This is a genomic window from Citrobacter sp. Cm038 (assembly GCF_030333105.1).
GTDB lineage: Bacteria > Pseudomonadota > Gammaproteobacteria > Enterobacterales > Enterobacteriaceae > Citrobacter > Citrobacter murliniae.
In genome coordinates this window covers 1-57,671 of the sequence record NZ_JAOWGO010000025.1, presented here as the reverse complement: position 1 = coordinate 57,671, position 57,671 = coordinate 1, and the positions used below count along the sequence as shown (strand labels likewise).

General features: G+C 52.2%; 50 protein-coding genes, 5 tRNA genes and 2 pseudogenes (1 of these 57 running past the window's edge). 30 read left to right on the top strand and 27 right to left on the bottom strand.

The genetic code is table 11. The annotated features are described in order from the left end of the window. A protein-coding gene (gene cobA, locus OGY01_RS19795) for a uroporphyrinogen-III C-methyltransferase (protein WP_286493558.1) crosses the window boundary here: on the top strand, positions 1 to 314 show its 3' portion. The gene continues 475 nt to the left of window position 1, outside the view; only the last 314 of its 789 coding nucleotides appear in the window; its start codon lies off the left edge, out of view; its stop codon occupies positions 312 to 314. Here the strand turns inward: cobA and OGY01_RS19790 are convergent. The 9 genes from OGY01_RS19790 to sdhC form a co-directional block, all read right to left on the bottom strand. Continuing rightward, a complete protein-coding gene (locus OGY01_RS19790; RefSeq protein WP_286493556.1) occupies positions 293 to 1,186 on the bottom strand; it encodes a PocR ligand-binding domain-containing protein in 894 nt (297 codons plus the stop codon). The two genes, cobA and OGY01_RS19790, sit on opposite strands and share 22 nt — an antisense overlap. Positions 1,187 to 1,568: 382 nt before the next feature. Beyond that, on the bottom strand, positions 1,569 to 2,438 hold the full coding sequence (gene sucD, locus OGY01_RS19785; RefSeq protein WP_048221836.1) for a succinate--CoA ligase subunit alpha: 870 nt from the start codon (positions 2,436 to 2,438) through the stop codon (positions 1,569 to 1,571). Next, positions 2,438 to 3,604: an ADP-forming succinate--CoA ligase subunit beta gene (gene sucC, locus OGY01_RS19780; RefSeq protein ID WP_045441099.1), complete on the bottom strand. Its 1,167-nt coding sequence runs from the start codon at positions 3,602 to 3,604 to the stop codon at positions 2,438 to 2,440. The genes sucD and sucC overlap by 1 nt, the downstream gene beginning before the upstream one ends. Positions 3,605 to 3,718: 114 nt before the next feature. After that, entirely contained in the window at positions 3,719 to 4,942 is a 1,224-nt protein-coding gene (gene odhB, locus OGY01_RS19775; RefSeq protein WP_225760662.1) for a 2-oxoglutarate dehydrogenase complex dihydrolipoyllysine-residue succinyltransferase, read from the bottom strand. Positions 4,943 to 4,956: 14 nt separating this feature from the next. After that, positions 4,957 to 7,758, bottom strand: a complete 2,802-nt coding sequence (gene sucA, locus OGY01_RS19770; protein WP_045441097.1) for a 2-oxoglutarate dehydrogenase E1 component — start codon at positions 7,756 to 7,758, stop codon at positions 4,957 to 4,959. A 315-nt stretch (positions 7,759 to 8,073) separates the two neighbouring features. Next, the gene (gene sdhB / locus OGY01_RS19765; RefSeq protein ID WP_045441096.1) at positions 8,074 to 8,790 is read right to left on the bottom strand and encodes a succinate dehydrogenase iron-sulfur subunit SdhB; all 717 of its coding nucleotides are present in this window, start codon (positions 8,788 to 8,790) and stop codon (positions 8,074 to 8,076) included. A 15-nt stretch (positions 8,791 to 8,805) separates the two neighbouring features. After that, positions 8,806 to 10,572 (bottom strand): succinate dehydrogenase flavoprotein subunit, encoded by a 1,767-nt coding sequence (gene sdhA / locus OGY01_RS19760; protein WP_045441095.1) that lies wholly within the window; start codon positions 10,570 to 10,572, stop codon positions 8,806 to 8,808. Then, a complete protein-coding gene (sdhD, locus tag OGY01_RS19755) occupies positions 10,572 to 10,919 on the bottom strand; it encodes a succinate dehydrogenase membrane anchor subunit (protein ID WP_045441094.1) in 348 nt (115 codons plus the stop codon). The genes sdhA and sdhD overlap by 1 nt, the downstream gene beginning before the upstream one ends. Beyond that, positions 10,913 to 11,317 (bottom strand): succinate dehydrogenase cytochrome b556 subunit, encoded by a 405-nt coding sequence (sdhC, locus tag OGY01_RS19750; protein WP_045441093.1) that lies wholly within the window; start codon positions 11,315 to 11,317, stop codon positions 10,913 to 10,915. The genes sdhD and sdhC overlap by 7 nt, the downstream gene beginning before the upstream one ends. Before the next feature lie 383 nt (positions 11,318 to 11,700). Between sdhC and OGY01_RS19745 the strand changes: the two are divergent. The 3 genes and pseudogenes from OGY01_RS19745 to OGY01_RS19735 all read left to right on the top strand — a co-directional run bounded on the left by OGY01_RS19745 (position 11,701) and on the right by OGY01_RS19735 (position 14,474). Beyond that, positions 11,701 to 11,808: pseudogene (locus OGY01_RS19745) on the top strand (hypothetical protein). A gap of 206 nt (positions 11,809 to 12,014) precedes the next feature. Beyond that, positions 12,015 to 13,298, top strand: a complete 1,284-nt coding sequence (locus OGY01_RS19740) for a citrate synthase (RefSeq protein ID WP_045441092.1) — start codon at positions 12,015 to 12,017, stop codon at positions 13,296 to 13,298. A 129-nt stretch (positions 13,299 to 13,427) separates the two neighbouring features. Beyond that, a complete protein-coding gene (locus OGY01_RS19735; protein WP_048221839.1) occupies positions 13,428 to 14,474 on the top strand; it encodes an AbrB family transcriptional regulator in 1,047 nt (348 codons plus the stop codon). Here OGY01_RS19735 and nei read toward each other — a convergent pair. The 8 genes from nei to ybgI are packed head-to-tail and all read right to left on the bottom strand — an operon-like array spanning position 14,471 to position 20,767. Continuing rightward, positions 14,471 to 15,262: an endonuclease VIII gene (gene nei, locus OGY01_RS19730; protein ID WP_045441090.1), complete on the bottom strand. Its 792-nt coding sequence runs from the start codon at positions 15,260 to 15,262 to the stop codon at positions 14,471 to 14,473. The two genes, OGY01_RS19735 and nei, sit on opposite strands and share 4 nt — an antisense overlap. Positions 15,263 to 15,276: 14 nt before the next feature. Next, positions 15,277 to 15,921: a pyroglutamyl-peptidase I gene (pcp, locus tag OGY01_RS19725; RefSeq protein ID WP_048221840.1), complete on the bottom strand. Its 645-nt coding sequence runs from the start codon at positions 15,919 to 15,921 to the stop codon at positions 15,277 to 15,279. Between the two features lie 9 nt (positions 15,922 to 15,930). Beyond that, positions 15,931 to 16,926 (bottom strand): DUF979 domain-containing protein, encoded by a 996-nt coding sequence (locus OGY01_RS19720; protein WP_200010599.1) that lies wholly within the window; start codon positions 16,924 to 16,926, stop codon positions 15,931 to 15,933. After that, on the bottom strand, positions 16,923 to 17,645 hold the full coding sequence (locus tag OGY01_RS19715) for a DUF969 domain-containing protein (protein WP_045441087.1): 723 nt from the start codon (positions 17,643 to 17,645) through the stop codon (positions 16,923 to 16,925). The genes OGY01_RS19720 and OGY01_RS19715 overlap by 4 nt, the downstream gene beginning before the upstream one ends. Before the next feature lie 55 nt (positions 17,646 to 17,700). Beyond that, positions 17,701 to 18,435: a 5-oxoprolinase subunit PxpA gene (gene pxpA / locus OGY01_RS19710; RefSeq protein WP_200010597.1), complete on the bottom strand. Its 735-nt coding sequence runs from the start codon at positions 18,433 to 18,435 to the stop codon at positions 17,701 to 17,703. Then, the gene (gene pxpC, locus OGY01_RS19705) at positions 18,425 to 19,357 is read right to left on the bottom strand and encodes a 5-oxoprolinase subunit PxpC (protein ID WP_045441085.1); all 933 of its coding nucleotides are present in this window, start codon (positions 19,355 to 19,357) and stop codon (positions 18,425 to 18,427) included. The genes pxpA and pxpC overlap by 11 nt, the downstream gene beginning before the upstream one ends. Further along, a complete protein-coding gene (gene pxpB / locus OGY01_RS19700) occupies positions 19,351 to 20,007 on the bottom strand; it encodes a 5-oxoprolinase subunit PxpB (RefSeq protein WP_045441084.1) in 657 nt (218 codons plus the stop codon). The genes pxpC and pxpB overlap by 7 nt, the downstream gene beginning before the upstream one ends. 16 nt (positions 20,008 to 20,023) lie before the next feature. Continuing rightward, positions 20,024 to 20,767 (bottom strand): radiation resistance protein YbgI, encoded by a 744-nt coding sequence (gene ybgI / locus OGY01_RS19695; protein WP_045449503.1) that lies wholly within the window; start codon positions 20,765 to 20,767, stop codon positions 20,024 to 20,026. A 289-nt stretch (positions 20,768 to 21,056) separates the two neighbouring features. On the opposite strand from ybgI, the gene OGY01_RS19690 reads away from it, so the two are divergent. Next, positions 21,057 to 22,538, top strand: coding sequence for an MFS transporter (locus tag OGY01_RS19690; protein ID WP_286493554.1), 1,482 nt, complete (start codon positions 21,057 to 21,059; stop codon positions 22,536 to 22,538). A 52-nt stretch (positions 22,539 to 22,590) separates the two neighbouring features. Here the strand turns inward: OGY01_RS19690 and OGY01_RS19685 are convergent. From OGY01_RS19685 to OGY01_RS19670, 4 genes and pseudogenes are all read right to left on the bottom strand, one after another. Continuing rightward, positions 22,591 to 23,495: pseudogene (locus tag OGY01_RS19685) on the bottom strand (Rpn family recombination-promoting nuclease/putative transposase). 161 nt (positions 23,496 to 23,656) lie between these two features. Further along, positions 23,657 to 25,075 (bottom strand): deoxyribodipyrimidine photo-lyase, encoded by a 1,419-nt coding sequence (phrB, locus tag OGY01_RS19680; protein ID WP_286493553.1) that lies wholly within the window; start codon positions 25,073 to 25,075, stop codon positions 23,657 to 23,659. 24 nt (positions 25,076 to 25,099) lie between these two features. Next, positions 25,100 to 26,056, bottom strand: a complete 957-nt coding sequence (locus OGY01_RS19675; RefSeq protein WP_045441080.1) for a YbgA family protein — start codon at positions 26,054 to 26,056, stop codon at positions 25,100 to 25,102. Between the two features lie 98 nt (positions 26,057 to 26,154). Continuing rightward, positions 26,155 to 26,361 (bottom strand): YbfA family protein, encoded by a 207-nt coding sequence (locus tag OGY01_RS19670; protein WP_045441079.1) that lies wholly within the window; start codon positions 26,359 to 26,361, stop codon positions 26,155 to 26,157. Between the two features lie 308 nt (positions 26,362 to 26,669). On the opposite strand from OGY01_RS19670, the gene kdpF reads away from it, so the two are divergent. Genes kdpF through kdpE form a run of 6 tightly spaced genes read left to right on the top strand, consistent with a single transcriptional unit; the run spans position 26,670 to position 34,451 of the window. Next, complete coding sequence (kdpF, locus tag OGY01_RS19665) at positions 26,670 to 26,759, top strand: K(+)-transporting ATPase subunit F (RefSeq protein ID WP_001670793.1); 90 nt, start codon at positions 26,670 to 26,672, stop codon at positions 26,757 to 26,759. Next, a complete protein-coding gene (gene kdpA / locus OGY01_RS19660; protein ID WP_286493551.1) occupies positions 26,759 to 28,438 on the top strand; it encodes a potassium-transporting ATPase subunit KdpA in 1,680 nt (559 codons plus the stop codon). The genes kdpF and kdpA overlap by 1 nt, the downstream gene beginning before the upstream one ends. Before the next feature lie 20 nt (positions 28,439 to 28,458). Further along, positions 28,459 to 30,507 (top strand): potassium-transporting ATPase subunit KdpB, encoded by a 2,049-nt coding sequence (kdpB, locus tag OGY01_RS19655; protein WP_286493550.1) that lies wholly within the window; start codon positions 28,459 to 28,461, stop codon positions 30,505 to 30,507. Between the two features lie 8 nt (positions 30,508 to 30,515). After that, positions 30,516 to 31,082 (top strand): potassium-transporting ATPase subunit KdpC, encoded by a 567-nt coding sequence (gene kdpC / locus OGY01_RS19650; RefSeq protein WP_045441076.1) that lies wholly within the window; start codon positions 30,516 to 30,518, stop codon positions 31,080 to 31,082. Positions 31,083 to 31,092: 10 nt separating this feature from the next. Beyond that, complete coding sequence (gene kdpD, locus OGY01_RS19645) at positions 31,093 to 33,777, top strand: two-component system sensor histidine kinase KdpD (RefSeq protein WP_045441075.1); 2,685 nt, start codon at positions 31,093 to 31,095, stop codon at positions 33,775 to 33,777. After that, positions 33,774 to 34,451, top strand: a complete 678-nt coding sequence (kdpE, locus tag OGY01_RS19640; protein ID WP_045441074.1) for a two-component system response regulator KdpE — start codon at positions 33,774 to 33,776, stop codon at positions 34,449 to 34,451. Before kdpD ends, kdpE begins: the two co-directional genes overlap by 4 nt. Positions 34,452 to 34,503: 52 nt before the next feature. Here the strand turns inward: kdpE and pgm are convergent, their stop codons facing one another. Then, positions 34,504 to 36,144 (bottom strand): phosphoglucomutase (alpha-D-glucose-1,6-bisphosphate-dependent), encoded by a 1,641-nt coding sequence (pgm, locus tag OGY01_RS19635; protein WP_225760654.1) that lies wholly within the window; start codon positions 36,142 to 36,144, stop codon positions 34,504 to 34,506. Between the two features lie 24 nt (positions 36,145 to 36,168). After that, positions 36,169 to 36,711, bottom strand: a complete 543-nt coding sequence (gene seqA, locus OGY01_RS19630; protein ID WP_045441072.1) for a replication initiation negative regulator SeqA — start codon at positions 36,709 to 36,711, stop codon at positions 36,169 to 36,171. 195 nt (positions 36,712 to 36,906) lie between these two features. Between seqA and ybfF the strand changes: the two genes are divergently transcribed. From ybfF to OGY01_RS19585, 9 genes are all read left to right on the top strand, one after another. After that, a complete protein-coding gene (gene ybfF / locus OGY01_RS19625; protein ID WP_045441071.1) occupies positions 36,907 to 37,680 on the top strand; it encodes an esterase in 774 nt (257 codons plus the stop codon). Between the two features lie 128 nt (positions 37,681 to 37,808). Beyond that, positions 37,809 to 38,096 carry a LexA regulated protein gene (gene ybfE, locus OGY01_RS19620; protein WP_045441070.1) on the top strand — a complete coding sequence of 96 codons (288 nt, stop codon included), beginning with the start codon at positions 37,809 to 37,811 and terminating at the stop codon, positions 38,094 to 38,096. A 155-nt stretch (positions 38,097 to 38,251) separates the two neighbouring features. Continuing rightward, positions 38,252 to 38,782, top strand: coding sequence for a flavodoxin FldA (gene fldA, locus OGY01_RS19615; protein WP_045441069.1), 531 nt, complete (start codon positions 38,252 to 38,254; stop codon positions 38,780 to 38,782). Between the two features lie 210 nt (positions 38,783 to 38,992). Beyond that, the gene (locus tag OGY01_RS19610; protein ID WP_100247215.1) at positions 38,993 to 39,079 is read left to right on the top strand and encodes a ryhB-regulated fur leader peptide; all 87 of its coding nucleotides are present in this window, start codon (positions 38,993 to 38,995) and stop codon (positions 39,077 to 39,079) included. Continuing rightward, the gene (gene fur / locus OGY01_RS19605; protein ID WP_045441068.1) at positions 39,072 to 39,518 is read left to right on the top strand and encodes a ferric iron uptake transcriptional regulator; all 447 of its coding nucleotides are present in this window, start codon (positions 39,072 to 39,074) and stop codon (positions 39,516 to 39,518) included. The genes OGY01_RS19610 and fur overlap by 8 nt, the downstream gene beginning before the upstream one ends. Positions 39,519 to 39,647: 129 nt before the next feature. Next, the gene (gene tcuR / locus OGY01_RS19600) at positions 39,648 to 40,574 is read left to right on the top strand and encodes a tricarballylate utilization LysR family transcriptional regulator TcuR (RefSeq protein WP_048221850.1); all 927 of its coding nucleotides are present in this window, start codon (positions 39,648 to 39,650) and stop codon (positions 40,572 to 40,574) included. A 97-nt stretch (positions 40,575 to 40,671) separates the two neighbouring features. Further along, positions 40,672 to 42,075 carry an FAD-dependent tricarballylate dehydrogenase TcuA gene (tcuA, locus tag OGY01_RS19595; protein ID WP_286493549.1) on the top strand — a complete coding sequence of 468 codons (1,404 nt, stop codon included), beginning with the start codon at positions 40,672 to 40,674 and terminating at the stop codon, positions 42,073 to 42,075. Next, positions 42,062 to 43,201, top strand: coding sequence for a tricarballylate utilization 4Fe-4S protein TcuB (gene tcuB, locus OGY01_RS19590; protein WP_286493548.1), 1,140 nt, complete (start codon positions 42,062 to 42,064; stop codon positions 43,199 to 43,201). The genes tcuA and tcuB overlap by 14 nt, the downstream gene beginning before the upstream one ends. 55 nt (positions 43,202 to 43,256) lie before the next feature. Continuing rightward, entirely contained in the window at positions 43,257 to 44,552 is a 1,296-nt protein-coding gene (locus OGY01_RS19585) for an MFS transporter (RefSeq protein ID WP_045441064.1), read from the top strand. Positions 44,553 to 44,603: 51 nt separating this feature from the next. On the opposite strand, the gene OGY01_RS19580 is transcribed toward OGY01_RS19585, so the two are convergent. The 4 genes from OGY01_RS19580 to nagE form a co-directional block, all read right to left on the bottom strand. Beyond that, complete coding sequence (locus tag OGY01_RS19580; RefSeq protein ID WP_045441063.1) at positions 44,604 to 44,936, bottom strand: ChiQ/YbfN family lipoprotein; 333 nt, start codon at positions 44,934 to 44,936, stop codon at positions 44,604 to 44,606. 49 nt (positions 44,937 to 44,985) lie between these two features. Next, positions 44,986 to 46,392, bottom strand: coding sequence for a chitoporin ChiP (gene chiP / locus OGY01_RS19575; RefSeq protein WP_045441062.1), 1,407 nt, complete (start codon positions 46,390 to 46,392; stop codon positions 44,986 to 44,988). Positions 46,393 to 46,828: 436 nt separating this feature from the next. After that, positions 46,829 to 48,496 (bottom strand): glutamine--tRNA ligase, encoded by a 1,668-nt coding sequence (gene glnS, locus OGY01_RS19570; protein WP_045441061.1) that lies wholly within the window; start codon positions 48,494 to 48,496, stop codon positions 46,829 to 46,831. Between the two features lie 212 nt (positions 48,497 to 48,708). Further along, positions 48,709 to 50,658: a PTS N-acetyl glucosamine transporter subunit IIABC gene (gene nagE, locus OGY01_RS19565; RefSeq protein ID WP_045441060.1), complete on the bottom strand. Its 1,950-nt coding sequence runs from the start codon at positions 50,656 to 50,658 to the stop codon at positions 48,709 to 48,711. Positions 50,659 to 51,002: 344 nt separating this feature from the next. Between nagE and nagB the strand changes: the two genes are divergently transcribed. The 10 genes from nagB (at position 51,003) to OGY01_RS19515 (ending at position 57,670) form a co-directional block, all read left to right on the top strand. After that, the gene (nagB, locus tag OGY01_RS19560) at positions 51,003 to 51,803 is read left to right on the top strand and encodes a glucosamine-6-phosphate deaminase (RefSeq protein WP_003022803.1); all 801 of its coding nucleotides are present in this window, start codon (positions 51,003 to 51,005) and stop codon (positions 51,801 to 51,803) included. A 60-nt stretch (positions 51,804 to 51,863) separates the two neighbouring features. Then, on the top strand, positions 51,864 to 53,012 hold the full coding sequence (gene nagA, locus OGY01_RS19555) for an N-acetylglucosamine-6-phosphate deacetylase (protein WP_045441059.1): 1,149 nt from the start codon (positions 51,864 to 51,866) through the stop codon (positions 53,010 to 53,012). An 8-nt stretch (positions 53,013 to 53,020) separates the two neighbouring features. Next, positions 53,021 to 54,241, top strand: coding sequence for a DNA-binding transcriptional regulator NagC (gene nagC, locus OGY01_RS19550; protein ID WP_048221855.1), 1,221 nt, complete (start codon positions 53,021 to 53,023; stop codon positions 54,239 to 54,241). 57 nt (positions 54,242 to 54,298) lie between these two features. Beyond that, entirely contained in the window at positions 54,299 to 55,051 is a 753-nt protein-coding gene (nagD, locus tag OGY01_RS19545) for a ribonucleotide monophosphatase NagD (RefSeq protein WP_038638796.1), read from the top strand. A gap of 253 nt (positions 55,052 to 55,304) precedes the next feature. Further along, complete coding sequence (gene asnB, locus OGY01_RS19540) at positions 55,305 to 56,969, top strand: asparagine synthase B (protein WP_045441057.1); 1,665 nt, start codon at positions 55,305 to 55,307, stop codon at positions 56,967 to 56,969. Positions 56,970 to 57,192: 223 nt separating this feature from the next. Continuing rightward, positions 57,193 to 57,269, top strand: a tRNA-Met gene (locus OGY01_RS19535). A gap of 8 nt (positions 57,270 to 57,277) precedes the next feature. Continuing rightward, a tRNA-Leu gene (locus tag OGY01_RS19530) sits at positions 57,278 to 57,362 on the top strand. Positions 57,363 to 57,385: 23 nt separating this feature from the next. Beyond that, a tRNA-Gln gene (locus tag OGY01_RS19525) sits at positions 57,386 to 57,460 on the top strand. A 37-nt stretch (positions 57,461 to 57,497) separates the two neighbouring features. Continuing rightward, positions 57,498 to 57,572 (top strand) — tRNA-Gln (locus OGY01_RS19520). A gap of 21 nt (positions 57,573 to 57,593) precedes the next feature. After that, positions 57,594 to 57,670, top strand: a tRNA-Met gene (locus OGY01_RS19515). Position 57,671 lies beyond the last annotated feature (1 nt).

The following is a 57,671-nucleotide window of genomic DNA, read 5'->3' as shown; positions in this document are numbered from 1 at the left end:
GTCAGTTAGCCAGACTCAACGGTACGCTGGTTATCGTGATGGGTATCGCCAACCTGGCATTTATCTGCGAAGAACTGTTGATGGGCGGAAAATCGGCAGACACGCCCGCCGCCGTTATCATGTCTGCCACGCGGGAAAATCAGCGCCGCCTGACCTGTATGCTCGGTGCATTATTGAATAAAGCACAGGAGGCAAACGTTGTGCCACCTGCGCTTATCGTCATTGGTGATGTCGTCACCCTCAGCGATCGACTCTCTTTTATTCCCGAAGCCATCACGCTGCCGGAAAACCTTTACTGCGAGAGTCTGGCGTGACGAAAAGACTGAGGTGACGTTTGATGGGCTGCCCGGAATACGCGGCAAAAATAACTGGTTTGTGCGTAGTGAAGTTTCCGGGCAATGCTGTCTATCGAATGAACAGGGTCGTGCAATAACTCCCCCGCCTTTTGCATTTTTTTCTGATTCACCCAGATTTTAAAATTAACACCCTGACGTTTCTTAAAAAAACGACTGAAATAATTCGCACTTAAACAAACGTGCGCTGCCACAGTCTCCAGAGATAATTCACCATATAAATTATCATCAATATAGCGAAGTGCCGCTGATAGTTTTCTCTCGTGACGAGAAAGCTCCGTATAATATGGGCGAATAGTATTAATTTGCGATCCGAAGGAAGCATCAACCTGTTGTTCCTGATGTTCAAAGTTATCAACAATAAACCTCAGTAAATTTGCCGATGCCACCAGTGTGTTATTATCCACTACAGTAACCCGTTCCCACTCAGCTTTTATCCGAGGTTCATTCATCCATTGTGGTTTGTCATCAATCACAATTGTTTTATATTCCTGATGTTTTGCCCGTACCTGACCACAAATAATAAAGCCGTACAGATTGCCCTCATGGATTAACGGCATTGAGAATAGGCTTAATCCTGCATAACAGCAGAGTATTCTGGGTTTAACCTGCTTTAACCCCTCAAAAGCACAATACTTATCACACTTTTGACAACTCGGGCGATACAGTTCATTGGTACGCATTAATGAACAAAATGAATTGAAGCCATGACAATCAGATATTGCCTTACCTGTAACATCAACGACTACCGTTGCTAATCCGGTCGCACCAGAGAAGATCTCAGCTATAGAGAAAAAACTCTGCAAGTAGTCATCCTGAATTTTCAGCGGCACGCCTTCCTCCGGCATTCATGATATTTAAGCCGGTAATATGCAGAATTTAGCCTAAAGAAAGAATGATGCTTACCGCAAAAAATAATCTTATTTATGAAGATGATTATGATCAAATTGCAAGATGAATAATGTGTCGTCTTAACCACAATAGCGCGGTGAGTACGACTGCGTCACTGGGCCATCTTTTAATTTATTATATTCTGCCTTCAGAGAACGGGTGACGGGTTACAGATATTCGGCAGGAACAAAAAACGAAAAAGACATAAAAAAGGCCATCATCAGATGGCCAACCATGTCGAAAACGGACCAGCCCTGCGTCCTTCGCACAACGCATACAGCCGGTTGCACGAAGGGGTCGGGCTTTATTACTACTTTTTGAGAATTACTTAATCACAGTTTTCAGCGCTTCACCGATATCGGCCAGGCTGCGCACGGTTTTCACCCCCGCTGCTTCCAGTGCGGCGAATTTCTCATCAGCCGTACCTTTACCACCAGAGATAATCGCACCCGCGTGCCCCATACGTTTGCCTTTCGGCGCGGTCACGCCCGCGATGTAGCCAACAACTGGCTTGGTCACATGATCTTTAATGTACGCCGCCGCTTCTTCTTCCGCGCTACCGCCGATCTCACCGATCATCACGATCGCTTCAGTCTGCGGATCTTCCTGGAACAGTTTCAGGATGTCGATAAAGTTTGAGCCAGGGATCGGGTCACCACCGATACCTACGCAGGTAGACTGGCCGAAACCATAGTCAGTCGTCTGCTTAACCGCTTCATAGGTCAACGTACCAGAACGAGAAACGATACCCACTTTACCCGGCTTGTGAATGTGACCCGGCATGATGCCGATTTTGCATTCGCCTGGGGTGATAACGCCAGGACAGTTCGGCCCAATCATGCGCACGCCCGCTTCATCAAGCGCCACTTTCACGGTCAGCATATCCAGCGTCGGGATGCCTTCAGTGATGGTGATAATCAGTTTAATACCTGCGTTGATGGCTTCCAGAATGGAGTCTTTGCAGAACGGAGCCGGTACATAAATAACAGACGCAGTCGCGCCGGTGGCTTCAACCGCTTCACGCACGGTGTTAAACACTGGCAGGCCCAGGTGAGTTGTACCGCCTTTACCCGGCGTTACACCACCAACCATTTGCGTGCCGTAAGCAATCGCTTGTTCAGAGTGGAATGTCCCCTGGCTACCGGTGAAGCCCTGGCAGATAACCTTGGTATCTTTATTAATTAAAACTGACATTATTTCCCCTCCACTGCGGCAACAACCTGCTGAGCTGCATCCGTCAGACTTTTCGCTGCAATAATATTCAGGCCGCTGTCAGCCAGTTTTTTCGCGCCGAGTTCGGCGTTGTTACCTTCCAGACGCACAACCACCGGAACGTTAACACCAACTTCCGCTACCGCGCCGATGATACCGTCAGCGATCAGGTCGCAACGCACGATGCCACCAAAGATGTTAACCAGAACGGCTTTCACGTTGTCGTCAGAGAGGATAATTTTGAACGCTTCGGTCACGCGTTCTTTGGTTGCGCCGCCGCCCACGTCAAGGAAGTTAGCCGGTTCGCCACCGTGCAGTTTAACGATGTCCATGGTGCCCATTGCAAGGCCAGCGCCGTTAACCATACAACCAATGTTACCGTCCAGCGCGACGTAGTTCAGTTCCCACTGTGCAGCCTGAGCTTCACGCGGATCTTCCTGAGACTGGTCGCGCATTTCACGCAGATCCGGCTGGCGGAATAGTGCGTTGCCGTCAGCACCCAGTTTGCCATCGAGGCAGATCAAGTCGCCTTGTTTGGTCACCACCAGCGGGTTGATTTCGATCAGCGCCAGGTCGCGCTCAAGGAAAATGGTCGCCAGACCCATGAAGATCTTGGTGAATTGCTGAACCTGCTTACCTTCCAGACCCAGTTTGAACGCCAGGTCACGGCCCTGATACGGCATTGGACCCGTCAGCGGATCGAGCGCCACTTTATGGATCAGGTGCGGGGTTTCTTCCGCTACTTTTTCGATTTCCACGCCGCCTTCGGTAGAGGCCATAAAGACCACACGACGGGAGCTGCGATCAACTACTGCACCGAGGTAAAGTTCTTTACCAATGTCGGTCGCAGCTTCAACCAGAATCTGATTTACCGGTTGACCGTTGGCATCTGTCTGGTAGGTCACCAGACGTTTGCCCAGCCAGTGTTCAGCAAAAGCGCGAATGTCTTCTTTGCTGTTAACAACCTTCACACCGCCCGCTTTACCACGGCCACCAGCGTGAACCTGACATTTCACTACCCACGGGCCTGCGCCGATTTTTGATGCGGCTTCTTCGGCTTCACGCGGAGTAGTACAGGCATAACCCACCGGTGCCGGTAAGCCATAGCGGGCAAAAAGTTGTTTTGCCTGATATTCATGTAAGTTCATGTGTTCTGTCCATCCTTCAGGTAATCGTTATCTTTAAACCTGTAGGCCGTTGCGTTTTTCATGCCGGATGGCGCAACGCTTATCGGCCTACAGGGCAGGTGATACTCTCAGGTACTACACGTCCAGCAGCAGACGCGTTGGATCTTCCAGCAACTCTTTAATGGTCACCAGGAAGCCTACTGACTCACGACCATCAATCAAACGGTGGTCATAAGACAGCGCCAGATACATCATCGGCAGGATTTCAACCTTGCCGTCTACAGCCATCGGACGATCTTTGATGGCATGCATACCCAGGATGGCGCTCTGCGGCGGGTTAATGATTGGCGTAGACATCAGGGAACCGAACACACCACCGTTAGTGATGGTGAAGTTACCACCCGTCAGATCTTCAACCGTCAACTTGCCGTCGCGACCTTTTACTGCCAGCTCTTTAATATTTTTCTCGATGTCAGCCATACCCAGCAGATCCACATCTCGCAGAACCGGAGTTACCAGGCCGCGCGGCGTAGATACCGCCATGCTCACATCAAAGTAGTTGTGGTACACCACGTCATCGCCATCGATAGAAGCGTTCACTTCAGGATAGCGTTTCAGCGCTTCAACAACCGCTTTAACGTAGAAGGACATAAAGCCCAGACGGATACCGTGACGTTTTTCGAACGCGTCGCCGTACTGCTTACGCAGATCCATAATCGGCTTCATGTTGACTTCGTTGAACGTCGTCAGCATTGCTGTCGAATTTTTCGCTTCCAGCAAACGCTCAGCTACGCGCTTACGCAGACGGGTCATCGGTACGCGTTTTTCACCGCGAGCACCCAGTGCAGGCTGTGCTGCAGGCGCCGCTGCCGGGGCTTTCGCTTCCGCTTTTGCTGCCGGAGCTTTAGCCAGATGTTTTTCAACATCTTCACGCGTGATACGACCACCGACACCGGTACCATTGATGGCACTGGCTTCGAGATTATGCTCACCCAGCAGGCGACGGATCGCCGGGCTCAGGGCATCGTTATTCTGCTCGGCAAGAGACGCCTGTTGACGCTGTGCCGGGGTAGAATCTTTCTCTTCAGATTTAGCACTGGTCTCTTTACCACTGCTATTGCCTTCACGCAGGCGACCAAGGATCTGGCGAGAAGTGACCGTGGTCCCTTCATCTTCCAGAACTGCATCAAGAATACCGTCCGCTGATGCCGGTACTTCCAGTACCACTTTGTCAGTTTCGATTTCTACCAGTACTTCGTCACGACGTACTGCATCGCCCGGTTTTTTGTGCCAGGTTGCAACCGTTGCATCTGCTACGGATTCAGGCAGGTCGGGAACAAGAATATCTACGCTACTCATTATTTATCCTTTATTTAATCGACGTTCAGCGCGTCATTGACCAGATCTTGTTGCTGTTTCTGGTGAACGGACATATATCCTACTGCCGGAGAGGCAGAGGCCGGGCGACCTGCATAACGCAGAGCAGACCCAAATGGAATCACTTCACGGAAATGATGCTGGCTGCAGTACCATGCGCCCTGGTTGAGCGGCTCTTCCTGGCACCAGACAAAATCATGCACATGAGCAAAAGGTTTCAGCGCTTCCTGTACCGCTTTATGCGGGAACGGATAGAGCTGTTCGATACGCACAATGGCGACATCTTTTTGGTTGTTCTTGCGGCGCTGCTCCAGCAGGTCGTAATAAACCTTACCAGAACACATCACGACGCGCTTCACGGCTTGCGGATCAAGTTCATCTATCTCGCCAATGGCTGGCAGGAACGTACCGTTAGCCAGTTCGTCGAGCGTAGACACCGCCAGCGGATGACGCAGCAATGATTTCGGCGACATCACCACCAGCGGACGACGCATACCGCGCAGCGCCTGACGACGCAGCATGTGGTAAACCTGTGCTGGGGTAGACGGAACGCACACCTGCATGTTTTGCTCAGCACAAAGTTGCAGATAACGCTCAAGACGTGCGGAAGAGTGCTCTGGTCCCTGCCCTTCGTAGCCATGTGGCAGCAGCATCACCAGGCCACACATACGACCCCATTTCTGCTCACCAGAGGAGATGAACTGGTCGATAACAACCTGCGCACCGTTGGCAAAGTCACCAAACTGCGCTTCCCAGATAGTCAGCGTGCGCGGCTCTGCTGTGGCATAACCATATTCGAATGCCAGTACCGCTTCTTCAGACAGCACGGAGTCCCAAACGCGGAATGTGCCCTGACCGTTATGCACATGCTGCAGTGGCGTGTAGGTAGAACCGTTTGCCTGGTTGTGAATAACTGCATGGCGGTGGAAGAAGGTACCGCGACCTGAGTCTTCACCAGACAGTCGTACCGGAATGCCCTCGTCAACCAACGTTGCGTAAGCCAGGTTCTCAGCACCACCCCAGTCGAACAGCTTCTCGCCTGCTGCCATCGCCTGACGGTCGCCGTAAATCTTGGCAACGCGCGACTGCATTTCAACCGCTTCTGGTACAGTACTGATGCGTTTTGCCAGTTCCTGCAAACGCTTCATTTCAACCTTGCTCGGGTAGTTTTCATCCCATTCATGGTTGAGGTACGGCGACCAGGTGAAGGAGTGCATGTTCATTGGACGCCACTCTTTCACTACGCATTCGCCGGCATCCAGCGCGTCACGATAGAGGTTGACCATTTCGGTGGCATCTTCCAGCGTTGCGACTTTATCGGCTTCCAGCTTATCAGCGTAGATTTTGCGCGGAGTCGGATGCTTTTTGATTTTCTGATACATCAGCGGCTGGGTCGCACTCGGCTCGTCGGCTTCGTTATGGCCATGACGGCGGTAGCACACCAGATCGATGAAGACATCACGTTTAAAGGTATTACGGAAATCCAGTGCCAGACGGGTCACGAAAGCGACGGCTTCCGGATCATCCGCATTGACGTGGAAAATAGGCGCCTGGACCATCTTACCGATATCAGTGCAATACGGCGTAGAGCGTGCATCCAGTGGGTTAGACGTTGTAAAGCCGACCTGGTTATTGATAACGATGCGAACGGTACCGCCCACTTCGTAACCACGCGCTTTCGACATGTTCAGGGTTTCCTGAACTACGCCCTGTCCGGTCACTGCGGCGTCACCGTGAATGGTGATCGGCAACACTTTATTGCTGCTCGGCTCGTCCAGTCTGTCCAGACGCGCGCGAACGGAACCGATAACCACCGGGCTGACGATTTCCAGATGCGACGGGTTAAACGCCAGCGCCAGGTGAACCAGACCGCCTTCGGTTTCGATATCAGATGAGAAGCCCATGTGGTACTTCACATCACCCGTACCGAGGTGTTCTTTATGTTTGCCTGCAAATTCGTCGAACAGATCCTGTGGTTTTTTACCTAGCACGTTGACCAGCACGTTCAGACGGCCACGGTGCGCCATGCCCAGAACCACTTCGCGCGTGCCGCTGTTACCGGCATGGCGAATCATCTCTTTAAGCATCGGAATTAACGCATCGCCGCCTTCCAGCGAGAAGCGTTTTGCACCCGGGAACTTCGCGCCCAGATAGCGTTCCAGGCCTTCTGCTGCGGTCAGTTCGCTGAGAAAACGTTTCTTCTCTTCGCTGCTGAATGCGGCACGACCAGATTCGATACGCTGCTGAAGCCAGCGTTTTTCTTCGGTACTGGTGATGTGCATATACTCGGCACCAATAGGGCCGCAGTAGGTTTGTTTCAGCGCCTCAACCAGGTCGCTCAGCTTCATGGTGTCTTTGCCGCCGGCAAAAGAACCAACGTTAAAGCTTTCCTGGAAATCAGCATCAGTCAGATCGTGGAAAGTTGGGTCCAGATCGGCCACATTCTCTTGCTGCCACAGCCCCAGCGGATCGAGATTCGCATGCTGATGACCACGGAAACGATATGCGTTGATGAGCTGCAGGACTTTAACCTGCTTCACATTGGCATCAGGGTCGGAGATAGAAGAAGAATAACGTGGGGTAACCAACGCCTGTCGACGGAAATAATCACGTGTTTTTGAGTGGAGTTGATCCGGTTTGACTCCGGTACCAGGTAACTGCTGGAACGTCGAACGCCAGTTAGCATCTACCGAGTCAGGGTCGGTTAAGAAGTCTTCATAGAGCTGTTCTATCCAGCTCTGGTTTGAACCAGAGAGGTAAGAAGAGTCCAACCAGGCTTTCAAAGCGCTGTTCTGCATCGTGATCCCTTAAGCATCTATATGCTTATTTCGCCGTGGATACTACCACGCACACCGCTGTGCGTGCCGGGGTTCACTTGCGAGCTCTTGTTTAATCTGGCTCGCGAAGGAACCTTTAAAAACTGTCTAATAATCTTCGTCGTTCAGACCGCGCCTTGTATCGCGCCGAACGCCTCGATTATTGCTCTCTAATTCATGGCAGTTTTTAGAGGTTTCCTGCATATATCATGCCTGATGACGCTGTGCTTATCCGGCCTACAGTGACTCACCTGTAGGCCGGATAAGGCATTTATGCCGCCATCCGGCATCTGTTACTTACGCACTACGTTTCAACAGCATCGACTTAATATGGCCGATGGCGCGCGTCGGGTTCAGCCCCTTAGGACATACGCTGACGCAGTTCATGATGCTATGGCAGCGGAATACGCTGAAAGCGTCACTTAAACCTTCGAGGCGGCTGTCGGTTTCGGTATCGCGACTGTCAATCAGGAAGCGATACGCGGCCAGCAGTCCTGCCGGGCCAATAAACTTGTCCGGATTCCACCAGAATGACGGGCAGGACGTTGAGCAGCATGCACACAAAATACATTCATACAGCCCATCGAGCTTCTCACGCTGCTCTGGCATTTGTAAATGCTCACGAGCAGGAGGATTTTTCCCATTATTCAACAAGTAAGGCTTAATCTTCTCATACTGTGCGTAGAATTGTCCCATGTCTACCACCAAATCGCGTACGACCGGTAAACCTGGCAGCGGGCGAATGACAATTTTCTTGCCCGGCTGATTCAGCGCAGAAATAGGAGTGATACACGCCAGCCCATTTTTGCCGTTCATATTCAGACCATCAGAACCGCACACCCCTTCACGGCAGGAGCGACGGAACGACAGCGACGGATCTTTTTCTTTCAGCTGCATCAATGCATCCAGCAGCATCATGTCGCGCCCTTCTTCCGCTTCCAGGGTGTAATCCTGCATACGCGGAGCATCATCGATATCCGGGTTATAGCGATAAATCGAAAACTCGAGTTTCATTGTCCTGTCTCCGCATTAATAAGTACGAATCTTCGGCGGGAATGCCGGGCGCAGTTTCGGTTCCATATTGACCTGACGTCGAGTCATGGATTCCGATTCTGGCAGGTACAGGGAATGGCACAGCCAGTTTTCATCATCACGTTCCGGATAGTCGAAGCGGCTATGCGCGCCGCGGCTTTCGGTACGGAAGTTGGCGGACACCGCCGTGGCGTACGCGGTTTCCATCAGGTTATCCAGCTCCAGACACTCAACGCGCTGGGTGTTGAACTCGCTGGACGTATCATCCAGACGGGCGTTTTTCAGACGCTCGCGAATTGCTTTCAACTCTTCAAGCCCCTTCGCCATCGCATCACCTTCGCGGAAGACCGAGAAGTTATGCTGCATACATTCTTGCAGCGCTTTGCGAATAACTACCGGATCTTCGCCGTCGCGGTTACCGTTCCAGCGGTTCAGACGGGCCAGAGAAGCATCGATCTCTTCTTCGGTCGCATCCAGCAGGTCACCCTGCTCAGTGATAGATTCCTGCAGATGCAGGCCAACCGCACGACCAAACACCACCAGGTCAAGCAGCGAGTTGCCGCCCAGACGGTTAGCGCCGTGTACGGATACGCAGGCGATTTCACCTACCGCGAACAGCCCAGGGATCACCACATCTTCACCCTGTTCGTTCACCGTCAGCGCCTGACCGGTCACTTTGGTCGGAATACCGCCCATCATGTAGTGGCAGGTAGGGATTACCGGAATCGGCTCTTTCACCGGATCAACGTGGGCAAAGGTGCGGGACAGTTCCAGAATACCCGGCAGACGGGATTCCAGCACTTCTTTACCCAGATGGTCGAGTTTCAGCTTGGCGTGTGGACCCCACGGACCGTCACAGCCACGACCTTCACGAATTTCGATCATGATGGAACGCGCCACCACGTCACGACCCGCAAGGTCTTTCGCATTCGGGGCATAACGCTCCATAAAGCGTTCGCCATGTTTATTTAACAGATAACCGCCTTCACCGCGGCAACCTTCTGTTACCAGTACACCTGCACCGGCGATACCGGTTGGGTGAAACTGCCACATTTCCATATCCTGCACCGGTACACCGGCACGGATAGCCATACCAACACCATCACCGGTATTGATGTGGGCGTTGGTGGTGGACTGATAAATACGACCTGCCCCGCCGGTTGCCAGCACGGTAGCGCGGGCTTTGAAGTAGACGACTTCACCGGTTTCGATACACAGTGCGGTACAACCCACCACTGCGCCATCGGCGTTTTTCACCAGATCCAACGCATACCACTCCGAGAAAATGGTGGTGTGGTTTTTCAGGTTCTGCTGATACAAGGTGTGTAACAACGCATGACCGGTACGGTCCGCCGCCGCTGCGGTACGTGCCGCCTGCTCGCCGCCGAAGTTTTTCGACTGACCGCCAAACGGGCGTTGATAGATAGTGCCATCGTCGAGGCGTGAAAACGGCAGCCCCATATGATCCAGCTCCAGAATCGCTTCCGGACCGGTCTTGCACATATATTCAATAGCGTCCTGGTCACCAATGTAATCCGACCCTTTTACGGTGTCGTACATATGCCATTCCCAGTTATCTTCATGGGTATTACCGAGCGCAACGGTGATGCCACCCTGCGCAGAAACGGTATGGGAACGGGTTGGGAACACTTTGGAAAGCAGCGCACAGGTCTGGCCGCTTTGGGAAATTTGCAGCGCCGCGCGCATACCTGCGCCGCCGGCACCAATCACAACAGCATCAAATTCTCTGACTGGCAGTTTCATTACACACCCCACACCACAACAAATCCATAAATGACGTAAACCACCAGCGCAACGACAATTGCCAGTTGCAGAATCAGGCGCACGGCCAGAGGTTTAACGTAGTCGGTCAACACCTGCCACATGCCGATCCAGGCATGAATCAAGATGGAGAAAAGTGCCAGCAGGGTGAAGACTTTGGTGAATGCCGATGAGAAAAAACCGGTCCAGACTTCCCAGGTCAGCTCGCCGCTGGTGGCGAAGAAGCCGACCATATAGATGATGTATAACGTCAGAACGATAGCGGTAGCACGGACCAGAATGAAGTCATGTACGCCGTTGCGTCCTAATGCGGAGGCGTTGCTTACCATACGAGGACTCCTGCGAGAAGTGAAAGCACGACAATGATAACAAAAGAAATTTTGGCGGAACGCGTCCCTGCTTCGAGGGTTTCTTCAAGGTAGCCAAAATCCATTAACAGATGGCGAATGCCCATTACAGCGTGATATGCCAGCGCGACCAGAATTCCCCACATAATTAACTCCACAAAGAAGTTATTCATAATGGATGACGCCGCGAGGAAACCTTCAGGGGAGGAAAGGCTGGTACCCAATAACCACAACAGTATCCCGACCGCCACGAAGGTGATCACTCCAGATACGCGATGGAGAATGGACGCTATCGCCGTGATTGGGAACCGGATCGTTTGCAGATCCAGATTGACAGGTCTTTGTTTTTTCACATTTCTTATCATGAATAACGCCCACATGCTGTTCTTATTATTCCCTTTGGACTTCGGGTACAGAAGATGAAGACACCTGTAGCCTGAAAGACGACGGGATTTCCTTCCTCCGGTCTGCGTGCGGGTCAGACAGCGTCCTTACTATAACTACGCGTCATATAAAACACTGCTTCCAGTTGCTAAAACGACACGTTACAACGCTGGTTGGCTCGGGATTGCAGGGTATTCCGGAGACCTGGCGGCAGTATAGGACGTTCACAAAATCATTACAATTAACCTACATATAGTTTGTCGGGTTTTATCCCGAACAGTGACATAGGTCACGATAACAACATTATTTTAATTTTTAATCATCTGATTTGACAAACATTAAACAAAGTTGTTACAAACGACACCAGAAAAGGCATATAATGCGTAAAAGTTATGGGGTCACTCTTTCACCGGAGATTTAGTTATGCAACAGTGTGGAAGTATTGACCAATACCTTCAGGACAGTTATTAGTGATAGACAGGTTTAATAATTCGGATTGCTAAGTTCTTGATTTGCTGTTTATTCGCCATGAACAGACCGTTTTACCTGCAAGCGCCCATAGCTCTGTACCCAGGTTGTCCCCTCTACCACAGAGCGGCGAGCCAAATAACAAACTGGTAACGGTTCACCAATGTACGAAGGCAAATGTAAGTTCCGGCAGTCATAAGCAATAAGGCGCTAAGGAGACCGTAAATGGCTGATACTAAAGCAAAAATCACTCTAAATGGTGACTCTGCTATTGAACTGGATGTGCTGAAAGGTACGCTCGGTCAAGATGTTATTGATATTCGTAGCCTTGGCTCAAAAGGGATGTTTACTTTTGACCCAGGTTTCACCTCTACTGCATCCTGCGAATCCAAAATTACTTTCATCGACGGCGACGAAGGTATTTTGCTGCATCGCGGCTTCCCGATTGACCAGTTGGCGACCGAGTCCAACTATCTGGAAGTGTGTTATATCCTGCTGTACGGCGAAAAACCGACGCAGGAAGAGTACGACGAGTTCAAAACCACGGTCACTCGCCATACCATGATCCATGAGCAGATTACCCGTCTGTTCCACGGTTTCCGCCGCGACTCTCACCCGATGGCCGTCATGTGCGGTGTTACCGGCGCACTGGCCGCGTTCTACCACGACTCGCTGGATGTGAATAATGCGCGTCACCGTGAAATCGCTGCTTTCCGTCTGCTGTCCAAAATGCCTACCATGGCAGCGATGTGCTACAAATACTCCATCGGCCAACCGTTTGTTTATCCGCGTAACGACCTCTCCTACGCCGGTAACTTCCTGCACATGATGTTCTCCACGCCGTGCGAAAAATACGAAGTGAATCCAATCCTGGAACGCGCAATGGACCGTATCCTGATCCTGCACGCCGACCACGAGCAGAACGCTTCTACGTCTACCGTACGTACGGCGGGTTCTTCTGGCGCTAACCCGTTTGCCTGTATCGCAGCAGGTATTGCTTCCCTGTGGGGACCGGCACACGGCGGTGCAAACGAAGCCGCACTGAAGATGCTGGAAGAAATCAGCTCGGTTAAACACATTCCGGAATTTGTTCGCCGCGCGAAAGACAAGAATGATTCTTTCCGTCTGATGGGCTTTGGTCACCGTGTCTATAAAAACTATGACCCACGCGCCACCGTTATGCGTGAAACCTGTCATGAAGTTCTGAAAGAGCTGGGCACCAAAGATGACCTGCTGGAAGTGGCCATGGAGCTTGAGCACATCGCACTGAATGACCCGTACTTCATCGAGAAGAAACTCTACCCGAACGTAGACTTCTACTCCGGTATCATTCTGAAAGCGATGGGTATTCCGTCCTCCATGTTCACCGTGATTTTCGCCATGGCGCGTACCGTTGGCTGGATTGCTCACTGGAACGAAATGCATACTGATGGCATGAAGATCGCCCGTCCTCGTCAGCTGTACACCGGCTACGACAAACGCGATTTTAAGTCTGACATTAAGCGTTAATTCCTGTTGCCGGATGGCGATGCGTCACCATCCGGCATATTCCCTTTTTCTTGACATGCATTGTGTTAATCCTCTCATCCTTTCTCTATGATTTACTGAGACTTGCTTAATTCTACTCAGGAGTATGGGATGCCTGTTTTGCAGTGGAGTGCACTGTTTTTACTGTCACTTCTTCTTTCCCTGCTCTTTCTGTTTATCCATCTTCCGGGGCCATTACTGCTCGGGTCGATGATCGTCGGTATTATTTTCAGTATGCGCGGTATTTCGCTGCATCCCCCTCGCTGCACGTTTCTTGGTGCGCAAGCCATCCTCGGCTGTATGATTGCGCAAAACCTCACTGGCTCCATTTTTACGACGCTGGCAGCGCATTGGCCGGTGGTGATTGTCATTCTGCTGGCAACCCTTATCAGCAGTGCAGCAATAGGCTGGTTGTTAGTACGTTACAGTAAACTTCCCGGTAATACGGGCGCGTGGGGCTCATCTCCAGGCGGAGCGGCGGCGATGGTTGCCATGGCGCAGGATTATGGCGCTGACATTCGTCTGGTGGCATTCATGCAGTATCTGCGGGTTTTACTTGTGGTAGGCGCGGCGGCGCTGGTCACCCGACTGGTGATGGGTGACCTGGCGCAAACGGTCAGCGAGCAAATCATCTGGTTTCCGCCACTGAGTGTTAACCTGTTCAGTACCCTGGCACTGGCCGCCGTTGCCGGAATTGCCGGGCGCGTACTGCGCATCCCCTCTGGCGTCATGCTGCTGCCAATGCTGGTGGGTGCATTGCTGAACGCTGGCGGTGTAATGGTGATTGAACTGCCGGAATGGCTACTGGCCATAGCGTACATGGCCATCGGCTGGCAAATTGGTCTGGGTTTTGACAAGCAAATCTTTTTTATGGCACTGCGTCCCTTGCCACAGATCCTGTTGTCTATTTTTTCACTGATGGCGATTTGCGCGGCTATGGCCTGGGGACTGGCGCATTACATGCGGATCGACTTCCTCACCGCTTATCTGGCTACCAGCCCGGGAGGGGTGGACAGTGTCGCGGTGATTGCCGCAGGAAGTCACGCCGATATGGCGCTGATCATGGCGATGCAGACCCTGCGGCTGTTCAGTATTTTATTGACTGGTCCGGCGGTGGCGCGGTTTATTTCACAGCATGCCCCCAGGCAGCCAGCTTAATGCTGACATCCCGGACACCAGTAAAAAGGTCGTGAAGAGAGCATCGTTTTCTCGATAATACCGCCACAACGTTCGCATGCTTCACCGTCCCGATGGAAAACCTTAAAGCGAAACAGCGCGCCGTGATGTTTATTCTCATCAACCAGACCGCGCGTATTGTAAGATAAACGCGGAATATCGAGCAGTGCATGCGCCAGCCTGTCGAGCTGTTCATCGCTGAGTTGCGAGGCTTTATGTTGCCCTGTCAGTTCCACCTGCCAGAGAATTTCTACCCGTAAATAGTTACCCAACCCCGCGAGAAACGCCTGATCCAGGAACAGACCGGAAAACTGCCGATTGCGAAAACGAGGTGAAAGCAGACGCGCTTTCACATCATCAGGCGTTAAGCGCAGATCCAGCACATCAGGTCCAACCCGTTGCAGGAACGGATGGTTGGTTAGCTGTTCAGGCGTAAGGATTTCAATGTCAGAGGCGCTGTAGAGCAGAATAGTTTTATCGAGCGTTTGCAGCCTGACGCGTAATACCCGGTTGGTTTCCGGGATTTTCCCCGTCTCAATCACTCGCCATACGCCATAAAGCTGATTATGGCTATATAACGTCAGACCATTCGAAAAGTGGGTCAGCAATGCCTTACCCCGGGTTTCAATATGGGTAACCCTCTGTCCAGTCAGTCGAGATTGATACGGTTTTAACTGCTCAAAGGCAAACCAGACATCCGTCAGAGGTTTGCCTTTGACTGCCGCCTCCAGGTTATCCGCCGCACGGCGGATCTCCGGGCCTTCAGGCATAATACTGTCCTTTGTTAATGAGTTGCTCCGCCCGTCACTGCGATATCGCGATCCACCTGCAAGGCGGTAACAATCGCAATCTCCAGTGCATGACGCACCGTTTCTGCCGCCATACTCGGCGCACCTGGATGCGCCGCCGCTTGTTCCGGCAGATAGGGAATATGAATAAATCCCCCCTTCACTGTCGGCGTGTTACGTAACTTATGCAGCAGCCCATACATCACGTGGTTGCAGACGAAGGTACCCGCAGTCTGAGAAACCGATGCAGGAATACCTGCGCTGCGCATGGCAGCAACCATCGCTTTAATCGGCAACGTGCTAAACCATGCCGCCGGGCCATCCGCTACGATCGGTTCATCAACGGGCTGCTGCCCGTGGTTATCCGCAATACGTGCATCGTCAACATTGATCGCCACGCGCTCAACGGTGATATCTGTACGGCCTCCAGCCTGACCTACCGCCAGTACCAGCGACGGCGACAGCGCGTCAATCGCAGCATTGAGTACGGCAAGAGACTCACCAAATACGCACGGAAGCTGGCGTGCCACAACGCGACACTCACCGATAATAGCATTGTCGAGACCCGAGACCACTTCCCAGGAAGGGTTAACTGATTCGCCGCCAAAAGGTTCAAATCCGGTGATAAGTACCGTTTTCATCCTTCCTCCTTACAGGAACATCAGGAAATACATCAGGAATACGTTGACCAATAGCAGCAGCACGCCGGTTGGCACCTGTGCTTTAATCACTGCATTCTTATCCGGCAGTTCCAGCAATGCCGCCGGCACAATGTTAAAGTTCGCCGCCATCGGCGTCATCAGCGTACCGCAATACCCGGAGAACATGCCGATTGCCGCCATCACCGCAGGGTTACCGCCATGCTGCAACACGAGTATCGGAATACCAATCCCGGCGGTCACAATCGGGAAGGCTGCAAACGCATTACCCATAACCATCGTCAGCAGTGCCATACCGATGGTATACACCGCCACCGCGATAAAGCGGCTATCCACCGCGAGGTATTCCTGAGTCAGATAAGAGATACCACTGCCGACGCCTGCCGCCGTAAACAACAACCCCAGCGTGGCCAGAATCTGTGGCAGGATGAACGCCCAACCAATAGAGTCCAGCAGACGACGAGCTTCCTGAATTGGCTGATGTACCCGTTCATGGGTCATTTTTATCGCCATTGCCAGGCCGATCAACGAGCCAGCTGTCATCGAAAAGAGTGTCACCAGCGTGGCGTGGTTACCCGGCCCAAACAACGCATCCTGTAAGCCCGGAATATGATTAAACATCAACACGCCAATCACGGTAACCACCGGAATGGCCAGCGCCGGGAAAAACAGACGATTGCCCAACCGGGTGGCGCTTTCTTCGCGCTGTTGTTGCGTACGTTGATGATAGCTACCCAGTTTGACGCCGCCGAAACCGGCGATTAGAGCCAGTAACACGACCGCGACACCGACAGCGATATGCACAGTGCGTTTATCGCCAAAAAGTGAATACGTCCAGTCACCCAGCAGAAACAGCAGACCGTACACGCCCCAGAACAGACCGGTGGTTAAACGCCGGGGGTTCGCTTTGTCCTGCCAGGACATGACGGCCACAATCAGTAATACCGCACCCGCCAGCCAGTAGAGATAGCTTTGCTGAAAATTCATTTCGCTTCTCCTTTTGCTGCGGCATTCGCTTTCGCCACTTCGCGTTGCAGGTAGTTATCAAGGCGCCATAAGCGAGCACCGTGGATCAGGAACGCACAAATCGCCGTTGGGATCCCCCACAGGGCAATATGCAACGGCTCCGTCTGGATCCCGCCTGACTCCAGCATAAAGTTGTGCATGAAAATGATCGCGCCAAAGGCAACAAAGATATCTTCACCAAAAAACAGCCCGACGTTATCGGTCGCCGCCGACATTGCACGCAACCGATAGCGCACTGACCCGGGCAATTCACCATGGTTTTTCTCAGCGGCCCCTTCAGCCATAGGAGCCAGCAGCGGGCGAACCATTTGCGGATGGCCACCCAGACTTGTCAGCCCCAGCGCCGCGGTCGCTTCACGAATAAAGAGATAGACAATTAACAGACGACCGCTGGTGGCGCTGCGGATTTTCGCGATCCATGCCTGAGCACGTTCTTTCAGACCGTGGCGCTCCAGCAGACCGATAACCGCCAGAGGGATCAGCAGGATAAACGGCAGGTTGCGGGTGTTGAGAAAACCTTCTCCCAACTTTTCGAGGATCGTGGCGATCGGCATATGCGCCGCCAGCCCCGTGACGATCCCGGCAATGATAACCACCAATACCGGGTTAAAACGTAAAAGAAATCCGACCACAATGACAGCAATCCCCGTCAATGGCCAGAGAGAAATGACCTCTCCCATAATATATTCCCGTCTATGTTGTTGTGTAATATGTTATTGTTTTGTATGTAAAAAATTATGCGCTAATTTGAATCTTCTCTGCTTCGAACGCGGTACGTAAGCGGCGGGCAAAAGCGAGTGCGTGCTCACCATCACCATGAATACATACCGTCTGCGCAGTCACGCTCGCCCATTCTCCCGTCTGGCTTTTCACTCTGCCGGACTGCACCATTTCCAGGGTTTGAGCCAGTGCCTGTTCTTCATTTTCAATCAGCGCGCCCGGCTGGCTACGAGGAACCAGACTGCCATCTGCCTGATAGCCTCGATCGGCAAAAACCTCCTGGCGTGTCACCAGGCCATAATGTTCCCCGGCCCGAATCAGCTCGCTCCCCGCAAGTCCCACCAGCACAAGTGATGGATCGCAGGCATGAACAGCTCTGGCAATCGCGTCAGCCAGTTGTGGGTCTTTCGCCGCCTGGTTATAGAGCATCCCGTGTGGTTTGACGTGGCGCATGACGCCGCCTTCAGCCCGAGTGATGGTAGCCAGCGCGCCGATTTGATACAGCGTCTGCGCATATACCGTTTCAGTGGGCAAAGTCATGGCACTACGACCAAAGTTTTCCCGATCCAGGAAACCTGGATGAGCTCCCACCGCCACCCCATTTTTTAGCGCTTCACGCACGCTTAAAAGCATGGTTTGCGCGTCCCCGGCATGAAATCCACAGGCAATGTTGGCTGATGACACCAGTTGCAACAGCGCTGCGTCATTTGCGCAGCCTTCGCCGAGGTCTGCATTCAGATCAATTTTCATCGTTAAGTCGCCATGTTAACTGTTCCAGATAACGTTGCTGATCGGCACGCGCCTTCAGCGCCTCCTCCAGCGAACACTGAACAAAATGAATCGGCTGGCCGAGAGGGATTTGCGCCAGATGGTACATATCCGCCTCGATGATACAGGCAATTCGTGGATAGCCACCCGTCGTCTGAGCATCGTTCATCAACACAATCGGCTGACCATTGTGCGGTACCTGAACCACGCCGGGGAGCAGACCGTGCGACAACAGCTCACGATCGGTGGTACGTGTAAGTGGCTGACCCTGCAATCGATACCCCATTCGGTTACTCTGTGGGCTGAGCTGCCACGGAGATCGCCAGAATGATGCCTGTGATGCGTCATCAAATTCGTGATATTCAGGTCCGGGTAACGCGCGAATACGATTTCCCCACAAAAGCTGTTTGACCCCCTGCGGCCCGCTGAACTGCCGCGTTGAAACACCAATCGCCAGCCGATCGCCATCGCGTAACAGACGCCCTTCCAGCCCACCGATACCTACTTTCAGATCGGTACTGCATGAGCCCATCACCTCGGGAACATCAATGCCACCCGCCACCGCCAGATAACTGCGCATCCCGCGATGCGGGCGTTTTAGCATCAGGCGTTGCCCGGCTTTAACCGGCAGTCGCCATCCGCTCCACACAGGGGTACGGTCTAAATGCGCTTCACACCCCGCGCCGGTTAATGCAAACCAGCCATCCGCCTCAAATTCCACCACCAACTGACCGAGCGTCACTTCAAGTGCTGCGGCATTTGCGTCATTACCCACCAGCAGGTTGGCTACGTTCAGCGCCGGTTTGTCCAGCGCCCCACAGTGGCTTATTCCTGATTGCCGAAAACCGTAGCGGCCACCGTCCTGCACGGAGGTATACATGCCCGCACGAATGATTTTTAACATACCCCCTCCTTCTGCGGGACAAATCGCACGGTATCCCCTGGCCGTAACAGGATCGGCTCATCCCGCTGCGGATCGAACAACTTAACCGAGGTATGCCCTATCAGTTGCCATCCTCCTGGTGTTGATAGTGGGTAGATACCGGTTTGTGAGCCACCGATGCCAACTGAACCTGCCGGAACAAGCAGGCGCGGTTCAGCACGTCTTGGTGTATGCAGTTGCTCCGGTAAGCTCCCGAGATAGGGGAATCCCGGCTGAAAGCCGATAAACCAGACTACATAGTCAACTGACGCATGCAGTTCGACAACCTGCTTCTGGCTTAATCCACTGTGCTGCGCAACTTCTGCCAGATCCGGTCCGCACGTACCGCCATAGGTAACCGGTATTTCAATAAAGCGCGAATCTGGTTCCAGCGCTTCACTCTCTTCCCACCAGCGCTGCAGACGTTCAATTGCATCCAGCGCCAGCGTTTGTGGGTTGCGCAGAGTCACCGTGATGTTGTTCATTCCAGGAATGACTTCCAGCACATTCGGAGCATCTACCAGACGCTGGGCCAGGCCCCAAATACGTTTCTGACTCGCCAGCGTAATCGGTGGTTCCAGTTCCAGAACCACCGCAGTTTCACCTAACAGATAACAACGCGCTCGCTGCACTTTCGCCCCTCTTTAATTACGCCGGATTGGGTATATCAATGAAAGAAACATCCAAATCAGTATTTTCATTCAGCCATTCACTTAACGCGCGAATACCGCCACGTTCGGTGGCATGATGTCCGGCTGCATAAAAATGCAGCCCCTGCTCACGGGCTGAGTGAATGGTTTGTTCGGAGACTTCACCGGTAATAAAAGCATCGACGCCAAAACGGGCCGCGCTATCAATGAAACTTTGGCCGCCACCGGTACACCAGGCGACGCGCTGAACTTTTTCCGGCCCTGTATCACCACACCATAACGGTTTACGTCCCAGGCGCGCCTCGATCCAGGATGCCAGCTCTAACCCCGGAACCGGCATAGCGAGTTCGCCCCACGGCACCAGAGGCTCAATTTCCCCCATCACGGTAATGCCTAGCAGCGCAGCTAACTGCGCGTTATTCCCCAGTTCCGGGTGCGCATCCAGCGGCAGGTGCCAGCCATACAGGTTAATATCATTTTCCAGCAGTGTTTTCAGACGATGGCGCTTCATGCCGCGAATAACCGGGGATTCGCCTTTCCAGAAGTAACCGTGATGAACGATGACCGCATCAGCCCGCAGACGCACTGCCTCGTCCAATAATGCCTGGCTTGCGGTCACGCCGGTCACGATTTTATGCACCGTCTCTTTGCCCTCAACCTGCAAACCATTCGGCGCGTAGTCGCTAATGGCCGCGCTGTTCAGTTTGTCGTTGATCAGTTGTTCCAGTTCGGTGTTTTTCATCATCGCCCTCGTTGTCAAAAATTCTGCATGCCCAATCAGCAACACAGCTTAAGCTAAAATAGCGTCCCCGCCTCCGTTCGTCGATAGCCATTTCACTGACACATCAAGAAACAATCACATGGACTTTGAAGATAAATTGCTTACCACCAGGAGATCTTATTCATGTATATTTATGCAATCAGACAGCATATTGCAAAAATAATCAGATCTGTATCAAAGTTACCATTTCAAGGAAACACGCTCACACAGTACGTTCATCCTGTCGTGAGGCATTCACTTCGAGAATAGAATGAATAAACAAGCATCTCAGCCGCGCGCTATCTATTACGTCGTCGCACTGCAAATTTGGGAATACTTCAGTTTTTACGGCATGCGTGCACTGCTGATCCTGTATCTCACTAACCAGCTTAAGTACAACGATAATCATGCATATGAACTCTTCAGTGCCTACTGCTCGCTAGTGTATGTCACCCCAATTCTGGGGGGATACCTGGCGGATAAAGTGCTCGGCAACCGCATGGCGGTCATGATTGGCGCATTTTTAATGGCAGTGGGGCACCTGGTGCTGGGTGCCAGTGAAATGGCGCCGGCGTTCCTCTATTTGTCTCTGGCAATTATCGTCTGCGGTTACGGTCTGTTTAAATCCAACATCAGTTGCCTGCTGGGCGAACTGTATCAGCCGGAAGATCCGCGTCGCGACGGCGGTTTCTCTCTGCTTTATGCCGCAGGTAACATCGGTTCGATTATCGCCCCTATCGCCTGTGGCTATGTGCAGGAAGAGTACAGCTGGGCCATGGGCTTCGCGCTGGCCGCAATCGGCATGCTGGCTGGACTGGTGATTTTCTTATGCGGAAACCGCCATTTCGCCCACACCACTGGTGTCAACAAAGCTGTCCTGTGCGCCAGAACGTTTATTCTGCCAAACTGGGCCTGGTTGTTGGTATTACTGGTGGCAGCTCCGCTGCTGATTACCGTCCTGTTCTGGAAAGAGTGGTCCGTGTATGCACTGATCGTTGCCACCGTCATTGGTCTGGCTGTTCTGGCAAAAATCTACCGTCAGGCACAAACACAGAAGCAGCGTAAAGAACTGGGGCTTATCGTTACTCTGACTTTCTTCAGCCTGTTGTTCTGGGCCTTTGCTCAACAGGGCGGCAGTTCTATTAGCCTCTATATCGACCGCTTTGTTAATCGCGACATTCTGGGATATTCCGTTCCTACCGCGATGTTCCAGTCGGTCAACGCCTTCGCCGTGATGCTGTGCGGCATCGTGCTGGCCTGGGTGGTTAAAGAAAGCGTGGGTGGCAACCGCACTGTGCGTATCTGGGGTAAATTTGCCCTCGGTCTGGGATTAATGAGCGCAGGTTTTTGTATTCTGACCTTAAGCGCCCGCTGGTCAGCAGCTTACGGGCATTCTTCTATGCCACTGATGATCCTTGGGCTGGCGGTGATGGGATTTGCCGAATTGTTTATTGATCCGGTCGCGATGTCGCAAATTACGCGCATTGAGATCCCGGGCGTTACCGGCGTATTAACCGGTATTTATATGCTGCTTTCGGGTGCCATTGCCAACTACCTGGCGGGAGTGATTGCCGACCAGACATCCCAGGGCACATTTGATGCCTCCGGGGCCATCAACTATTCCATCAATGCCTATATTGATGTCTTTAGCGAGATTACCTGGGGAGCCCTGGCCTGTGTCGCGCTGGTACTGCTAATTTGGTTGTATCAGTCACTTAAGTTTAGAAACCGTCCACTGGCGGTAGAGTCCTGAGTTTACAGGCCCGATGATGTACTACGACTCGGGCCTGTTTTTTATCAAGAGATTACGAATTATTAACTGCCAGATCCTCTTCCGACAGACCTGTAACCAGTAACACCATTTCACGAGCTATTCCTTGCGCCAGCATTGTTTGCGCTATACGTAATGCAGCCTCGTGTTTACCTTGCTGTAACCCTTGCAGTACCCCTTCCTGTAATCCCTCTAACCGTAATCGCTCCGCAATAGTCATCAGCCTCTCCTTGTGTTGGGGGATCCGTTGCGCCATCTCTTGCATAAATTCATTAAAGCGAGATGCATCGCCGGATTGCAGAATGTAATTAAACATCGCCTGTAGTTGCGTGTCATTAGCGCATCCTGTAAGTAACAGCGTAGCCAGTTGTTCTACCAGTCCCATCAAATCCCGCTGACGGATATATTTTTGCATGAGTTCCAGCAACGCCATTCGCCTGTGCGTCAGGATTTCATCATCGGGTACTACCGTTATATCCACCAGTGGAAATGCACTGGCATAGAGTTGCCTTGCCGCCACAGGATCTGCAAACGCATCCAGCCAACACAGTGAATACGGGTACGGGCTGCGGTTACCGTGATAAAACAACATCGGTATTACCAGCGGCAGTTCCTTGTGTCCGGCGTCCAGATGGCGCTGCATGGCCGTCATCGCATAACGCAGCAAACGAAAAGCCATATGCGGATCGGCTGAACTCTGATGCTCTATAACAACATAGACATAACCGCCACCGTCGCGTGTGTGCAGCGACCAGAGCACATCGGAGTAGCAAGAACTTCAATAAAGCTCTCTGACTCCAGCTTCAACGTATTAAAATCGCAAAGCTTTTGCAGACAAGCCGGAAGGTGAATCTCGAGGAAATCCCGCGCAGTTTCGGGATGGTGTAAAAACGTTTTGAATACCGCATCATGCGGAGTGGAAGTCGTTGCCGTTGTCATCGTGTTCCGTCACCTGAAAGAAGATGACGGGACTTTACTGCCCAGGCGTAACTGGTGCATTCAGGCAGTAACGGTCTTACGCACACGATTCAGCGCTAAATGCGCCCGCTAGCAACATGTGCATTCTGCTGGAATGCATTACGCAGAAATCCACCACGCACTCACCCTTTTCGCGCCGCCTCATAGGCCGCGAGCGTGGCTAATCTCGCCTGCTTATGGTCGACAATGGGGCGAGGGTAATGGAGAGTCACCTGCGCTTTTTCCGCCCAGTTCCACGGCTCGTGGATTGCTTTTCCTGGCACCTCGCGTAATTCCGGCACCCACTGGCGGATAAACTCACCGTCACGATCGAATTTTTCCCCCTGAGTCGTTGGATTAAAAATACGAAAATACGGCGCGGCATCAGTTCCGGTTGACGCCGCCCACTGCCAGCCACCGTTATTGGCTGCCAGATCGCCGTCGATCAGTTGCGACATGAAATACTGCTCTCCTTTACGCCAGTCAATCAGCAGATCTTTCACCAGAAAGCTGGCGGTAATCATGCGTAAACGGTTATGCATCCATCCTGTGGTGTTAAGCTGACGCATGGCGGCATCCACAATGGGATATCCCGTTTGCCCCGTCTGCCACGCCTGAAAATGTGCAGGGTTATCCTGCCACTGAACACGATCGGTCCAGCGAATAAAGGGGCGATGACGACACAGTGCCGGGTGGTATGTCATTAAATGGCGGTAAAACTCGCGCCAGATAAGCTCATTCAACCAGACGCTTCCGCTCCCGCCCTCAAGTGCCTGCGGCTGTTCTGCTAACAACCGGTTCAGGCATTGACGCGGCGATAATCCACCGGTTGCAAGACTTGCGGATAACCGGCTGGTGCCATCAATTGCCGGAAAGTCACGCTGTTGTTCATATTCCGCGACAGCCTGCTGGCAAAACTGACGTAATTGCGCGATAGCCGATTTTTCTTCCGGTTGGAAATGTCGCACATCAAAATCCTGCTGCGGATAACTCAGCGTAATTGCGGTTAACGGTGTGGAAATAGTGCTGCTGTCTCGTCTCTTTGGCGCGGCAACACTCTCAGGAACACCGTCTTTTAGACGTTTCAGCCAGGCATTTTTAAATGGCGTAAAGACTTTATACATTTCATGATTGCCGGTCATCACCGCCCCCGGAGGCAGGATCACGCTGTCGTCAAAACCCTCACAGATCACGTGTGGCAATGACTTTTCCACACTTACATCACGCTGTCGTTCGTTTATTTCATACTGATAGTTATAAAAAAGTCGGCTGACATCATGCTGCGCACAGACGTTTTTTACTGTATCCACGCTGGCGGAAAAATCGGTAACTTCATGAAACAGAAGGGGAATGCCTTTTTCTGCCAGTGCCGTTTGTAGCATATTTAATTGAGCGCTAATAAACGCCGCCTGGCGTGGAGCCATGTTATGTGACGTCCACTGTTCGGGAGTGGCAATATATAACGCCAGTACCTGAGCAGAAGGATCACGGCACGCGGCGGCGAGGGCGAGATTATCGTGCAGACGTAAATCACAACGAAACCAGACCAAATGGGTGGTCATAAAGCTCCCAAATCAATAAGACAATTAGCTTCCATAGCGCAAACGTAACGTTGCGGGCCAGGGATCAAAGTAGCGCTGTCCGGAAAGCCAGGTATCCGGGTATTCTGCCATATAGTGTTTGAGCAGCGTCACGGGAGCAAGTAGTGGCTGCGTTGCGCGCCGATAATCATCAATCAGCGTTGCGAGTTCCTGACGCTGACGAGCATTGAGCTGCTTACGAAAATACCCCTGAACGTGCATCAAAACATTAGTATGGTTACGCCGGGTAGCCTGATGCGACATCAAAGCCATCAACTGCTGGCGATAAGCGATAAAAAAGGCATCCAGACTTTCCCATTCGTGAACCGCTGCCACAAAACGCCCGAGCTCCCGATATGCTGGCTGAGAATGCGTCAACAGCAACAGCTTATAGCGACTGTGATAGTCAATCAGTGCTCCGCGTGTCAGCCCTTGCTCACGAATACCATTTAGTTCATGCAGCGCATACATTCGTTCAACAAAGTTTTCGCGGATTTGCGGGTCATGCAACCGCCCATCCTCTTCTACTGGCAACCACGGATATGCGTCCATCAATAATGATGTGTAGATACCGCGTCCCGCTTTGCGGTTATTTTTACCGTCAGCATCGTACACGCGGACACGTTCCATTCCGCAGGTGGGGGATTTTGCGCAGACGATGTAGCCACACAGATGTTCAAACTGCCCGATCTGTTGGTTACTGAAAACCGTCATGGCATCAGTGAGGTTCCCTTCCCGCTTATCGCTAAAACGCAGAGAAATAGCACCATCATCGTTTTTTACCAGACGTAACGCAGGACGAGGCACTGGCAATCCAATGGCCATTTCCGGACACACTGGCTCAAAGCGCACCCACGGAGACAGGTCTTCCACGGCAAAAGCCAGCCGTTTATGTCCGCCATCAAAGCGAACGTTAGCACCTAGCAAGCAGGCACTGATACCCACCGGGATTTTCTCGTTCATCACAACTCCTTATCCGTTATCTGAATAAGTGTAGACGTCGGAGCATAAAAAAAACCGCTACATTACTGTTAGCGGTTTTCTTGAGCAATTTCGATAAATTAATAGAAATCGCAGGTCGCTTTTTCAGCCTGATCCATCCACACCGGCTTATCGCTGGTTTTCGACCAGACGCGGTGCAGGTAGCTGTAAAAACGGGCGCGGTCTTTCCAGAACAGCATGACCGGTAGCGCCAGCACGCCCGCCACAACGGCGAAAGTACGGCGTAATAAGACAACATGTGCTGGATATTCTTTGTAAAGATCCATACTTTTCTCCCCTATATCTGTTCGGTGAATCGCACCGGAAAAATAAACTTGGTTAACTGATGAAAATAATACCGCCTTGTGTGTAATTTTACTACTCATCCGACCACTTATTTTTATCTATTGATGCTTCGTTTAACTTAAATTCGTAATTAAGTTACATAAAAGTTAAATTAATACTAATCATTAGTTAAATAATGGCCTTTGCCATTTTTATACTTTTTTTACATCCCGCCCGCCGATTTTTGCGAAATCTTTGCAACCAAAAAACTACGCTCTGGTTATCACATTTATGCCACTGGAGGTGCACCGTGAGTGCAGGCGTGATAACCGGCATTGTGCTGGTGTTTTTATTATTAGGTTATCTGGTGTATGCCCTGATCAATGCGGAGGCGTTCTGATGGCGGCACAAGGATTTTTACTCATCGCCAGTTTCTTACTGGTTCTTTTTGTTGTAGCCAGGCCATTGGGCGCAGGGCTGGCAAGGCTTATCAATGACGCATCATTGCCGGGCGTGACCGGCATTGAACGTGTGCTCTGGCGTGGGCTGGGCATTTCGCAACACGAAATGAACTGGAAGCAGTATCTGCTGGCAATTCTTGCACTCAATATGTTGGGTCTGCTGGTGCTGTTTTCGATGCTGATGGCGCAAGGTTTGCTGCCACTGAACCCTCAGCAATTGCCGGGACTCTCATGGCATCTCGCGCTGAATACCGCCGTGAGTTTTGTCACCAATACCAACTGGCAGTCATACAGCGGCGAAACCACCTTAAGCTACTTCAGCCAAATGGCCGGGCTGACCGTACAGAATTTCCTGTCAGCGGCGACCGGCATCGCGGTGATTTTCGCCCTGATCCGCGCCTTCACACGCCAAAGTATGAACACGCTGGGTAACGCCTGGGTGGATCTGGTGCGCATTACGTTATGGATCTTGCTGCCCATTGCTCTGCTCATCGCCCTGTTTTTTATACAGCAAGGCACGCTGCAAAACCTGTTGCCTTACCAGGCGTTCACCACGCTTGAAGGCGCTAAACAACTGCTGCCGATGGGTCCGGTCGCCTCGCAAGAAGCCATTAAGATGCTCGGCACTAACGGTGGCGGCTTCTTTAACGCTAACTCATCACATCCGTTTGAAAATCCAACCGCACTGACCAACATGGTGCAGATGCTGGCGATCTTTTTAATTCCCGCCGCCCTGTGCTTTGCTTTTGGCGACGTCGTTGGCGATCGCCGTCAGGGACGTACTCTGCTGTGGGCAATGTCGCTGATTTTTGTCATCTGCGTGGCGGTCGTGATGTGGGCTGAGATTCAGGGTAATTCACATCTGATGGCGTTTGGCGCAGACAGCAATATCAACATGGAAGGTAAAGAGAGCCGCTTTGGCGTGCTGGTCAGCAGTCTGTTTGCGGTCGTCACGACGGCAGCATCCTGCGGGGCGGTCATCGCTATGCATGACTCTTTCACCGCGCTGGGCGGGATGGTGCCAATGTGGTTGATGCAGATTGGCGAAGTGGTGTTTGGCGGCGTGGGTTCAGGTTTATACGGCATGCTGCTGTTTGTTCTGCTGGCCGTATTTATCGCCGGACTGATGATTGGCCGTACCCCGGAATATCTGGGTAAGAAAATCGACGTGCGCGAAATGAAAATGACAGCGCTGGCGATTCTGGTTACCCCTGCACTGGTGCTGCTTGGTACAGCGATTGCCATGATGAGCGACGCCGGGCGCAGCGCGATGCTCAACCCTGGGCCACACGGTTTCAGTGAGGTGCTGTACGCCGTATCGTCTGCAGCGAACAACAACGGTAGCGCCTTTGCCGGGTTAAGCGCCAACAGCCCATTCTGGAACTGCCTGCTGGCCTTCTGCATGTTCTTCGGGCGCTTCGGCGTCATTATTCCGGTGATGGCAATTGCCGGGTCGTTGGTCGGTAAAAAGAGCCAACCCGCAAGCCCTGGCACTCTGCCCACACACGGTGCGCTGTTTGTCGGGTTGTTAATCGGTACGGTGTTACTGGTTGGCGCTCTTACCTTTATTCCTGCTCTGGCGCTTGGTCCGGTCGCAGAATACCTCTCTTTACGTTGAGCGATGCGGAGCACATTATTATGAGTCGCAAGCAACTGGCGCTGTTCGAACCCTCTCTGGTCGCGCAAGCGCTTATGGACGCCATCAAAAAATTAAGCCCACATACCCAGTGGCGCAATCCGGTCATGTTTATCGTCTGGATCGGCAGCCTGCTGACCACGCTGATAACCGTAGCGATGGCAACCGGGCACATGATCGGGAACCCAATGTTTACCGGGGCGATAAGTCTCTGGTTATGGGTGACCGTTCTGTTCGCCAACTTTGCCGAGGCGCTGGCGGAAGGACGTAGCAAAGCACAGGCCAACAGCCTGAAAGGGGTGAAAAAAACAGCTTTCGCACGTAAATTACGCGACCCCAAATACGGCTCGTCAATGGATCATGTTCCTGCCAGTGAACTGCGTAAAGGGGATGTGGTGCTGGTTGAAGCAGGCGATATTATCCCCTGCGACGGCGAAGTCATCGAAGGCGGCGCATCAGTGGATGAAAGCGCCATTACCGGGGAATCTGCGCCGGTTATCCGCGAATCCGGCGGTGACTTCGCATCAGTTACCGGAGGAACTCGCATCCTCTCCGACTGGCTGGTGATCGAATGCAGCGTGAACCCCGGCGAAACATTCCTCGACCGAATGATCGCAATGGTCGAAGGCGCCCAACGGCGGAAAACGCCAAATGAAATCGCGCTGACGATCCTGCTGATCGCCCTGACCATCGTCTTTTTGCTGGCAACCGCTACGCTGTGGCCGTTTTCCGCCTGGGGCGGCAGCGCGGTCAGCGTCACAGTTCTGGTTGCATTGCTGGTCTGCCTGATCCCCACCACTATCGGTGGCCTGCTCTCCGCAATTGGCGTCGCCGGAATGAGCCGCATGCTGGGTGCGAATGTCATCGCCACCAGCGGGCGAGCGGTAGAAGCAGCAGGTGACGTGGACGTACTGCTGCTGGATAAAACCGGCACCATTACGCTGGGCAACCGTCAGGCTTCAGATTTTCTTCCCGCCCAGGGCGTTGATGAAAAAACGTTGGCCGACGCCGCACAGCTTTCGTCACTGGCGGATGAAACGCCAGAAGGTCGTAGCATCGTGGTGCTGGCAAAACAGCGCTTTAATCTGCGCATACGCGACGTGCAATCGCTGCACGCCACATTTGTACCGTTTACCGCACAAAGCCGGATGAGCGGTATCAATATCGACAACCGCATGATCCGCAAAGGTTCAGTAGACGCCATTCGTCGTCACGTCGAAGCCAACGGAGGGCACTTCCCTGCCGATGTTGAGCAGAAGGTCGAAAACGTCGCTCGCCTTGGTGCGACGCCGCTGGTCGTTGCCGAAGGTTCGCACGTACTGGGTGTGATTGCGCTGAAAGATATCGTTAAAGGCGGGATCAAAGAACGTTTTGCCCAGTTGCGCAAAATGGGTATCAAAACGGTGATGATCACAGGCGACAACCGGCTAACCGCCGCCGCGATTGCGGCAGAAGCCGGGGTGGATGACTTTTTAGCGGAAGCCACACCGGAAGCCAAGCTGGCACTTATTCGTCAGTACCAGGCGGAAGGTCGTCTGGTGGCGATGACCGGCGACGGAACCAACGACGCCCCCGCACTGGCTCAGGCAGATGTGGCGGTTGCCATGAACTCCGGGACCCAGGCCGCGAAGGAAGCGGGCAACATGGTCGATCTGGACTCTAACCCCACTAAACTGATTGAAGTGGTGCATATTGGCAAACAGATGCTGATGACACGTGGCTCGCTGACCACCTTCAGTATTGCCAACGACGTTGCGAAATATTTCGCCATTATCCCGGCTGCGTTTGCCGCAACCTACCCGCAGCTCAACGCACTTAACGTGATGCGCCTGCATTCGCCGGATTCGGCAATCCTGAGCGCGGTCATCTTCAATGCGCTGGTTATTGTCTTTCTGATCCCACTGGCGCTGAAGGGCGTGAGCTATAAACCGTTATCGGCTTCCGCCATGCTGCGCCGTAACTTGTGGATCTACGGTCTGGGCGGTCTGGTTGTGCCATTTATTGGTATCAAAGTGATTGATTTATTGCTGACCCTGCTGGGTCTGGTGTGAGGTTTCAGATGAGTGGATTACGTCCTGCACTATCAACATTGATTTTCCTGATACTTATCACCGGCGGAGCATATCCATTGCTGACAACCGCACTGGGGCAATGGTGGTTTCCCCATCAGGCTAACGGGTCACTGCTCCGTGAGGGTCAGGTCGTTCGCGGCTCTGAACTCATCGGCCAGAACTTTACCGCCGCCGGTTATTTTCAGGGACGCCCTTCAGCGACGGCGGAAATGCCCTATAATCCAATGGGTTCAGGCGGCAGTAACCTGGCGGCCAGCAACCCGGAGCTGGATAAACAATTGCAAAGCAGGATTGCCGCGCTGCGTGCTGCAAATCCGCAGGCTAACCCAGTTGTTCCGGTGGAACTGGTCACGGCGTCTGCCAGTGGACTGGACAATAATCTGACACCGAACGCGGTAGCCTGGCAGATCCCCCGCGTGGCGCAAGCCCGTAACCTCAGCGTTGAAGAGGTAACGCAGTTAGTTGCACAATACACGCATAAGCCGCTGGTCGGGTTTATCGGCCAGCCGGTAGTGAACCTGGTGGAACTTAATTTAGCGCTGGATAAACGCTGAGAAAAAGGTCATGACAGAAGAACCCTTGCGCCCCAATCCGGATCGCTTACTGGAACAGACCGCCGCCCCGCACCGGGGAAAACTGAAAATCTTCTTCGGTGCCTGCGCTGGAGTCGGGAAAACCTGGGCTATGCTGGCTGAGGCCCAGCGGTTACGGACGCAAGGGCTGGATGTGTTGATCGGCGTGGTGGAAACTCACGGGCGTAAAGAGACCGCCGCACTGCTGGACGGACTCGCCGTGCTGCCGCTGAAACGCCAGTCACACCGTGGACGGCACATCAGCGAGTTTGATCTCGATGCCGCCCTTGCCCGTCGCCCGGCCCTGATTTTAATGGATGAACTGGCGCACAGTAATGCGCCAGGCTCGCGTCACCCTCGCCGTTGGCAGGACATCGAAGAACTGCTGGAAGCTGGCATTGATGTCTTTACCACTGTTAACGTTCAGCATCTGGAAAGCCTGAACGATATCGTCAGCGGCGTTACCGGTATTCAGGTCCGCGAAACCGTCCCCGATCCGTTTTTCGATGCGGCTGATGATGTGGTACTGGTCGATCTCCCCCCTGACGATCTGCGCCAACGTCTGAACGAAGGCAAAGTCTATATTGCCGGTCAGGCAGAACGGGCTATCGAACACTTCTTCCGCAAAGGCAATTTGATCGCACTGCGCGAACTGGCCCTGCGACGTACAGCTGATCGGGTAGACGATCAAATGCGCGCCTGGCGAGGTCACCCTGGAGAGGAAAAAGTCTGGCACACCCGCGATGCCATCCTGCTGTGTATCGGACACAACACCGGCAGCGAAAAGCTGGTGCGTGCCGCCGCACGTCTGGCTGCACGTCTCGGTAGTGTCTGGCATGCCGTGTATGTCGAAACACCCGCATTGCATCAGTTACCCGAAAAGCAACGTCGCGCAATTCTTGGCGCCTTGCGACTGGCACAGGAATTAGGAGCAGAAACAGCCACCCTCTCCGATCCCGCAGAAGATAAAGCGGTCGTCCGCTACGCCCGGGAGCACAATCTGGGAAAAATCGTGCTGGGGCGTCCGACAACGCGACGCAGGTGGCGCAGTGATTCCTTTGCCGACAAACTGGCCCATCGCGCACCGGATCTCGATCTGATGATTGTCGCGTTGGACGATCCCCCTCCACGTCCGGCGGTTCAGGCTGCTGACACGCGTACCTTTAAAGATAAGTGGCGAGTACAGATTCAGGGCTGTCTGGTTGCAGCTGCACTGTGCGCCTTCACAACGCTGATAGCCATGCAGTGGCTGGTTGCCTTTGATGCCGCCAATCTGGTAATGCTCTACCTGTTAGGCGTGGTAGTGATCGCCCTGTTCTACGGACGCTGGCCGTCTGTGGTGGCGACCTTTATTAACGTCGCCAGCTTCGATCTGTTCTTTATTGCCCCGCGCGGTACGCTGGCCGTTTCGGACGTCCAGTATCTGCTCACATTCGCCGTTATGTTGACGGTCGGTCTGGTCATCGGGAATCTGACCGCAGGAGTGCGCTATCAGGCACGAGTCGCTCGCTACCGGGAACAGCGCACGCGGCATCTGTACGAGATGTCCAAAGCCCTGGCCGTGGGGCGGAGTCAACAAGATATCGCTGCCACCAGTGAGCAGTTTATTACCTCAACCTTTCAGGCCCGCAGTCAGGTTTTATTGCCCGATGAGAACGGTAAACTGGCTCCGCTGACGCATCAACAAGGCACGACGCCCTGGGATGATGCCATTGCCCGCTGGAGCTTTGATAAGGGACAACCGGCCGGGGCCGGCACCGATACCTTACCGGGCGTACCGTATCAGATCTTACCGTTAAAAAGCGCCGACAAAACGTATGGACTGTTGATAGTAGAACCGGGGAATCTTCGACAGTTGATGATCCCGGAACAACAACGACTGCTGGAAACCTTTACCTTGTTGGTTGCCAGCGCCCTGGAGCGACTGGCGCTGACTGCCAGCGAAGAGCTGGCGCGATTTGCCAGCGAACGCGAGAGCATCCGCAACGCCCTGCTCGCCGCCCTTTCTCATGATTTACGCACGCCGTTAACGGTGCTGTTCGGTCAGGCGGAGATTTTAACATTGGATCTGGCAACGGAAGGCTCGAAGCACGCCCGTCAGGCCAGCGAAATTCGCCAGCATGTCCTTAACACGACCCGGCTGGTAAATAATCTGCTGGATATGGCGCGAATTCAGTCTGGCGGCTTTAATCTTAAGAAAGAGTGGTTAACGCTGGAGGAAGTGGTGGGCAGCGCCTTACAGATGCTGGAGCCTGGCCTGGCTGCACCAATTAATCTGTCACTTCCTGAGCCATTGACGCTGATACACGTTGATGGGCCACTCTTTGAACGAGTGCTGATTAATCTGCTGGAAAACGCCGTCAAATACGCAGGCCCGCAGGCACAAATAGGAATTGAAGCACAGGTTGAGGGCGAACACCTGCAACTGGACGTGTGGGATAACGGGCCTGGCATTCCGTCAGGCCAGGAACAACGTATTTTCGACAAGTTTTCCCGGGGGAACAAAGAGTCATCAGTACCGGGCGTTGGGCTGGGGCTGGCAATTTGCCAGGCTATTGTCGACGTGCATGGCGGGACCATTACCGCCCATAATCGACCGCAGGGTGGCGCTTGCTTCCGTGTTACACTGCCACAAGAATTACCCCCTGAACTTGAAGATTTTCATGAGGATATGTGACAAACGTATTGATTGTTGAAGATGAACAGGCCATTCGTCGCTTTCTGCGCACCGCGCTGGAAGCCGATGGTCTGCGCGTGTATGAAGCAGAAACGTTGCAACGTGGCCTGCTGGAGGCCGCGACGCGTAAACCCGATCTCATCATTCTCGATCTCGGCCTGCCAGACGGTGACGGCACTGATTTTATTCGCGACCTGCGACAATGGAGCGCTATTCCCGTTATAGTGCTTTCAGCTCGCAGTGAAGAGAGCGACAAAATCGCCGCACTGGATGCCGGTGCTGATGATTATCTCAGCAAGCCGTTTGGCATTGGCGAACTGCAGGCGCGTTTGCGTGTGGCATTACGCCGCCACGCTATTGGACCCGCACCCGAGCCAGTCGTGCATTTTTCCGATGTGAAAGTGGATATTGCCGCGCGTCTGGTACATCGTGGCGAAGAGGAAATTCACCTGACGCCAATTGAATTTCGCCTGCTGGCGATACTTCTCAATAACAGCGGGAAGGTGCTGACCCAGCGTCAGCTGTTGAATCAGGTTTGGGGTCCCAACGCCGTCGAGCACAGCCACTACCTGCGAATTTATATGGGGCACTTGCGCCAGAAACTGGAAGTAGACCCGGCGCGCCCTCGTCACTTTATAACCGAAACCGGGATTGGCTATCGGTTTATGCCGTGATATTTCACCGGGTACCAGATGTAAAAAAGGAGCCTTTCGGCTCCTTTTCTGGTTACGCGTTTTTCAGCACTTCGCTGACAATCTCAACCGCTTCTTTTTCAATCTGCTTGCGGTGTTCTTCACCCAGGAAGCTCTCGCAGTAGATTTTATAGGCGTCTTCAGTACCTGACGGACGTGCGGCAAACCAGCCATTGTCAGTCATCACTTTCAGACCGCCGATAGAAGCACCATTGCCTGGCGCCGCCGTCAGACGCGCGGTGATCGGATCACCCGCCAGCGTGCTGGCACTGACCATCTCCGGAGAGAGTTTAGACAGCGCTGCTTTCTGCGCGGAGGTCGCTGCTGCCTGCAAACGGTTATAGCTCGGCGCACCAAAACGCGCGGCCAGCTCGTTGTAATGCTCTTGCGGGTTCTTACCGGTCACGGCAGTAATTTCGGCCGCCAGCAGACACATAATGATCCCGTCTTTGTCGGTCGACCACGGTGTACCGTCGAAACGCAGGAAAGAAGCCCCCGCGCTCTCCTCGCCGCCGAAGCCGAAGCTACCGTCGAACAGGCCATCAACAAACCATTTAAAGCCAACCGGTACTTCAACCAGTTTACGTCCTAAATCATTCACCACACGGTCAATCATCGCCGAAGACACCAGCGTTTTGCCAACGGCAACGTCTTCGCCCCACTGCGGGCGATGCTGGAACAGATAGTTGATCGCGACTGCCAGATAGTGGTTCGGGTTCATCAACCCGGCCGGAGTGACGATGCCGTGACGGTCATAATCTGGATCGTTAGCAAATGCCAGATCGAACTTATCACGTAGCGCCAGCAGACCCGCCATCGCACACTCTGAGGAGCAGTCCATACGGATAGCACCGTCTTTGTCGAGATGCATAAAGCGGAAGGTCTGATCAACCTGATCGTTAACAATGGTCAGATTCAGTTTGTAGTGCTCGGCAATACGCTTCCAGTATTCGATACCGGAGCCACCCAGCGGATCGACACCCAGCGTCAGACCCGCTTTTTGAATCGCTGCCATATCGACAATATCTGCAAGCCCTTCCACGAACGGCTGCACAAGATCCTGTTCTTTCACGTGACCCGACGCCAGCGCCGCATCCAGTGAAATTCGCTTAACACCGTTAAGTCCATCAGCCAGCAGCGCGTTGGCACGATCTTCCACCACTTTAGTGACGTTAGTATCTGCCGGACCACCGTTTGGCGGGTTGTATTTAATGCCACCATCTTCCGGCGGGTTGTGCGACGGCGTGATGACAATGCCATCAGCCAGCGGGCCGCCTTTTTTGTTATGGACCAGGATTGCATTTGACACGGCAGGGGTTGGCGTAAAGCCGTTATTTTCCTGCACGATGACATCAACACCGTTTGCCGCCAACACTTCCAGTACAGAGATAAATGCCGGTTCAGACAGCGCATGGGTGTCTTTGCCCACATAACAAGGCCCGGTAATCCCATTTTTCGCACGTTCTTCGGCAATGGCCTGGGCGATTGCCAAAATATGCGGCTCGTTAAAACTGTGACGACCTGCACTACCACGATGCCCGGATGTCCCGAACTTAACGGCGTGCTCAGCATTCCCGGCTGTTGGTTTCAGTACATAGTACTGTGCCGTCAGTTGGGCGACGTTAATCAAATCACTCTGTTGTGCAGGCTGACCTGCACGCTTGTGGATTGCCATTGCCTGGTCCCTCTAATGCAAGGATTAAATTGTTCCGCAAACCTTTTCAATCAATTCCGCAGGGAATTGCATTGACTGCATGATGTGTTCAACCATGCTGCATTTGCGGCCGGTATTCGTGTTGGTGATCACCCAGTACGGTGTGCCAGGCACATGTTTCGGCTTGGTTTGATTACCATTTTTCAGCAGCGTCTGTTCATCCGCTGCAAAATAGACGCGTGTGCGACCGTGTAACGACTCCGTTGCTTCAGCAAACGCGTGCTGATCCAGTGAATAGAGTGTAGACAGCACCAGCATAAAGCGATTCACTGCTTTTTTCTGTTCCGCATATTCATCGGAAAGCAGCAGTTCACGCATGGCGCGCACTTTATCTTTAACGGGGTCGACCGGCTTGGCTTCCACGACAGGTTGCACGGCGCGGACTTCTTTTACCACCGGAGTGGCAGGCTGTGATGCGGCAGAAAACTTCAACATACGCCGTAAAATGTCGGATGCGCTCTCGCCGATATGCTTGGTGTGGCTGGCAATATAGCTATAGAGTTCATCATCAACTTCAATCGTTTTCATCTTAATCCAGTGCGGTGTCTTAGCTGAATACAAGTTGTTGGGATTATTACACCTAGTGTAAAGGCAAATCCCAACAGCGGATAGCGTCAAGCCTGATGGCCAGAAAAACTCGGAGTAACCGTAGTTGTTGCAGCCCTGTGGCAGAATGGTCAACATGATACCCTAACCCGCTAGTGTGAAAAAAAGAACTTTGCCATGAAATTGAATATCCGAGCGCAATCTGCACAAAACCTGCACAATAATTCCCCCATCGTCCTGGTTCACGGTCTGTTTGGCAGCCTGGATAACCTGGGCATACTGGCACGTGACCTGGTAGTCGATCACGACATCATTCAGGTTGATATGCGAAATCACGGGCTCTCCCCTCGTTCGCCAGAGATGAATTACCCGGCCATGGCGCAAGACCTGTTGGATACACTGGACGCCCAACAAATAGAAAAAGCGACTTTTATTGGTCACTCAATGGGGGGCAAAGCGGTGATGGCGCTAACCGCGCTGGCACCTGAACGTATCGATCAACTGGTGGCTATCGATATTGCACCGGTTGACTACCATGTCCGTCGTCACGATGAGATCTTTGCGGCGATTAATGCCGTGACGGATGCACAAGCCGCATCACGCCAGCAGGCGGCAAGCGTGATGCGCCAGTACCTGAAAGAAGAAGGCGTAATCCAGTTTCTGCTGAAATCCTTTGTTGACGGCGAGTGGCGTTTCAATGTCCCCGCATTGTGGGACCAGTATCCTCATATTGTGGGCTGGGAAACCATACCTGCATGGGATCATCCGGCGCTGTTCATCCCTGGTGGAAACTCGCCGTATGTTACCGAAGCGTACCGTGACCAATTACTGGCGCAATTCCCTCAGGCAAGGGCGCATGTTATTGCAGGTGCAGGCCACTGGGTACACGCAGAAAAACCAGATGCGGTCCTACGCGCCATCCGTCGTTATCTGACGGACAAGGCCAACTGATTAAAAACTCAGCGTCCGCGCGCGATTACGTGCGTGGGCGTTGGCGCGCCCCCCCTGCTGATGTATGATGGCGCGCTATCCATCCGGGCAGACGCCTGGCTGATTGTTTCCCCGAAGTCACCAAGATCATGGCCAAAGAACAAACGGACCGTACGACATTAGATCTGTTCGCGCAGGAGCGTCGCCCGGGACGACCCAAAACCAATCCGCTTTCGCGTGATGAACAGTTACGTATTAATAAACGTAATCAGCTTAAACGCGACAAAGTTCGCGGGCTTAAGCGTGTCGAACTGAAACTGAATGCCGACGCCGTTGACGCTCTGAACGAGCTGGCGGACGCACGTAACATGAGTCGCAGTGAACTCATCGAAGAGATGCTGATGAACCAACTCACCACGTTGCGTGGTCAGGCATAGTCTGAATTTCTGCTCTAAATCATAAATCGTGTAGCACAGAGTGCAGTCCCGCGTGTTTGCTGTTTCCGCATGCCTGACTGTTCTGCTATGATTGCCCTTATCCGTGGGCATTGCGCCACCACCATTTCAATAAGTTTCAAGAGGTTATTTTACTCATGGCAATCACTGGCATCTTTTTCGGCAGCGACACCGGTAACACCGAAAACATCGCAAAAATGATTCAAAAACAGCTTGGTAAAGACATTGCCGATGTACATGACATTGCAAAAAGCAGCAAAGAAGACCTGGAAGGGTATGACATTCTTCTGCTCGGTATCCCAACCTGGTATTACGGTGAAGCGCAGTGTGACTGGGACGACTTCTTCCCTACTCTCGAAGACATTGATTTTAACGGTAAACTGGTTGCGCTGTTTGGCTGCGGCGACCAGGAAGACTACGCAGAATATTTCTGTGATGCGTTAGGTACCATCCGCGACATCATCGAACCACGCGGCGCAACCATCGTCGGTCACTGGCCAACGGCGGGTTATCACTTTGAAGCGTCTAAAGGCCTGGCTGATGATGACCACTTTGTCGGTCTGGCTATTGATGAAGATCGCCAGCCTGAGCTGACCGCTGAACGCGTAGAAAAATGGGTTAAACAGATTTCTGAAGAACTGCATCTCGACGAAATCATTAACGCCTGATTTCATGCGGCGTAGAAACGTATCTACGCCGCATCAATAGATAAAACCAATCAAAATAATTGCTACAAATTTGTAACTTTCTCGCCTGACCCTGTACAATGGCTGGATGCCAATCGGGTATTGCACAGAGTGTTTGTCGGCGATACCACGTTTTGATTAACAATATTTGCCAGAGACTTGCTGTTTTCATTTAGACATGGCAGTTCTATAATGATACGCATTATCTCAAGTGCAATTTCTGTCACTTCTGTTAATGAAGTGAACCGCTTAGCTACAGGACAGATTCCGCATGACTGACAATAATACCGCATTAAAGAAGGCTGGCCTGAAAGTAACGCTTCCTCGTTTAAAAATTCTGGAAGTTCTTCAGGAACCGGATAACCATCACGTCAGTGCGGAAGACTTATACAAACGCCTGATAGACATGGGTGAAGAGATTGGTCTGGCGACCGTGTATCGCGTGCTGAACCAATTTGATGATGCCGGTATCGTAACCCGCCATAATTTTGAAGGTGGCAAATCCGTCTTCGAATTAACCCAACAGCATCATCACGATCACCTGATTTGCCTCGACTGTGGCAAAGTGGTCGAATTTAGCGATGATTCCATCGAAGCGCGTCAGCGTGAGATTGCGGCTAAACATGGTATTCGCTTAACCAACCATAGCCTCTATCTGTACGGTCACTGCGCTGAAGGCGATTGCCGCGAAGATGAGCATGCGCACGACGCCAAATAATATGATGTTTTCTGAAAAGCCAACCCTGCGGTTGGCTTTTTTTATAAGCTAAACCTGGCCGGGGGCCTCTTCCTTTCGAGTCAATGCAGCTTTAATGTAAAATTCACCCTACCTCATCGGAGAGCCGAAATGGAGCTTCGCCAGCTACGCTATTATGTTCGTATTGTAGAAACCGGCAGTATGGGCAGCGCGGCGCTCGATCTCAATATTGGTGTTTCGGCTCTCAGCCAGCAAATGACCCGGCTGGAAAACGAACTCGCTATTCGCCTGCTGCAACGAACCTCTCGTGGCGTGACGCCCACCAGCGCCGGACTGGCTTTTTACTCCCAGGCACAACTGGCATTACGTCACGCAGACGATGCGATCCTCGCGGCTCGAGAGGCCCGGCTTTCCGGTCACGTCAGCGTCGGAATGGCTCCCAGTACCGCATCCGTGCTCGGTGTGCCTTTCATTAATGCAATGCGGGAAAACTATGCAGATGTCCGCCTGCATGTGGTGGAAAGCCTCTCCGGTAACCTGGAGCGGATGATTAATACCCGCCAAATTGATTTAGCAGTGGTGTTTCAAAAGGAAAAAATCCTGCGCTGGAGTGCCAGACCGATTCTCGAAGAACGGCTATTTTTGATTGGCACCCATGCTTTACTGGATGATATTACGGATGACAATATCGCCCCTGCCCAGCTGGTTAATATTCCATTGATAATGCCAAGCCCGGGTCACGGCCTGCGTGGCAGACTGGATGCCATCTGCCAGGAACATGCTCTGAACATTGAGATCACTACAGAAATTGATGGTCTGACGCTGTTGATGAGCGCCGTTCGCAGTGGAATCGGTGCCACACTACAACCCGGCGCGGCGATTTCGCATCTCGATAAAGAGACGCTAAGAGTGATCGGCGTCCATAATCCAATACTTAGCCGCCCTAATTTTCTTGTCAGCCTTTCTGATGATGAACTTACCCCCGCAGGTCTCGCTGCCCGCGTGATACTGACCAAAGTGATGTGTCAACTGGTGGAAGCAGGAAGCTGGCCAGGCGCAATTCTTTACAATAACTAAAGGGCTATTTAGCATCACAGCGTAGCGCCCACACAACTTACACGTATACATTTTAATTACAAATTTAACAATTAGTTAAATGGTAATGGAGTATACGATGGTTGATGTTCTGGTGATTGGCGGCGGCAATGCCGCATTATGTGCCGCCTTAACCGCCCGGGAGCAAGGGGCTTCTGTATTACTGCTCGAAGCAGCCCCCCGAGAATGGCGCGGAGGGAATTCCCAACACACGCGTAATTTACGCTGTATGCATGATGCCCCACAGGATGTCCTGGTGGAGAGCTATCCAGAAGAGGAGTTCTGGCAGGATCTCTGGCGTGTAACTGAAGGAAATACCAACGAAGCACTGGCGCGGTTGGTGATACGTACCTCTTCGCAATGTCGCGACTGGATGCGCCAGCACGGCGTTAATTTTCAACCCCCTCTTTCCGGTGCTTTGCATGTGGCGCGCACTAACGCCTTCTTTATGGGCGGCGGAAAAGCTCTCGTGAATGCCTATTATCGCAGCGCAGAAAAGCTGGGCGTGCAAATTCGCTATAACACACCGATCCAGGCGCTAGAACTGCATAATGGCGAGTTCGTAGCGGCACTGGCAGGCAAAGAGCGCATTGTGGCTAAGTCCTGCGTGCTTGCCGCCGGGGGGTTTGAATCTAACCGCGAATGGCTGCGGGAGGCGTGGGGCAAGAATGCCCGCGGCGAGTGGCCTGCGGATAACTTTCTTATTCGCGGCACACGCTTTAACCAGGGCGTACTGCTTAAATTTATGATCGATGCCGGGGCGGACATTGTCGGCGATCCCTCCCAGTCACACTGCGTGGCGATTGACGCCAGAGCACCATTATACGATGGCGGAATTTGCACCCGTGTGGACTGTGTCTCGCTGGGCATAGTGGTAAATCGTGATGCTGAACGTTTTTATGATGAAGGCGAAGATTTCTGGCCAAAACGTTACGCTATCTGGGGACGGCTGGTTGCCCATCAGCCCGGACAAATTGGCTACTCCATTATCGACAGTAAAGCGATCGGCCACTTCATGCCTCCGGTCTTTCCTGGCGCACAGGCCAATACGCTGACAGAGCTTGCTCGCCAGTTGGGACTGGATGTCGAACGCTTTACCCACACCATCATGCAGTACAACAGCGCCTGCCTGCCTGGGCAATTCGATCACACCACGCTGGATAACTGCGCAACACAAGGTCTGACACCGGCGAAAACACACTGGGCACGACCATTAGATACGCCACCTTACTATGGCTATGCCTTACGCCCGGGGATCACCTTCACCTATCTGGGGCTGAAAGTGGACGAACATGCCGCAGTACACTTTGCCGGACAGCCAAGCCGCAACCTGTTCGTTGCCGGAGAGATGATGGCGGGCAACGTGCTGGGTAAAGGCTATACCGCTGGTGTAGGAATGTCTATCGGCACAACTTTTGGCTGTATTGCCGGAAAAGAGGCCGCCCTGGCTGCACAAAAGGAGGCTCATCATGAAGCAGCTTGAGAAATTGATCATTGAAGCGCAAATTCTCACCGAGCCGGAAGCAGAGGTTGAACGTGTGATGCAGGTCTGTAATGCCTGCCGCTATTGCGAAGGTTTTTGCGCAGTTTTTCCGGCGATGACTCAGCGCCTGGAATTTGGTAAAGCGGATATAAACTATCTGGCAAACTTGTGCCATAACTGTGGTGCTTGTCTGCACTCCTGCCAATATGCTCCGCCCCATGAATTTGCTCTCAATGTACCGAAAGCGATGGCGGAAGTACGGCTGGAAACCTATCAGCACTACGCCCAACCCGCGGCCTTTGGCGCGCTTTATCATCGGGCAGGCGTAACCACGACGCTGTCGCTGGTTTTCGGCCTTATCGTGTTTCTGCTCCTCGCCATGGGTTTAAAGGGTTCATTATTCCATCCTCCACTGGCCGGGGATTTCTATCAAATTTTTCCGCATAACCTGCTGGCATGGATGTTTGGCTCTGTTTTTATCCTGGCAATAGGTTTGCTTATGGCAGGCGTGATCCGCTTCTGGCGAGAGATCTCCCCGGGTATGCCGCGTTCCGCGGAAATTGCTGAAGCCTCACACAATGCGCTGACGTTGAAATATCTCGACGGTGGGCACGGCAAAGGTTGTAACGAAGCGGATGATGCCTTCACTCTGATGCGTCGCCGTTTCCATCACTTCACCTTCTACGGTTTTATGCTCTGCTTTGCCGCCACCATCGTAGCGACGGGCTATCACTACTTCGCAGGTATAGAAGCACCCTACCCGTTCTTTAGTCTTCCAGTGATCCTTGGCACCTTGGGCGGTATTGGTTTAGTTGTAGGCCCTGCTGGCTTGTTATGGCTGAATCTTAAGCGCTCACCGCTACATGGTGACGCGCGGCAAAAACCAATGGATCGCGGTTTTATTTTGCTGCTGCTACTGACCAGCCTGACTGGTTTAGCGTTGCTGGCAGGTAGAGACACCTCCTGGATGGCTATTCTGCTGGCCATTCATCTCGGCGTGGTCATGGCACTCTTTCTGACCATTCCTTACGGAAAATTTGCCCACGGATTTTACCGCTGCGCTTCCTTACTCAAGTGGGCAATAGAAAGACAGCGCGGAAAACAGGCGGGAGTCGCAGGCGACTAACCCACACACTCTTACCTCTATAAAAACAAGATAAAGACAATGGAGAGCAAACCCAATGACACAACAACCATCGCGCGCTGGTACTTTCGGCGCAATACTGCGGGTAACCAGCGGTAATTTCCTCGAACAGTTCGACTTTTTTCTGTTCGGTTTTTACGCCACCTATATTGCAAAAACGTTCTTTCCCGCAGAGAGTGAATTTGCTGGCCTGATGTTGACCTTTGCCGTTTTCGGTTCGGGCTTCTTAATGCGACCTGTTGGTGCAATTGTACTGGGAGCTTACATAGACAGAATTGGTCGCCGTAAAGGGCTGATGGTGACGCTCGCGATTATGGGTTGCGGTACCCTGCTAATTGCCCTGGTTCCCGGCTATCAAAGTATCGGTCTGTTGGCCCCTGCGCTGGTATTACTGGGACGATTATTACAGGGATTCTCTGCTGGTGTGGAGTTAGGAGGCGTCTCTGTTTATCTTTCTGAAATTGCCACACCGGGGAATAAAGGCTTCTACACCAGTTGGCAGTCTGCCAGTCAACAGGTTGCCATTGTGGTGGCGGCTCTGATTGGTTACGGTCTGAACGCCACGCTGGCGCACGATGAGATCTCTGAATGGGGATGGCGCATTCCATTTTTTATTGGTTGCATGATTATTCCTTTGATTTTCGTTCTCCGCCGCTCGCTTCAGGAGACTGACGCATTTTTACAACGCACGCACCGTCCCGACACCAGGGAAATTTTCACCACTATCATCAAAAACTGGCGTCTCATCACAGCGGGTACGCTGCTGGTGGCAATGACCACTACCACATTTTACTTTATCACCGTTTATACCCCGACCTACGGCAGAGCCGTGCTACACCTCAGCGCCCGCGACAGCCTTATTGTCACCATGCTGGTCGGTATTTCTAACTTTATCTGGCTGCCAATTGGAGGTGCAATTTCAGACCGAATTGGCCGTCGTCCGGTGCTGATGGGTATTACCGTGCTCGCATTGATCACCACCTGGCCTGTAATGCACTGGCTGACTGCCGCGCCAGATTTCACCCGTATGACGTTGGTACTGCTTTGGTTCTCGTTCTTTTTTGGCATGTACAACGGGGCAATGGTTGCAGCGCTCACTGAGGTGATGCCTGTTTATGTACGTACAGTGGGTTTTTCACTGGCTTTCAGTCTTGCCACTGCTATTTTTGGCGGTCTGACGCCAGTAATATCAACAGCGTTGGTTCAGTTAACAGGAGATAAAAGTTCACCTGGATGGTGGCTGATGTGTGCAGCACTTTGTGGGCTCTCCGCCACGGCAATGCTGTTTGTCCGTTTAAGTCGAAATTATCAACCGGCAGACAATAAACTCTGAGAATGCAGACGGGCGGAGAAATATCTCCGCCCGTTTTGTTCGAACCGCGTTTTATTTTGCCGAGTTCTTGCTGCGAATTTCCTGCCAGACCTTGTCACAATCGGCAGAGACAGCCTGATCGTTGCCCGTGCGCGTAGCCTGAATACACTGCTGGTAATCCAGCACGCGAACACTTTCTTCATTGGCAAACTGCTGGTGCTGCTTTTCTTTCTTCAGCACGTTTAACACGCTTTGGCAGGCCTCTATTTTCTCCGGTGAGCCCTGCGCGGTATTAATGCATGCGCTGTAGGCTTCTTTAAGACGGCTATCTTCTTTCGGTGCCGGTGATTGTGCACAGGCCACCAGCCCCGATGCCATAACGGTGATGAGTATCAATTTTTTCATAGCACACTCCTCAACAATGCGGCAGGCACCAGGCCCGCCGCTGTTGGCATTAGAAGATGGTGAACGGAGCAATAACGATGAACTTCACGTCACGCTCATCCTGGAAGATGTTGCCGTAACCACCACCCCAGCTCGGAATGTTTGAATGGTTGTCGTACTCGGTGAAGTGCAGTTTAAACATAGTGCCCTTCGCACGACCGTCCTGCAGGGTGTAGACCGCATCCAGGCTGTAAGATGATTCTTCGATAGTACGATTTTTGTCGTAGTACGCATCCGGGTTGATCTGCCAGGTAGATGGCTTGGCATCCCATGCGTAAACGTATGATGCACCCACAGCCCAGCCAGGCAGGTTCCAGTTCTTCAGGTCGTACATCGCACCGAAGAAGACGGCCTTTTCACCGTTGGCGTTGAAGTCAGAACGGTTATCCCACCAGATATCCAGACGACCGTTTGAAGACGCATACGTCGGGGTCATACGCTGCAGGAAGTAACCTTGCTGCCCGTCTGCTTTAACCCAGGTTCCTTCCAGTCGCAGATCAACCACTTCCGCCACTTTGTAGCCGAAGGTCAGCGCCTGCAGCCAGGCTGTACCGTCATAAATGTTGCTAGCGGTGCGGTCATCAACCTTGTCACGCGCACCATAGAACTGATAGCTGGTAGTAAACGGATTGCCGCCTAAATCAAATTTGTAACTGGCTTTCGCGAAGTATTGATCAACATAGCCTTCGGACTGACCAAATGCCGCTTCAAGCAACAGGTTATTTTTGAAATCATATTTAGCGCCGATGGAATGGAGGTAATCAACTTTAGTCTTTTTATCGGCCTGATAGAATTTATCGACTTCGGTGTGCCACGGAGCTTTATACTCGTTTGCCCACATATAGGAGAAGCTCAACGCGCCAGCATCGCCGTAGTCAAAGTTGGCACCAGCTTCAGCACCCTGATAGGTCCCTGGCATAAAGCTCCAGTGCGGAGCCAGCAGAGTCTGCCCGGTAGGTTGAATATAACCGGCGCGCGCCCAGGTCGGGCCAAACTTAAATTTCGCCGCCGCTTTATACAGACTTATTCCGCTCTTATCGCCGGAATAATCTTCGTCATAGCCTTTATTTTTTTTCGAGAATGCAATTTCGTTTGGATGCCCGCTGTCGCCATTTTCCGCCATTTCAATTGCGGTAAAAGCAGCCACATCAAGGCCGAACATATCGGCCACATAACCGGACTGGAAATCGAGGTTAGCGTTCCAGGTGGCGTGAGAAAGGTTGGTTTTGTATTTGTCGTCATCGGTAACATCTTTACGGTCACGCTCACGCTGCCAGTAATAGATGCCGCCAGTCAGTGTTGAATCATCAAAAAAACCTTCGGCTTGCGCCTGGGGAACGACAACCAAACCCGACATTGCTGTAATACCGGCGATAGCCAGCGCCAGCGTACTACGTTTGCCACTAAACGTACGCATATGTTAATCCTCTTTGACGTATAAAATGCTGCCGACTAAAAGCGAACAGCGAAAAAACAAAAATTAAAAAAGTAGCGCTGAGAAAACCTCATTGACTACAATGGATAGACTATTTTTCGCGACGCGAATTATCAATCTCTTTTTGTAACCATTATGTAAGAACATGAGCAACCGCACATATTTCATTGCTTTCTGTTACATTTTCATCGAGAAATAAAAAAGCGTTGAAAAAATGAAAAAATGCTTGTTTTCCATGAAGATGAAATCGGTTTCAGCCCAGAGAAGCTCTTCACTCAAGGTTTTGATTCAAAAATAAGAAATGGAAAAATTCATTCCTGAATAATAATTATTTTGCTCCGCAAACAGAGTTGTTACGTGTTTTCTGGCAAAAAAAACGCCGCAGAATGCGGCGTTTGAAAGGATGTATTGCTGCGGTTTATTCGCCCGCTTTCGCCCACGTATCACGCAGACCAACGGTACGGTTAAATACCAGCTTGTCCGCTGTTGCGTAGCGGCTGTCGAGGCAGAAGTAACCTTCACGTTCAAACTGGAACGCTTTGCTCGCAACTGCGGACTTCAGCGACGGCTCGCCGTAACCCTGTTTGATAACCAGTGACTCAGGATTAATGACGGACAGGAAGTCGTCCGCGGCGCCTGGGTTTGGTACGCTAAACAAACGGTCATACAGGCGGATTTCAATCGGCAGCGCATGTGCAGCGCTAACCCAATGAATAACGCCTTTTACTTTACGCCCATCAGCCGGATCTTTGCTCAGCGTATCAGCATCATAGGTGCAGAAAATAGTGGTGATATTACCTTCTGCATCTTTCTCTACACGCTCGGCTTTAACAACATAAGCATTACGCAGACGGACTTCTTTGCCCATTACCAGACGCTTGTACTGCTTGTTAGCTTCTTCGCGGAAGTCAGCACGATCGATCCAGATTTCACCGCTGAACGGCACTTCACGGCTGCCCATTTCCGGTTTATTCGGATGGTTCGGCATGGTAACCAGTTCGCTTTCACCCTGCGGATAGTTTTCGATAACCAGTTTCACTGGATCAATAACTGCCATCGCGCGCGGAGCGTTTTCGTTCAGATCTTCACGAATACAGGATTCCAGAGAGGCTATCTCAATGGTGTTGTCCTGCTTGGTCACGCCGATGCGTTTGCAGAACTCACGGATAGCAGCGGCCGTGTAACCACGACGACGCAAACCAGAGATAGTCGGCATACGCGGATCGTCCCAGCCTTCAACATGCTTGTCGGTAACCAGCAGGTTCAGCTTACGCTTGGACATCACGGTGTATTCCAGATTCAGGCGCGAGAATTCGTACTGGCGCGGATGAACCGGAATAGTGATGTTATCCAGCACCCAGTCATACAGACGACGGTTGTCCTGGAATTCCAGCGTACACAGTGAATGCGTGATACCTTCCAGCGCATCGCTGATGCAGTGGGTAAAGTCGTACATCGGATAGATGCACCACTTGTTACCGGTCTGATGATGCTCGGCAAACTTAATGCGGTACAGCACCGGATCGCGCATAACGATAAACGGTGAGGCCATGTCGATTTTCGCACGCAGGCAGGCTTTACCTTCTTCAAAGCCACCGGTACGCATTTTTTCGAACAGTTCAAGGTTCTCTTCGACGCTACGATCGCGGAACGGACTGTTTTTGCCCGGCTGGGTCAGCGTACCGCGGTATTCACGGATTTCGTCAGCAGACAGTTCGTCGACGTACGCCAAACCTTTGTTGATAAGCTCTACCGCATAAGCGTGCAGTTGATCGAAGTAATCCGAAGAGTAGCGAATATCGCCAGTCCAGTGAAAACCTAACCATTCAACGTCATTTTTAATCGATTCAACGTACTCGATGTCTTCTTTAACCGGGTTCGTATCATCAAAACGCAGGTTGCACTGGCCCTGGTAGTCTTGCGCAATACCAAAGTTCAGACAGATGGATTTCGCGTGGCCAATGTGCAGATAGCCATTTGGCTCCGGCGGAAAACGGGTATGGATAGTGGTGTGCTTACCACTGGCCAGATCTTCATCGATGATCTGACGAATAAAGTTACTCGGGCGGGCTTCAGCCTCACTCATCGTGGATTCCTCAAAGCGTAAACAACGTATAACGGCGTATGATCTTATAACCCGGACAGACTGACAACCCTTAGTTACGCAAAATACGTATCAGACAGGCATTATGGGGGCAATTGCTGCAAAAAAAGCGGCGGAGGATAATCCCCCGCCGCTTAAATATCGCGTGTTAGTTGTCGGATCGCGGCGCTTTGCGCCTTATCCGGCTACAGCGATTATTTACTTTTAATTTCGTACAGTGGCGTTTGACCTGCAACCACATGACCTTCGGCCTTGATCACCAGACCACCGAAATCATCGCTGTTGCTGCAAACAACCGGGCTAATCATTGAACGTGCATTGGCGTTCAGATACTCCAGATCCATTTCCAGAATAGGTTGACCTGCAGTAACTTCCGCACCTTCTTCAACCAGACGTTTAAAGCCCTTGCCTTCCAGCGCGACGGTATCGATACCCATATGGACAACGATTTCCGCGCCTTTTTCTGTTTCCAGACAGAACGCATGGTTGGTGTTAAAGATCTTCACGATGGTGCCTGCTGCCGGGGAAACAACGATTTTATCCGTCGGTTTCACTGCCACGCCGTCACCTACCGCTTTGCTGGCGAAAGCTTCATCAGGAACTTGCTCCAGAGCAACCACATCACCGGTAATCGGAGAAACCAGTGCTTCGACAGTTACCGCATTCGCGACCGCCTGCGGTTTGACAACCGGAGCCGCTGCTGCTGGTGCACTTTCACCAGACGCTGCTGCAACCGGACCACGGGCCACAACTTTCTTCATCTCGTCGCCGATGGATTCTGCTTTCGCACCCACGATGACCTGGATAGTTTGCTTGTTCAGTTTCACCACACCGGATGCGCCTAAACGTTTACACATTGCATCGTTGACGCGACCAGAGTCGACAACGGTCAGACGCAGACGAGTGATACAGGCGTCAATCGCTTTCAGGTTATCCGTACCGCCAACCGCAGCAATGTAGTTGGTGGCCAGTTGCGCTAAACCTTCTTCGGTATTGCTGTTTGCTTCGTCAGTAACAATTTCGTCTTCTTTATCTTCGCGGCCCGGCGTTTTCAGGTTAAACATGCGAATAACCGCGCTGAACAACACAAAGTAGATGACGAAGAACACCAGCCCCATCGCTACCAGCATCCAGACGTTCTGGCTTGCTGCCGGCAAGTTGTACATCAACACGTAGTCGATAGCACCTGCGGAGAAGGAGAAGCCCGCGTGGATCCCCAGCAGCGTTGCAACGAACAGGCTGATACCCGTTAACAGTGCGTGCAGGAGGTACAGCAATGGTGCCAGGAACATGAACAGGAATTCCAGCGGCTCGGTAACACCGGTCAGGAACGCAGTGATCGCCACAGACAGCAGCATACCGCCAACCATCGGACGACGTGCTTTCGGTGCTGCAAAGTACATCGCCAGCGCCGCACCCGGCAGACCAAACATCATGATCGGGAAGAAGCCAGACATGAACATACCCGCAGTGCCGTCGCCCGCATAGAAGCGGTTGATGTCACCGTGGAATACTGCGCCTGCCGCATTGGTGAATTCACCAATCTGGAACCAGGCAATGGTGTTCAGAACCTGATGCAGACCGGTTGGGATCAGCAGACGGTTGATGAAACCAAAGATACCGGAACCCAGCGCGCCAGCGCCCACGATCCACTCACCACCTGCATGGATAGCGTTCTGCACCGGCGGCCACACGTAGCCGAAGATAGCAGCCAGCACCAGGCAAAAGAAACCGGTGGCGATTGGCACAAAGCGTTTACCGCCGAAGAAGCTCAGGAAGTCAGGCAGTTTGATACCAGACCAGCGGTTATACACCGCACCACCGACCAGACCGGTAATAATACCTGCCAGCACGCCCATGTTGATCGCCGGGTTGATGGTAACCATTGCTTTGGTCAATATGAAATAACCGACCGCACCTGCCAACGCTGCAGCACCTGCGCTGTCTTTTGACCAGCTGGATGCCACACCGATGGCAAATATTAACGCGAGGTTATCAAAGATGGCCCCACCCGCTTGCGCGATGAAGGGTACGTTAAGCAAATCTGGTTGGCCAAATCGCAGCAACAGTGCCGCGACAGGCAGCACAGCGATGGGGAGCTGTAACGCCCTACCCAGCCGCTGGAAAAAACCTAAAATATTCATTTTATTCCCCCTACGAGACCCCGATTAGGCTCCTTTGAAGCCATATTTTTATTGTGCGACCATTACCAACAACAAGATTTTCTGGAACAACGATATTAACCATTCATCTACATTCAGAGTGTGTGAAAAATTAATTCGTATCGCAAATTAAAAGCATGTTTTTTGTGATTTCAGTCACCAAATATCGTTATAAACCCTCCCTTTCACTGGCTAACTACGAAAACTTATTTTATCATTCAAAAAATCGAAACGGATTGATCCTTACCGATGCAAAACCAGGTTACGCTTAATACAGCACAGCGACTCAATCCGCCAATTGCTTACATTTACTTTTGAGGTGAAGAATGAGACTGATCCCCCTGAATACCGCTGAACAAGTCGGCAAATGGGCTGCTCGCCATATCGTTAACCGTATTAACGCGTTTAAACCAACGGCAGATCGTCCGTTTGTTCTGGGCCTGCCAACTGGTGGTACACCGCTGACAGCCTATAAAGCATTAGTCGAAATGCACAAAGCGGGCCAGGTGAGCTTCAAACATGTTGTCACTTTCAACATGGACGAATATGTAGGTTTGCCGAAAGAGCATCCGGAAAGCTACCACAGCTTCATGCACCGTAACTTCTTTGATCATGTTGATATTCCAGCAGAAAATATTAACCTCCTCAATGGTAACGCGCCGGATATTGATGCAGAATGCCGTCAGTATGAAGAAAAAATCCGTTCTTACGGTAAAATCCATCTGTTTATGGGTGGCGTAGGCAACGACGGACATATCGCGTTCAACGAACCTGCCTCTTCTTTGGCTTCCCGCACACGTATCAAAACGCTGACTCATGACACTCGCGTAGCTAACTCACGCTTCTTTGATGGCGACGTAAGCCAGGTGCCTAAATATGCGCTGACCGTAGGTGTTGGCACCCTGTTGGATGCTGAAGAAGTGATGATCCTGGTGCTGGGCCATCAAAAAGCACAGGCGCTGCAAGCAGCCGTTGAAGGTAACGTCAACCATATGTGGACCATCAGTTGCCTGCAGTTGCATCCGAAAGCCGTCGTTGTCTGCGATGAGCCTTCAACAATGGAACTGAAAGTGAAAACGCTGAAATACTTCAACGAGTTAGAAGCGGAAAATATTAAAGGTCTGTAATGGTATCTCCGCCCTGCCGAAAAAGTTGCAGGGCGGCATTTTTTGAAATCGGGGGTCGGAATGTATGCTTTAACCCAGGGCCGGATTTTTACCGGTCACGAAATTCTTGATGACCATGCGATTGTTGTCGCTGATGGCCTGATAGCCAGCGTCTGCCCACTGACGGAATTACCGTCCGGGATTGAACAACGCTCACTGAATGGGGCCATTATTTCCCCCGGTTTTATTGATGTGCAGTTAAACGGCTGCGGCGGCGTACAGTTTAACGATACGGCAGAAGCCGTCACCGTTGAGACGCTGGAAATCATGCAGAAAGCCAATGAAAAATCAGGCTGCACTAACTACCTGCCCACGCTAATTACCACCAGCGATGACCTGATGAAACAAGGTGTTCGCGTAATGCGCGAATACCTGGCGAAACACCCCAACCAGGCATTAGGACTTCACCTTGAAGGTCCGTGGCTGAACCTGGTGAAAAAAGGTACCCATAATCCGGGTTTTGTCCGTCAGCCTGACGCTGCGCTGGTCGATTTCCTGTGCGATAATGCGGACGTCATCACCAAAGTGACGCTGGCACCAGAAATGGTCCCAACCGAAGTGATAACAAAGCTGGTAAATGCAGGTATTGTCGTTTCAGCAGGCCACTCTAACGCAACGGTAAAAGAAGCCAAAATTGGATTCCGTGCGGGTATCACCTTTGCAACGCACCTGTTCAACGCGATGCCTTATATTACTGGCCGCGAACCAGGTCTGGCAGGCGCAATACTTGATGAGGCCGATATTTATTGCGGTATCATCGCCGACGGTCTGCATGTTGACTACGTTAATATTCGTAACGCCAAGCGCCTGAAAGGTGACAAACTGTGCCTGGTGACCGACGCAACCGCCCCGGCAGGTGCAAATATTGAACAGTTCATTTTCGCTGGTAAAACAATATACTACCGCAATGGACTGTGTGTGGATGAGAACGGCACGCTGAGCGGCTCTTCGTTAACCATGATCGAAGGCGTACGTAATCTGGTTGAACATTGCGGTATTGCACTGGATGAAGTCCTGCGCATGGCGACTCTCTACCCTGCTCGCGCAATCGGCGTCGACAAACAACTCGGCAGCATCGCGCCAGGCAAAGTAGCCAACCTGACCGCGTTCACGCACGACTTTAAAATTATCAAGACCATCGTTAATGGCAACGAGGTCGTTACTGAGTAAGAGAAAGAATGACACCAGGCGGACAAGCTCAAATAGGTAATGTTGATCTCGTAAAACAGCTTAACAGCGCGGCAGTTTATCGCCTGATTGACCAGCATGGGCCAATCTCGCGAATTCAGATTGCCGAGCAGAGCCAACTTGCCCCCGCCAGCGTAACAAAAATTACGCGTCAACTGATTGAACGCGGGCTGATCAAAGAGGTTGATCAGCAGGCCTCCACTGGAGGCCGCCGCGCTATTTCTATCGTCACCGAAACCCGCAATTTCCACGCTATCGGCGTACGCCTGGGCCGCCACGACACCACGCTCACACTCTATGATATGAGCAGCAAAGTGGTCGCAGAAGAGCATTATCCTCTTCCCGAGCGCACACAGGAAACGCTGGAGTATGCGCTGCTCAATACGATTTCCACCTTTATTGATAGCTGCCAGCGGAAAATCCGTGAACTGATTGCTATCTCTGTCATTCTGCCAGGGCTGGTTGATCCCGAAAGCGGCGTTATCCGCTACATGCCGCATATTCAGGTTGAAAACTGGGGGTTGGTCGAAGCGCTGGAGAAACGTTTTCAGGTAACCTGCTTTGTCGGCCACGACATTCGCAGTCTGGCGCTTGCCGAGCACTATTTTGGGGCAAGTCAGGATTGCGAAGACTCCATTCTGGTGCGCGTCCATCGCGGGACCGGGGCTGGGATCATCTCAAATGGCCGAATTTTCATTGGTCGCAACGGCAACGTCGGTGAAATTGGTCATATTCAGGTTGAGCCGCTGGGTGAACGCTGCCACTGCGGGAATTTTGGCTGTCTGGAAACTATTGCAGCTAACGCATCCATTGAGCATCGCGTACAAAACTTACTCAAGCAAGGCTATCCGAGTCGACTGACGCTGGATGATTGCAACATTAAAACCATCTGTAAGGCTGCGAATAAAGGCGATAACCTGGCGTCGGAAGTCATTGAGCACGTTGGTCGCCATCTGGGTAAAACCATCGCTATCGCCATTAACCTGTTTAACCCGCAAAAAATCGTCATTGCCGGTGAGATTACTGAGGCAGATAAAGTGCTGCTTCCGGCAATAGAAAGCTGCATTAATACCCAGGCGTTGAAGGCGTTTCGCCACAATCTGCCCGTGGTTCGCTCCACGCTGGACCACCGCTCAGCCATTGGCGCATTTGCGCTGGTGAAACGCGCTATGCTCAACGGTTCGTTGCTGCAACGTTTGCTGGAAAATTAATGCTCTCATAGAATATTGGGTTACTATCAGACTCCTGACAAATTCCCTGGGTAGTTCATGACCATCAAGAATGTAATTTGTGATATCGACGGCGTGCTGATGCACGACAATGTTGCCGTACCGGGTGCGGCAGAGTTTCTGACCGGCATCCTAGAAAAAGGTTTGCCGTTAGTCCTGCTGACTAACTACCCTTCTCAGACCGGGCAGGATCTGGCGAACCGCTTCGCCACGGCGGGTGTGAATGTCCCCGATAGCGTCTTTTATACTTCCGCCATGGCCACTGCCGATTTTCTGCGTCGCCAGGAAGGGAAAAAAGCCTACGTCGTGGGTGAAGGCGCGCTGATCCACGAACTGTATAAAGCCGGCTTTACCATTACCGATGTTAACCCCGACTTCGTGATTGTCGGCGAGACGCGCTCCTACAACTGGGACATGATGCATAAAGCGGCATATTTTGTTGCCAATGGCGCGCGCTTTATCGCGACCAACCCGGATACCCATGGCCGCGGTTTTTATCCCGCCTGTGGTGCGCTCTGCGCCGGTATCGAAAAGATCTCCGGGCGTAAACCATTTTATGTCGGCAAACCCAGCCCATGGATTATTCGCGCGGCACTCAACAAAATGCAGGCGCACTCCGAAGAGACCGTTATTGTCGGTGACAACCTGCGTACAGATATTCTGGCAGGCTTCCAGGCTGGCCTTGAAACCATCCTGGTGTTGTCTGGCGTATCCACGCTTGACGATATCGACAGCATGCCGTTCCGACCAAGCTGGATCTACCCTTCCGTTGCCGAGATAGATGTTATCTAAGCACTTCTGTGCCGGAGATCAGCGTAAACGCGCCATCCGGCACACAAAATCACTCCATTCAATAAAACTGCCGATTTACTGATAATTCATCAATAAATACGCTTATTACGTAATCTTTTTTCACCATTCAATAATCATCATTGAGTTTTTTACTTTCAGCATGCCAAACTTCTTGCGCCCCCACCGCCTTTGCGGCATTTTCTTAATCAAGCAAACACAAAAAGCATCACGCAACAGGTTAACGGAGAAGGTTATGTGTTCTATTTTTGGCGTATTCGATATTAAAACAGACGCAGTTGAGCTGCGTAAAAAAGCCCTGGAATTGTCCCGTCTGATGCGTCATCGTGGCCCGGACTGGTCGGGTATTTACGCCAGTGATAACGCCATTCTGGCACATGAGCGTTTGTCGATTGTCGACGTCAACGCAGGTGCTCAGCCGCTGTACAACATGAAAAAAACACATATTCTGGCGGTGAACGGTGAAATCTATAACCACCAGGCGTTACGCGCTGAATACGGCGACCGCTACCAGTTCCAGACCGGTTCTGACTGTGAAGTTATCCTCGCGCTGTATCAGGAAAAAGGGCCAGAATTCCTCGACTCCCTGCAGGGTATGTTTGCCTTTGCGCTGTACGACAGCGAACAAGACGCCTACCTGATTGGCCGCGATCATCTCGGGATCATCCCGTTGTATATGGGCTATGACGAACACGGTAACTTCTATGTTGCCTCAGAAATGAAAGCGCTGGTTCCGGTGTGCCGCACGATTAAAGAATTCCCGGCCGGTAGCTATCTGTGGAGCAAAGATGGCGAAATTCGTCAATACTACCAGCGCGACTGGTTTGAATACGATGCGGTAAAAGACAATGTGACGGATAAAAACGAACTGCGTCAGGCGCTGGAAGACGCCGTCAAAAGCCATCTGATGTCAGATGTCCCTTACGGTGTACTGCTGTCCGGCGGACTGGACTCCTCCGTTATTTCTGCCATCACCAAAAAATACGCGGCGCGTCGTGTTGAAGATCAGGAACGCAGCGAAGCCTGGTGGCCTCAGTTGCACTCCTTCGCTGTGGGTCTGGAAGGCGCACCAGACTTGAAAGCCGCGCAAGAAGTGGCGAACCACTTAGGCACCGTGCATCACGAGATCCACTTCACCGTGCAGGAAGGTTTGGATGCGATCCGCGACGTCATCTATCACATCGAAACCTACGATGTAACAACAATTCGCGCCTCAACGCCGATGTACCTGATGTCTCGTAAAATTAAAGCGATGGGCATTAAAATGGTGCTGTCGGGTGAAGGTTCAGACGAAGTCTTTGGCGGCTATCTCTACTTCCATAAAGCGCCAGACGCGAAAGAGCTGCATGAAGAAACCGTGCGTAAACTACAAGCGCTGCATATGTTTGACTGTGCTCGTGCCAACAAAGCGATGTCTGCCTGGGGTGTCGAAGCCCGCGTTCCCTTCCTGGATAAAAAATTCCTCGATGTGGCGATGCGCATCAACCCGCAGGATAAAATGTGTGGCAACGGGAAAATGGAAAAACATGTCCTGCGCGAATGCTTTGAATCTTACCTGCCAGCCAGCGTGGCGTGGCGTCAGAAAGAGCAGTTCTCTGACGGCGTCGGTTACAGCTGGATTGACACGCTGAAAGAAGTGGCAGCAGAGCAAGTTTCCGACCAGCAACTGGAAACCGCCAGCTTCCGCTTCCCGTATAACACGCCATCATCGAAAGAGGCGTACTTGTACCGTGAGATTTTCGAAGAACTGTTCCCGGTAGCAAGCGCTGCTGAATGCGTGCCTGGCGGCCCGTCTGTCGCCTGTTCTTCAGCAAAAGCAATTGAATGGGATGAAGCGTTCAAAACCATGAACGATCCATCAGGCCGTGCAGTTGGTGTGCATCAGTCAGCTTATAAGTAAGCAAATCATCAGAAAAGAGCCCTACGGGGCTCTTTTTTTATGTCGATTTAACGTGCGGAAAAACAATTAATAACTAATAATTGCCGAATATTGCGTCATGCTGTTCGCAACCTAACCAAACAGTCACATTCCAGCTATTTTCCATGAAAAAGGGGTTGACGCTTCAAAGCTCAATACGCATAATGCGCCCCGCAACGCCGATAAGGTAACGCGAAAAAAAGATGGCTACGTAGCTCAGCTGGTTAGAGCACATCACTCATAATGATGGGGTCACAGGTTCGAATCCCGTCGTAGCCACCATCTTTTTTGCGGGAGTGGCGAAATTGGTAGACGCACCAGATTTAGGTTCTGGCGCCGCAAGGTGTGCGAGTTCAAGTCTCGCCTCCCGCACCATTCACCCGTAAGCGTTGCACGGATGGGGTATCGCCAAGCGGTAAGGCACCGGTTTTTGATACCGGCATTCCCTGGTTCGAATCCAGGTACCCCAGCCATTTTTTCTTCGATATAGCGGTTCACCGCGACGGTCATTGGGGTATCGCCAAGCGGTAAGGCACCGGTTTTTGATACCGGCATTCCCTGGTTCGAATCCAGGTACCCCAGCCATCGAAGAATATGATAATATATGGCTACGTAGCTCAGCTGGTTAGAGCACATCACTCATAATGATGGGGTCACAGGTTCGAATCCCGTCGTAGCCACCAT

Excerpts from the sequence above, each read along its gene's own strand:
- sucD (WP_048221836.1), bottom strand. The coding sequence starts at position 2,438 with ATGTCAGTTTTAATTAATAAAGATACCAAGGTTATCTGCCAGGGCTTC.
- sucC (WP_045441099.1), bottom strand. The coding sequence starts at position 3,604 with ATGAACTTACATGAATATCAGGCAAAACAACTTTTTGCCCGCTATGGC.
- odhB (WP_225760662.1), bottom strand. The coding sequence starts at position 4,942 with ATGAGTAGCGTAGATATTCTTGTTCCCGACCTGCCTGAATCCGTAGCA.
- sucA (WP_045441097.1), bottom strand. The coding sequence starts at position 7,758 with ATGCAGAACAGCGCTTTGAAAGCCTGGTTGGACTCTTCTTACCTCTCT.
- sdhB (WP_045441096.1), bottom strand. The coding sequence starts at position 8,790 with ATGAAACTCGAGTTTTCGATTTATCGCTATAACCCGGATATCGATGAT.
- sdhA (WP_045441095.1), bottom strand. The coding sequence starts at position 10,572 with ATGAAACTGCCAGTCAGAGAATTTGATGCTGTTGTGATTGGTGCCGGC.
- sdhD (WP_045441094.1), bottom strand. The coding sequence starts at position 10,919 with ATGGTAAGCAACGCCTCCGCATTAGGACGCAACGGCGTACATGACTTC.
- sdhC (WP_045441093.1), bottom strand. The coding sequence starts at position 11,317 with ATGTGGGCGTTATTCATGATAAGAAATGTGAAAAAACAAAGACCTGTC.
- OGY01_RS19740 (WP_045441092.1), top strand. The coding sequence starts at position 12,015 with ATGGCTGATACTAAAGCAAAAATCACTCTAAATGGTGACTCTGCTATT.
- OGY01_RS19735 (WP_048221839.1), top strand. The coding sequence starts at position 13,428 with ATGCCTGTTTTGCAGTGGAGTGCACTGTTTTTACTGTCACTTCTTCTT.
- nei (WP_045441090.1), bottom strand. The coding sequence starts at position 15,262 with ATGCCTGAAGGCCCGGAGATCCGCCGTGCGGCGGATAACCTGGAGGCG.
- pcp (WP_048221840.1), bottom strand. The coding sequence starts at position 15,921 with ATGAAAACGGTACTTATCACCGGATTTGAACCTTTTGGCGGCGAATCA.
- OGY01_RS19720 (WP_200010599.1), bottom strand. The coding sequence starts at position 16,926 with ATGAATTTTCAGCAAAGCTATCTCTACTGGCTGGCGGGTGCGGTATTA.
- OGY01_RS19715 (WP_045441087.1), bottom strand. The coding sequence starts at position 17,645 with ATGGGAGAGGTCATTTCTCTCTGGCCATTGACGGGGATTGCTGTCATT.
- pxpA (WP_200010597.1), bottom strand. The coding sequence starts at position 18,435 with ATGAAAATTGATCTGAATGCAGACCTCGGCGAAGGCTGCGCAAATGAC.
- pxpC (WP_045441085.1), bottom strand. The coding sequence starts at position 19,357 with ATGTTAAAAATCATTCGTGCGGGCATGTATACCTCCGTGCAGGACGGT.
- ybgI (WP_045449503.1), bottom strand. The coding sequence starts at position 20,767 with ATGAAAAACACCGAACTGGAACAACTGATCAACGACAAACTGAACAGC.
- OGY01_RS19690 (WP_286493554.1), top strand. The coding sequence starts at position 21,057 with ATGAATAAACAAGCATCTCAGCCGCGCGCTATCTATTACGTCGTCGCA.
- phrB (WP_286493553.1), bottom strand. The coding sequence starts at position 25,075 with ATGACCACCCATTTGGTCTGGTTTCGTTGTGATTTACGTCTGCACGAT.
- OGY01_RS19675 (WP_045441080.1), bottom strand. The coding sequence starts at position 26,056 with ATGAACGAGAAAATCCCGGTGGGTATCAGTGCCTGCTTGCTAGGTGCT.
- OGY01_RS19670 (WP_045441079.1), bottom strand. The coding sequence starts at position 26,361 with ATGGATCTTTACAAAGAATATCCAGCACATGTTGTCTTATTACGCCGT.
- kdpA (WP_286493551.1), top strand. The coding sequence starts at position 26,759 with ATGGCGGCACAAGGATTTTTACTCATCGCCAGTTTCTTACTGGTTCTT.
- kdpB (WP_286493550.1), top strand. The coding sequence starts at position 28,459 with ATGAGTCGCAAGCAACTGGCGCTGTTCGAACCCTCTCTGGTCGCGCAA.
- kdpC (WP_045441076.1), top strand. The coding sequence starts at position 30,516 with ATGAGTGGATTACGTCCTGCACTATCAACATTGATTTTCCTGATACTT.
- kdpD (WP_045441075.1), top strand. The coding sequence starts at position 31,093 with ATGACAGAAGAACCCTTGCGCCCCAATCCGGATCGCTTACTGGAACAG.
- pgm (WP_225760654.1), bottom strand. The coding sequence starts at position 36,144 with ATGGCAATCCACAAGCGTGCAGGTCAGCCTGCACAACAGAGTGATTTG.
- seqA (WP_045441072.1), bottom strand. The coding sequence starts at position 36,711 with ATGAAAACGATTGAAGTTGATGATGAACTCTATAGCTATATTGCCAGC.
- ybfF (WP_045441071.1), top strand. The coding sequence starts at position 36,907 with ATGAAATTGAATATCCGAGCGCAATCTGCACAAAACCTGCACAATAAT.
- ybfE (WP_045441070.1), top strand. The coding sequence starts at position 37,809 with ATGGCCAAAGAACAAACGGACCGTACGACATTAGATCTGTTCGCGCAG.
- fldA (WP_045441069.1), top strand. The coding sequence starts at position 38,252 with ATGGCAATCACTGGCATCTTTTTCGGCAGCGACACCGGTAACACCGAA.
- OGY01_RS19610 (WP_100247215.1), top strand. The coding sequence starts at position 38,993 with ATGATACGCATTATCTCAAGTGCAATTTCTGTCACTTCTGTTAATGAA.
- fur (WP_045441068.1), top strand. The coding sequence starts at position 39,072 with ATGACTGACAATAATACCGCATTAAAGAAGGCTGGCCTGAAAGTAACG.
- tcuR (WP_048221850.1), top strand. The coding sequence starts at position 39,648 with ATGGAGCTTCGCCAGCTACGCTATTATGTTCGTATTGTAGAAACCGGC.
- tcuA (WP_286493549.1), top strand. The coding sequence starts at position 40,672 with ATGGTTGATGTTCTGGTGATTGGCGGCGGCAATGCCGCATTATGTGCC.
- tcuB (WP_286493548.1), top strand. The coding sequence starts at position 42,062 with ATGAAGCAGCTTGAGAAATTGATCATTGAAGCGCAAATTCTCACCGAG.
- OGY01_RS19585 (WP_045441064.1), top strand. The coding sequence starts at position 43,257 with ATGACACAACAACCATCGCGCGCTGGTACTTTCGGCGCAATACTGCGG.
- OGY01_RS19580 (WP_045441063.1), bottom strand. The coding sequence starts at position 44,936 with ATGAAAAAATTGATACTCATCACCGTTATGGCATCGGGGCTGGTGGCC.
- chiP (WP_045441062.1), bottom strand. The coding sequence starts at position 46,392 with ATGCGTACGTTTAGTGGCAAACGTAGTACGCTGGCGCTGGCTATCGCC.
- glnS (WP_045441061.1), bottom strand. The coding sequence starts at position 48,496 with ATGAGTGAGGCTGAAGCCCGCCCGAGTAACTTTATTCGTCAGATCATC.
- nagE (WP_045441060.1), bottom strand. The coding sequence starts at position 50,658 with ATGAATATTTTAGGTTTTTTCCAGCGGCTGGGTAGGGCGTTACAGCTC.
- nagB (WP_003022803.1), top strand. The coding sequence starts at position 51,003 with ATGAGACTGATCCCCCTGAATACCGCTGAACAAGTCGGCAAATGGGCT.
- nagA (WP_045441059.1), top strand. The coding sequence starts at position 51,864 with ATGTATGCTTTAACCCAGGGCCGGATTTTTACCGGTCACGAAATTCTT.
- nagC (WP_048221855.1), top strand. The coding sequence starts at position 53,021 with ATGACACCAGGCGGACAAGCTCAAATAGGTAATGTTGATCTCGTAAAA.
- nagD (WP_038638796.1), top strand. The coding sequence starts at position 54,299 with ATGACCATCAAGAATGTAATTTGTGATATCGACGGCGTGCTGATGCAC.
- asnB (WP_045441057.1), top strand. The coding sequence starts at position 55,305 with ATGTGTTCTATTTTTGGCGTATTCGATATTAAAACAGACGCAGTTGAG.